Source organism: Paracoccus solventivorans, from assembly GCF_900142875.1.
Lineage (GTDB): Bacteria > Pseudomonadota > Alphaproteobacteria > Rhodobacterales > Rhodobacteraceae > Paracoccus > Paracoccus solventivorans.
In genome coordinates this window covers 1-55669 of record NZ_FRCK01000002.1, presented here as the reverse complement: position 1 = coordinate 55669, position 55669 = coordinate 1, and the positions used below count along the sequence as shown (strand labels likewise).

Genomic DNA, 55669 nt, shown 5'->3' with positions numbered 1-55669 from the left:
GCCGCGCTCGGCTTCGGCTTCCGCTGCGGGTTCCTGGGGCTGCTGCACCTCGAGGTGATCCGCGACCGGCTGGAACGCGAATACGACCTGGACCTGATCACCACCGCCCCCAGCGTGGTGTTCCACCTGTTCATGCGCGACGGCGAGATGCGCGACCTGCACAACCCCGCCGACATGCCCGACCTGACCCTGGTCGACCATATCGAGGAACCGCGCATCAAGGCCACGATCATGGTGCCCGACGAATATCTGGGCGACGTGCTGAAACTGTGCCAGGACCGCCGCGGCATCCAGCTGGACCTGACCTATGCCGGCAACCGCGCCATGGTGATCTATGACCTGCCGCTGGCCGAGGTGGTGTTCGACTTCTACGACCGGCTGAAATCGGTCACCAAGGGCTATGCCAGCTTCGATTACCAGATCAGCGAATACCGCGAGGATCACCTGGTCAAGATGTCGATCCTGGTCAACGACGAGCCGGTGGACGCGCTGTCGATCATGGTCCACCGCGACCGCGCCGAGGCCCGCGGCCGCGCCATGGTCGAAAAGCTGAAGGACCTGATCCCCCGCCACATGTTCAAGATTCCGATCCAGGCGGCCATCGGGGGCCGCGTGATCGCCCGCGAAACCCTCGCCGCCCTGCGCAAGGACGTGACCGCGAAGTGCTACGGCGGCGACGCGACGCGGAAGAAAAAACTGCTGGAAAAGCAGAAGGCCGGGAAGAAGAAGATGCGCCAGTTCGGCAAGGTGGAGATCCCGCAGAGCGCGTTCATCTCGGCGTTGAAGATGGATTCCTGACCCGGCTGCGGGGCAGCTGCGCGCAAACCCCCGCACCTGCCCGCGACCTTCGGCCCCTTGCGGGCCACTTGACGCAAGCCGTTGTCTCGCCCCACTCTCTCCCGAACGACCGGAGAGAGCCATGACCCCCGAGACTGCCCGCAAGATCCTGACTGCCCGCCGTGATGAGCTGCTGGCCTCGCTGCTGTCGATCGAGGATCAGCTCGACGATCCCATGCCGCAGGACTGGGACGATGCCGCGACCGAGCGGCAGGGGGATGAGGTGCTGTCGGCGCTGGGGCTTTCCGATCAGGCCGAGCTGCGCCGGATCGACGCGGCGCTGGCGCGGATCGAGGCGGGGGAATACGGCGATTGCGTGCGCTGCGGCAATCCGATCCCGCCCAAGCGGCTGGAACTGCTGCCCGACACCCCGTTCTGCGCCAATTGCGCGGTCTGATCTGGATCAAGGCGCCAGCGGCGAAGTTATTCAGAATAGGGCGGAAATCTGCTGAAAGGGTCGCGAATGCCGCGTCTGTTCCTGCTGCTTCTGTCGGTCTCGATGGCCACGCTTGCCGGTGTCGGCGTGATCGTGGCGCTGGTCATGGGGTATTATCACTGGCAGCCGATCGCGCTGTCGGCGGCCATCGGGGCGGCGATCTCGCTGCCGGTCAGCTGGTATGCGGCGGGCCGGATCCAGGACATGGATCCGCTGGACGGCCCGGAATAACGCCCCTCAGCCGTTCAGGAACGCGGCCACTCGGCCGGGCACCTCGGCCGGCTTTTCCGCGTGCAGCCAGTGACCGGCACCGGGGAGACAGGCGATCTCGGCCTGCGGGAACAGCGTGCGGATCGCGGCCTTCCCTTCGGCCTCGACATAGGGGCTGTTGCCGCCATGCAGGAACAGCGCCGGGCCGGTGAACTTGGTGCCGCCTGCGGGCCAGCCGGTCAGCTGCCCCATCTGCGTGCGTAGCGCTGCCAGGTTCATCTTCCACCGCGGCGGCTGCGCCTTCAGGTCCAGCGATTGCAGCAGGAACGCCCGCACCCCGGGGTCGTCCAGCTGCGCGGCCAGCGCCCGGTCGGCGGCACTGCGGCTGCTGATGCCGGTCAGGTCGGTCGCCTCGAGCGCGTCGATAATGCCGGTCTGGCTGTGCTCATAGGCGACCGGGGCGATGTCCAGCGCCACCAGCCGCCGCACAAGCTCGGGCCGGGTCAGCGCCAGCCACATCGCGGCCTTGCCGCCCATGGAGTGCCCGACCACATCGGCCCGCCCGCCATGGGAGGCGATCACCCCGGCCAGATCCGCGGCCATCGCCTCGTAATCATGCCTTGGGTCCCAGGGCGAATCGCCGTGGTTGCGCATGTCGACGGCGATCACCTGCCGCGTCTCGGCCAAGGCGCGGGCGATCACCCCCAGGTTGCGGGCCTGCCCGAACAATCCGTGGGCCAGCAAGACGGGTGGCAGCGGGCCGGCAGCGCCGGTGATGGTCAGCGACAGTTCCATGCCCCTGCTCTAGCCGTTCTGGCGAAGCCGCGACAAGGGGCATATCCTGCCGTCAAGAATCGCGGAAAGCAGGGGACCGATGGCGCAGGACGACGTGCGGGCGATGGCTGACGAGGTCGCCGCCCTGATGGCGCAACGGCTGGGCGGCGCGCGGCGGGGCAGCCAGCCCGACCTTGCCACCATGATCCGCCGCCGTGGCGGTGCGCTGCCGCGCCGGCAGCGGCGGGCGGCGCAGGTGCTGCTCAGGGCGCAGGCGCAGGCCGCCAGCCCCAAAGTCGCGCGGCAGATGGACAGCACCGCCGCCGCCCGCGCCCATGCCGAGCTGCTGCGCTATCTGCGGCCGCTGGGCGCCTCGGCCCGCTGGCAGGCGGGGGCGCTGAATGTGGCGGCGGCGGTGATGATGGGGCTGCTGCTGGTGGGTGCGGTCGCCGTCTGGATCATGGTCCGCCGCGGTCTGGCCTGACGACAAAAGGCGCCCCGGCAAGGGCGCCTCTTTCTTCCTTGTGAAAATATCCCCGGGCTTCCGAGCGCCTGAAAACAGTCCAGTGGACTGTTTTCAGCGAGGAAGGCCGCGGCGGCGGCCCGGGGCAGCGCCCCGGTCCTGCGGCGTCGCCGTGCGCTCACATCCCCGCGTAAAGCGGAAACTTCGCGCACAGCGCCTTGACCTCGGCGGCCACGCGGGCCTCGACCTCGGCATTGCCGTTCTCGCCCTCGGCGGCCAGCCCGTCGACCACCTCGACGATCCAGCGGGCGATCTGGCGGAACTCGGCCTCGCCGAAGCCGCGGGTGGTGCCGGCGGGGGTGCCCAGGCGGATGCCGCTGGTAACGAACGGCTTTTCCGGGTCGAAGGGAACGCCGTTCTTGTTGCAGGTGATATGAGCGCGCCCCAGCGCGGCCTCGGTCGCCTTGCCGGTCACCCCCTTGGGGCGCAGGTCGGCCAGCATCAGGTGGTTGTCGGTACCGCCCGACACGATGTCGATGCCGCCCTTCATCAGCTCATCCGCCATGGCGCGGGCATTCGCCACCACCTGCGCGGCGTAGTCCTTGAACGAGGGCTCCAGCGCCTCGCGCAGCGCCACCGCCTTGGCGGCGATCACATGCATCAGCGGCCCGCCCTGCAGCCCGGGGAACACCGCCGAGTTGATCTTTTTCGCGATCTCCGGGTCGTTGGTCAGCACCATGCCGCCGCGCGGCCCGCGCAGGGATTTATGCGTCGTGGTGGTCACCACATGCGCATGGGGCAGGGGCGAGGGATGCTGCCCGCCCGCGACCAGCCCGGCGATATGGGCCATGTCCACCATCAGATACGCGCCAATCTCGTCGGCGATGGCGCGGAAGGCGGCCCAGTCCCAGACGCGGGAATAGGCGGTGCCGCCGGCCACGATCAGCTTGGGCTTGTGCTCCAGCGCCCTGGCGCGGATCTCTTCCATGTCCAGCAGCTGGTCCTGGGGCCGCACGCCATAGCTGAGCACGTTGAACCACTTGCCCGACATGTTCACCGGCGAGCCATGGGTCAGGTGCCCGCCCGAGTTCAGGTCCAGCCCCATGAAGGTGTCGCCGGGCTGCAGCAGCGCCAGGAACACCGCCTGGTTCATCTGCGACCCCGAGTTCGGCTGCACGTTGGCGAAATTGCAGCCGAACAGCTGCTTGGCGCGCTCGATCGCCAGATCCTCGACGATATCGACGAACTGGCAGCCGCCGTAATAGCGCTTGCCCGGGTAGCCCTCGGCATATTTGTTGGTCAGCACCGAGCCCTGCGCCTCGAGCACGGCGCGGCTGACGATGTTCTCGGATGCGATCAGCTCGATCTCGTCGCGCTGGCGGCCCAGCTCCTTGCCGATGGCGTCAAAGATCTCGGGGTCGCGCTGCGAAAGGGGGGCGGTGAAAAACGCGCTGTCGGTCATGTTGTCCTCCGGGCCGGGGTTCGACCGCCTGTTAGCGGCTTTGCGCGGAGGTGGCCAGCGGGGGCGGCGGAAAACCTGCGTCCACCTCGGGTTGCGCGGCCGCAAACAGCCCGGCTGCCCTTGCCAAGCCCGCCGTCAGGTGCATGGATGCGCGCCATGACTGCGATCCATTTCTGTGCCAGCGACACCGATACCGCCCTGACTGCGCTGGGGCGGCTGATGCAGCGCTATGGTCAGGTGCCGGCGACGCGGGCCGATGTGGTGGTGGCGCTGGGGGGGGACGGGTTCCTGCTGTCCACGCTGCGCCAGAATCTGGGCAAGCCGGTCTACGGGATGAACCGCGGCACCGTCGGCTTTCTGATGAACGATTATTCCGAGGACGGTCTGCACGAGCGCATCGCCGCGGCCGAGGAAACCGTGATCAACCCGCTGTCGATGGTGGCGGGCGCCCCGGACGGCACCGAATCCCGGGCGCTGGCGATCAACGAGGTCAGCATGCTGCGCACCGGCCCGCAGGCGGCCAGCGTCCGCGTCACCGTCGACGGGCGCGTGCGGATGGAAGAGCTGGTCTGCGACGGGCTGATGGTGGCGACGCCCGCCGGCTCCACCGCCTACAACTATTCCGCGGGCGGGCCGATCCTGCCGATGGGCTCGGACGTGCTGGCGCTGACGCCGATCGCCTCGTTCCGGCCGCGGCGCTGGCGGGGCGCCATCCTGCGCCATGATTCGGTGATCCGGCTGGATGTGCTGGACGCGGCCAAGCGCCCGGTGATGGCGGACGCCGATTCCAAGCAGGTCGACCGGGTGCTGTGGGTCGAGATCCGCAGCGAGCCGCGCATCGCGCACCGGCTGCTGTTCGACCACGGCCACGGGATGGAGGAACGGATGATGCGCGAGCAGTTCCTGTAACCAGGCCGCTCGCGCGCCGGGCGGGGCTCAGCCCTGCCAGTCGAAGCTCAGCTGCTCGCGAAAGGCGAAGCGCTCGATATGGGCGTCGATGACCCGCTGCGTGGCCGCGGCCGATTCGGCCGGGGCGATCAGCGCGATGGTCAGCGCCTGCGGTCCGGCGGTCAGGGTGATCACCCGGTCGTCGGGCATCGCGATCCGGCCCTGGTTCGGATCGAACTCGACCTCGAACTTGTGGGCCCAGTGCTTGCAGAGCTGTTGCAGATATCGGCTGCCGTGTTCGGTGGCGACGGTGCAGGTGGTGTGGGTCAGATTCTGGGTCATGTCCCCGACCTAAGGCGGCGCTGCGCGATAGACAAGCGCGGCGCGCAGCACCCGGCTCAGCGCAGTCCGGTGGCTTCCAGCAGCCCCTTGCGCTTGGCCTCGTAGTAATAGCCGCGCGCATACCATTTGACCGCCGCGTCGTGGTTGCCGTCGGCGACCATATAGGCGCCGCGCAGGTATTTGACGCCGTATTTCAGGTTGGTCTCGGCATCCAGCAGCCCGGCGGGCTCTCCGCGATAGCCCATGCCGCGGGCGGTCGCGGGCAGGATCTGCATCAGCCCGTAATAGGGGCCGTTGCGGGCCCCGGGGCGATGGCGGCTTTCGCGGATCACCACCCGGTGCACCAGTGCCTCGGGGACGCCGTAAAGCCGGGAATATTTCTGGATCAGCGCCCGCAGCTCGGGGGTCTCGTTGGGATGCAGCGCGGTCTGCGGCGCCCGCGGCTCGGCGAAATACATGGCGTCGGGCTTGCCGCCGCCACAGGCGGACAACGCTGCGACCAGCGCCAGCGCGCCAAGCCGGCGAGTGGTGGGCCGGGGGATGGAAAGGGTCATCACTGCCTCGGGTGGTTTCTTCCTGTGATTTCGCCCTGCTTAACGTGCCGGACCCGGCGCCGTCAGTCGCAAAACAGGCCCCGCAGGCCGCCAGCGCCGCTGTCGGCGAGAAATCGCCGAGGCTTCTTTCTGGTGAAAATACCCCCGCCGGAGGCAAGGCCGGGCGCCCGCCCGGCCTTTCCCCATCGTCACGGGGCCTCGTCTCAGACGTGGATGGCGCCGTCGCCGCAAGCCAGCGCGGCCTCGCGCACCGCTTCGGAGACGGTGGGATGGGCGTGGCAGGTCAGCGCCACATCCTCGGCCGAGGCCCCGAACTCCATCGCCACGCAGATCTCGTGGATCATCTCGCCGGCGCCGGGGCCGATGATGTGGCAGCCGAGAATGCGGTCGGTGTCGGCATCGGCGATCAGCTTGACGAAGCCCTCGGCCTGCAGCATCGCCTTGGCGCGGGCGTTGCCCATCAGCGGGAACTTGCCGGTCTTGACCTTGCGCCCCGTGGCCTTCGCGGCTTCCTCGGTCAGCCCGACCGAGGCGATTTCCGGGGTGGTGTAGATCACGCCGGGGATCACGTCGTAATTCACGTGCCCATGCTTGCCGGCGATGACCTCGGCCACGGCCATGCCCTCGTCCTCGGCCTTGTGGGCCAGCATCGGGCCGGGCACCGCGTCGCCGATGGCGTAGATGCCGGGGACATTCGTCGCCCATGTCGCATCCACCGCGATCTGGCCGCGCTCGGTCAGCTGCACCCCCAGCGCCTCCAGCCCCAGCCCATCGTGGAACGGCCGGCGGCCGGTGGCGACCAGCACCACATCCGCCGCGATCCGCTGTTCCTCGCCGCCCTTTTTCGGCGCATAGACCACGGTCGCGCCGCTGTCGCTGGCCTCGACCCCCGACACCGCGGCGCCGAGGATGAACTTGAAGCCCTGCTTGGTCAGGATCTTCTGGAAGCTCTTCTGCACCTCGGCGTCCATGCCGGGGGTGATCGCGTCCAGATATTCGACCACCGTTACCTGCGCGCCCAGCCGGCTGTAGACCGAGCCGAGTTCCAGCCCGATCACGCCCGCGCCGATCACCACCATGGTTTCGGGGATCGTCTTCAGCGCTAACGCGCCGGTGGAATCGACCACCACGCCCGCATCGTTGTCGACCTGCACCCCCTTCAGCGCAGAGGGCACCGAGCCCGAGGCGATGACGATGTTCTTCGTCTCGTGCACCGTATCGCCGACCTTGACCTTGCCCGGCGCCTCGATGCTGGCCCAGCCCTTCAGCCAGTCGATCTTGTTCTTCTTGAACAGGAACTCGATGCCCTTGGTGTTGGTGCCGACGGTTTCGTCCTTGTAGCCCTGCATCCGGCCCCAGTCGATGTCGGCCGTCGCGTTCATCAGCCCCAGCTTGGCGAAGTTCTCGTGCAGCTCATGCGCCATGTGGCTGGCATGCAGCAGTGCCTTGGACGGGATGCAGCCCACGTTCAGGCAGGTGCCGCCCAGGGTTTCGCGCCCCTCGACACAGGCGACCTTGAGCCCCAGCTGCGCCGCGCGGATGGCGCAGACATAGCCACCGGGGCCGGCGCCGATGACGATCAGATCATACATCACTTGGTCCTTTGTTGATGACCGCCGGCCCGGGGGCTTCGCGCCCCCGGGCCCCCGCGGGATATTTGCAGACAGAAGATGCTCACAGGATCGCCGCGAGGATCATGGCCATCGTCGCGACGAAGCCGATGCCGAAGATGACGGAGCGCCACGGCACCCAGCCAAGCGCATAGGCCGGGACATAGAGGATGCGGGCGACCAGATAGGCCCAGGCGCAGGCGGCAGTCAGGGTGCCGTTCGAGCGGGTGAACTGCACCAGCACCACCGCAATGGTGAAGAAGACCAGCGCCTCGAAGTGATTGTCCACCGCGCGGCGCAGCCGGCCGGTCAGGGGCGAGAATGAAGGCGCGCTGTCGCGGGGGCTGGCGTTCCATGCCGCCAGCCCGTCGCGGTTCATCGACCATGCCGCCAGCCCGATCTGCACCGCCTGCAGGATCGCGGCGAGCCCGAGGACCAGCAGCTCGGCCGAGGGCGCGCTCATGCGGTCTGCACCGCGTGGTATTCGGCCGCCTGCACCCCGGCGCGGCTGGCGAAGACCTCGCCCCCGGCGCCCTGCAGGTAGTCGAGCGCGCGCTTGCCGTCGGCGATGGCGTAGAGCACCCAGACGCGGGTCTCGCCCTCGCGCCAGATCTGCAGCACCGACAGCGAGGCATGGCCCCGGTCCTCGGCATCGGCGTCGAACTCGGTGCGGAACTGCGGATAGTCGGCGATGTCGTAGCGGGCGATCAGCTGGTTGGTCATGGTGTGGTTCCTTGTGGCTTGCGGGGCGCGTCCCCGGCAGGGAACGCGCCCCGCCGGATCACAGGTCCATCAGCAGCCGGCGCGGATCCTCCAGCGCCTCCTTGACGCGCACGAGGAAGGTGACCGCGCCCTTGCCGTCGACGATGCGGTGATCGTAGCTCAGCGCCAGATACATCATCGGGCGGATCACGATCTGACCGCCGACCACCACCGGGCGGTCCTGGATCTTGTGCATCCCCAGGATCCCCGACTGCGGCGGGTTCAGGATCGGCGAGGACATCAGCGAGCCATAGACCCCGCCGTTCGAGATGGTGAAGCTGCCGCCCTGCATGTCGGCCATGGTCAGCTTGCCGTCACGCGCGCGCAGCCCCAGCTCGCCGATTTCCTTTTCGATCTGGGCGAAGCTCTTCTGGTCGGCGTCGCGGACCACCGGCACCACCAGCCCGTTGGGGGTGCCGACGGCGACGCCCATGTGCACGAAGTTCTTGTAGACGATGTCGCCGCCGTCGATCTCGGCATTGACCTCGGGGACTTCCTTCAGCGCGTGGCAGCACGCCTTCACGAAGAAGGACATGAAGCCCAGCTTGACGCGGTGCTTCTTCTCGAACTGGTCCTTGTAGCTGTTGCGCAGCTCCATGATGCCGGACATGTCCACCTCGTTGTAGGTGGTCAGGATCGCGGCGGTGTTCTGCGCGTCCTTGAGCCGGCGGGCGATGGTGGCGCGCAGCCGGGTCATGCGGACCCGCTCCTCGCGATGCGCATCCTCGGGCGAGGAGGGCGCGCGCGGGGCCGAGGCCGGGGCGGGCGCAGGCGCGGGGGCAGGGGCTGCGGCGCCGCGGGCCACGTCCTCTTTCATCACCCGCCCGTCGCGGCCCGAGCCCTGCAGCTGGTCGCGGCTGAGCCCGGCTTCCGCCATGGCCTTCTTCGCCGAGGGCGCGTCCTCGACATCGCTGCGCAGGGTCAGCTGCTCGGGGCCGGCGCCGGGCGAGTTCACCTTGTCGGCCTGTTCCTGCCGCTTGTCGGGGTCGCTGACCGGGGCGTCGCCCGGGCCGGCGCCGCCGGTCGAGCCGCCCGCCGCGCCTTCGGTGATGATCGCCAGCCGCGCCTTGGCGTCGACGGTGGCGCCTTCCTCGGCGAGGATCTCGGCCAGCACGCCCGCGACCGGGCTCGGTACCTCGACCGAGACCTTGTCGGTTTCCAGCTCGCACAGCATCTCGTCCTGTGCGACGGCGTCGCCCACTTTCTTGAACCAGGTGGCGACCGTGGCTTCGGTCACGCTTTCGCCCAGCGTGGGCACCATCACGTCAACGGATTTTCCGGCCATCTTCGGCTTACCCCTGTCTGCGGTCTCGTCTGCGGCGGGCTGCGCCGCGCCGGTGGTTGCATCGCGCGGGGCGGCGGCCGCCCCCGTCTCGTCGATCTGCGCCAGCAGCGCGTCCGGGCCGACCGTCTCGCCCTCGGGCGCGACGATTTCGGCCAGGATGCCGGCGGCGGGGCTGGGAACCTCGACCGTCACCTTGTCGGTCTCCAGCTCGCACAGCATCTCGTCCATGGCGACCGCATCGCCCGGTTTCTTGAACCAGGTCGCGACCGTCGCTTCCGAGACGCTTTCCCCCAGGGAGGGGACGCGGACTTCGATGGCCATGCTATCCTCCGATCGTGATCGCCTCGGCGACCAGCGCATCCTGTTCCGTCTTGTGGCGGCTGGCCAGCCCCGTCGCGACCGAGGCCTGCGCCACCCGCCCGACATAGCGGGCGCGCGGGTGGTCGGCGCCGACGCGGTTCAGCACCCATTCCAGGTTCGGCTCGACAAAGCTCCAGCCGCCCTGGTTCTTGGGCTCTTCCTGGCACCAGACGATCTCGGCGTGGCGGAAGCGTTCCAGCTCCTTGGTCAGCGACTGCGCCGGGAAGGGGTAGAACTGTTCCAGCCGCAGCAGATAGACGTCATCGGCCCCGGCCTCGTTCCGCGCGGCCAAGAGGTCGTAGTAGACCTTGCCCGAGCAGATCACCACGCGGCGGATCCCTTCGTCGGGGGCCAGCTGGAAATCGACCGTGCCGCGCTGCGCGTCGTCGTGCAGCACCCGGTGGAAGGTCGAGCCGGTCAGGAACTCGGCCGCGGTCGAGACCGCCTGCGGGTGGCGCAGCAGCGATTTCGGCGTCATCAGCATCAGCGGCTTGCGGAACGGCCGGTGGATCTGGCGGCGCAGGATGTGGAAATAGTTCGCCGGGGTGGTCAGGTTGGCCACGATCCAGTTGTCCTCGGCACACATCTGTAGCCAGCGTTCCAGCCGGGCCGAGGAGTGCTCCGGGCCCTGGCCCTCGAAGCCGTGCGGCATCAGCACCACCAGCCCCGACATCCGCAGCCATTTCTTTTCGCCCGACGAGATGAACTGGTCGAACATGATCTGCGCGCCGTTGGCGAAGTCGCCGAACTGCGCCTCCCACATGGTCAGGGCGTTGGGTTCGGCCATGGAATAGCCGTATTCGAAGCCCAGCACCGCGTATTCCGACAGCATCGAGTCGATGACCTCGTAGCGGGCCTGGCCGTCGCGGATGTGGTTCAGCGGATAGTGGCGTTCCTCGGTGGCCTGATCGACAAAGGCCGAGTGCCGCTGGCTGAAGGTGCCGCGGGCGCTGTCCTGGCCGGCCAACCGGACGGGATGGTTTTCCAGCAGCAGGCTGCCGAAGGCCAGCGCCTCGCCGGTGGCCCAGTCGAAGCCCTGTCCGGTCTCGAACATCTGCTTCTTGGCTTCCAGCAGGCGGGCGACGGTGCGGTGCAGGTTGAACCCTTCGGGCACGCGGGTCAGCGCTGCGCCGACATCGGCCATGGTCTCGGCCGAGATGCAGGTCTCTCCGGGGTGATAATCCTCGCCCTCGGCGGTCAGCCCGGCCCATTTGCCGTCCAGCCAGTCGGCCTTGTTGGGCTTGAAGTTCTTGCCGGCCTCGAACTCCTCGTTCAGATGCGCCTGGAACGCGGCCTTGAGATCCTCGATCTCGCCCTCGGGGATCAGCCCGTCCTTGACCAGTCGCTCGGTATACAGCTGCAGCGTGGTCTTGTGGGACTTGATCTCCTTGTACATCACCGGGTTGGTGAACATGGGCTCGTCGCCCTCGTTGTGACCGAAGCGGCGATAGCAGAAGATGTCGATCACCACGTCCTTGTGGAACTTCTGCCGGAACTCGGTCGCGACGCGGGCGGCGTGGACCACCGCCTCGGGGTCGTCGCCGTTGACGTGGAAGATCGGCGCCTCAACCATCAGCGCGATGTCGGTCGGATAAGGCGAGGTGCGGCTGAAATGCGGCGCGGTGGTGAAGCCGATCTGGTTGTTCACCACGATGTGGATGCAGCCGCCGGTGCGGTGGCCGCGGATACCCGACAGCTGCAGGCACTCGGCCACCACGCCCTGGCCGGCGAAGGCCGCGTCGCCGTGCAGCAGCACCGGCAGGCAGGCGATGCGTTCCTCGGTGTCGTGCATCTGGTCCTGCTTGGCGCGGACCTTGCCCAGCACCACCGGGTTCACCGCCTCCAGATGCGAGGGGTTGGCGGTCAGCGACAGATGCACCTCGTTGCCGTCGAAGGCGCGGTCCGAGCTGGCGCCGAGGTGGTATTTCACGTCGCCCGAGCCGTCCACGTCCTCGGGCTTGTAGCTGCCGCCCTGGAACTCGTGGAAGATCGCGCGATAGGGCTTGCCCATCACATTGGCCAGCACCGACAGCCGGCCCCGGTGCGGCATCCCAATCACGATGTCCTTGACCCCCAGCGCGCCGCCGCGCTTGATGATCTGCTCCATCGCCGGGATCAGCGCCTCGCCGCCGTCAAGGCCAAAGCGCTTGGTGCCCATGTACTTGACATGCAGGAATTTTTCGAAGCCCTCGGCCTCGACCAGCTTCTTGAGGATGGCGCGGCGGCCTTCCTGGGTGAACTGGATTTCCTTGCCGTAGCCCTCGATCCGCTCTTTCAGCCAGGCGGATTGCTCGGGGTCGGAGATATGCATGAACTGCAGCGCAAAGGTGCCGCAGTAGGTGCGCTTCATCAGCTCGGTGATCTGGCGGATCGAGGCGACCTGCAACCCCAGCACGTTGTCGATGAAGATCGGCCGGTCGAGATCGCTGGCGGTAAAGCCGTAGTTGGCGGGGTCGAGTTCGCCCAGCGGCGGCATCTCGCGCATCCCCAGCGGGTCGAGATCGGCGAACAGATGCCCGCGGATGCGATAGGCGCGGATCAGCATGATCGCGCGCACGCTGTCCAGCACCGCCCGGCGCAGCTGCTCGTCCGACAGCGACACGCCCTTTTCGGCGGCCTTGGCGGCGATCTTGTCCTGCGCGCCCTTGGCTTCGGCCTTGGCCGCCGGCCATTCGCCGGTCAGCGCGGCGGTGTTGTCGTCGGCGGGGACCGGCGGCCAGTCGCGCCGCGCCCAGCTGGCCCCCTGCGCCTCGCGCGTGACGGACGAAAGATCGTCGCCGAGGCTGCGGAAATACTCGTCCCAGGCCTGGTCGACGGCCGCGGGGTCGTTGGCCCACTGGCCATAAAGCTGTTCCACCCAGGCGGCGTTCGCGCCCTGAAGGAACGAGCTGTCACGGAAGGCGGCGTTGGGGGATTGATCGTTCATCGCGCTAGAGCCCTGCTGAACCGGTCTTGTTGAAGCGGCGCCGCACGAGCACCGGGCGGCACCCGGTCGTCCATCCGCCCCAGACTAGGCCGGGGCGGACCATCCTCCAATAGGCTTACCTGCCCATGGCCTTGAGCACCGCTTCGCCCAGCCCGGCGGGGCTGTCGGCGACGATGATGCCGGCCTCTTTCATCGCGGCGATCTTGGATTCCGCGTCACCCTTGCCGCCCGAGACGATGGCGCCGGCGTGGCCCATGCGGCGGCCGGGGGGGGCGGTGCGCCCGGCGATGAAGCCGGCGGTGGGCTTCCAGCGGCCGCGCTTCTTCTCGTCGGCCAGGAACTGGGCGGCCTCTTCCTCGGCGGAACCGCCGATCTCGCCGATCATGATGATCGATTCGGTTTCCGGGTCGGCCAGGAACATCTCGAGCACGTCGATATGCTCCATCCCCTTGATCGGGTCGCCGCCGATGCCGACCGCCGAGGACTGGCCCAGCCCCACGTCCGAGGTCTGCTTGACCGCCTCATAGGTCAGGGTGCCGGACCGCGAGACCACGCCGACCGAGCCGCGCTTGAAGATCGAGCCCGGCATGATGCCAATCTTGCATTCGTCGGGGGTCATGATGCCGGGGCAGTTCGGCCCGATCAGACGGCTGGCCGAACCTTCCAGCGCGCGCTTGACCCGCATCATGTCCAACACCGGGATGCCTTCGGTGATGCAGACGATCAGCGGGATTTCCGCGTCGATCGCTTCCAGGATCGAGTCGGCCGCGAAGGGCGGCGGCACATAGATCACGCTGGCGTTGGCGCCGGTGCGCGCGACCGCCTCGTGGACCGAGTTGAAGACCGGCAGGTCCAGATGGGTGGTGCCGCCCTTGCCCGGCGTCACGCCGCCGACCATCTGCGTGCCATAGGCGATCGCCTGCTCGGTGTGGAAGGTGCCCTGGCTGCCGGTGATCCCCTGGCAGATGACCTTGGTGTTTTTGTCAACGAGAACGGCCATGTTTTCCGTGTCCTTCGTTCAATGCTGAATCAGCGCTGCATCAGCGCCAGTATGATTTCGTTGTCGTGGGGGCCGAGAGGGTTGCGGGTGATGCCGATCCCCTCGCCGGGGCGACGGCCGGTCACCCAGATCTCGGATGCGCCAGAGTTCCTGACCTTTGCCGCCTGCGGGAACCACGTGCCGATGGCGGCGTGGATGGCGACGGTCTGGCCGGTCGAGGCCCGTGCCCCCACCGCGCAGGATCTTCCGTCGCGGGTCAGGCGGACCAGCGGTCGCCGGTCGTTGGTCACGAAGTCCCGCATCCCTCGGCGCCAGCCCCCGGCCGGGACATATCCGGCCGCGCGCAGCCGCGCCGAGCGGGAGGCGGGGTCGGCAGCGCCTTCCAGGCAAAACTGCTGGAACACTTGAACCAGACGCGAGCCTTCGGCCTTGTTGACCGCCACGCGGGGCGAGGTGTTGGCCAGTTCCTGCCGCTCGGCATAGGTCGAATCGTCGTCGCCGCTGCAAGCGGCCAGCGCCGCCAGCGACAGCGCCGACAATCCGACCCGCAGAGCAGCCCGGCCCTGCATCAGCCCTTGACCGCCTTGACGATCTTCTGCGCGCCGTCCTTGAGGTCGTCGGCGGCGATCACGTTCAGGCCGGATTCGGCGATGATCTTCTTGCCCAGCTCGACGTTCGTGCCCTCGAGCCGCACCACCAGTGGGACCTGCAGCCCGACCTCCTTCACCGCGGCGATGATGCCCTCGGCGATGATGTCGCAGCGCATGATGCCGCCGAAGATGTTGACCAGGATGCCTTTGACGTTCGGGTCCGAGGTGATGATCTTGAACGCCTCGGTCACCTTTTCCTTGGTGGCGCCGCCGCCGACGTCCAGGAAGTTGGCCGGTTCCGCACCATACAGCTTGATGATGTCCATCGTCGCCATGGCGAGGCCCGCGCCGTTCACCATGCAGCCGATCTCGCCGTCCAGCGCGATGTAGTTGAGGTCGTATTTCGAGGCTTCGAGTTCCTTGGGGTCTTCCTCGGTCTCGTCGCGCAGCGCCAGGATGTCCTTCTGGCGGTAGAGCGCGTTGTTGTCGAAGCCGACCTTGGCGTCCAGCACCTTCAGCTGGCCCTGCTCGGTCACGATCAGCGGGTTGATCTCGAGCATCTCCATGTCCTTCTCGACGAAGGCTTTATAGAGCAGCTTGACCAGCGCGCCGCATTGCTTGACCAGATCGCCCTCCAGCCCCAGCGCAAAGGCGACGCGGCGGCCGTGGAAATCCGACAGGCCCGAGGCCGGGTCGACGCTGAACGAGACGATCTTTTCGGGGGTCGAGGCCGCGACTTCCTCGATGTCCATGCCGCCCTCGGTCGAGGCGACGAAGCTGATGCGCGAGGTCGAGCGGTCGACCAGCAGCGCCAGATACAGCTCGCGCGCGATGTCGCTGCCGTCTTCCAGGTAGATCCGGTTCACCTGCTTGCCGGCGGGGCCGGTCTGGTGGGTGACCAGCGTGTTGCCCAGCATCTGGCGGACGTTCTCGACCACCTCGTCCACGGATTTGGCCAGCCGCACGCCGCCCTTGTCGCCGGCCTCGGGCTCCTTGAAGCGGCCCTTGCCGCGGCCGCCCGCATGGATCTGCGACTTGACGACCCACAGCGGGCCGGGCAGTTCACGGGCCTTGGTCGCCGCTTCGTCGACGGTAAGGACCGCGCGGCCCTCGGACACCGGGGCGCCATATTGCTTCAGCAGCGCCTTGGCCTGGTATTCGTGGATGTTCATGGGAACCTCGCAAGGAAACTCGCCCACTCCCTTGGCACAAGCTGCGGGCAAAGCAAGCGCGACGGCGGGGATTCGGCGGGCTTCCGCCGTTTTGCCAGCTTCCGTGATCACAGGCCGCGCGCGTGTGATCACAAGACCGCATACCGTGGCATCCAAGGGGTGCGGGGACGTGTCGCACCCCTGATGCGGGCGCTGGATCGGGCGCTGGATCATGCCGCCATCGGCACCCCCTCGGGCATCGGAAGCGCGTCGCCCAGCAGGTCGCGGCGCAGCACCGCCGTGATGCGCGCCGCCGCCCTGCCATCGCCATAGGGCGAGTGGTGGCGCGCCATCGCCGCATGGGCGGCGGGGTCGTCCAGCAGCTGTTGCGCGGCGGCGCGGATGGTCTCGGTCTCGGTGCCGACCAGCCGGGTGACGCCGGCCATCACCGCCTCGGGACGTTCCGTCGTGTCGCGCAGCACCAGCACCGGCTTGCCAAGCGCCGGCGCCTCTTCCTGCACCCCGCCCGAATCCGACAGGATCAGCGTGGCGCGCTGCATGGCGCCGACAAAGGCCGCATAGTCCAGCGGCTCGCACAGGATCACCCGCTCGGCCGTGCTGAAGCGGGCGCGGATCACCTCGCGCACGCTGGGGTTGTGGTGGACCGGCAGCACCATCTGCACGTCGGGGTTGTCCCGGACCAGCGCCGCCAGCGCGTCGCAGATCCGCTGCAGGGGCGCGCCGAAGTTCTCGCGCCGGTGCAGGGTGACCAGCAGCATCCGCCGCGCCGGATCCAGCCCCAGCCCGGGGTCGGGGGCGGTGGCCGCGACATGATGCAGCGCGTCGATCACGGTGTTGCCGGTGATGTGGATGCGGGCGCCGTCATGCCCCTCGGCCAGCAGCCGGTCGGCGGCCAGCCCGGTCGGCGCGAAATGCCAGCGGGAGAGCTGGCTGGCGACCACGCGGTTCATTTCCTCGGGGAAGGGGCTGTCGAGGTCGCCGGTGCGCAGTCCGGCCTCGACATGGCCGAAGGGGATGCGCTCGTGGAATGCGGCCAGCGCCGCGGCCAGCACGGTGGTGGTATCGCCCTGCGCCAGCACCGCGTCGGGTCGCTCGCGGGCCAGCACCTCTTCCAGCCGCAGCAGCAGCCGCCCGGTCAGCCCGCTCAGCGTCTGGCCGGGCTGCATGATGTCCAGGTCGATGTCGGGGACGATCCCGAAGATGTCGAGCACCTGGTCCAGCATCTGGCGGTGCTGGGCGGTGGCCAGCACCCGGCAGTCGAACGCCGGGTCGGCCTGCAGCGCGCGGATGAGCGGTGCCATCTTGATCGCCTCGGGGCGGGTGCCGATGGTGCAGAGGATCTTCTTCATGGCCGGTGGTCCCTGGAAATCAGCGCCGAGGCGCGGTCGTAAAGCGCAAGGTCCTGCGCATTGGCGCGGACCAGCCGGTCGCGCAGCGCCTGGGGCAGGGGGTCCAGCACCGCCGCGACCTGGGCGTCTGTCGAGGCGGCGTCCTGCCGTGTGACGTTGTGGCGGGTCTGGGCGGGCAGGGTCAGCGCCAGCCCGTGCGCGGCGAGGATGGCGCCGAAGCGGGCCACGTCGCTTTCGAAACTTTCGGCCCGGCCCAGAAGCTCGACCCCCGCCAGCATCCGCAGCGCGGTGGCGAGGTCGTATTCGATGCCGGTGCCGCTGCGGCGCAGCAGCGGCCGGCTGCGGAACGGCGCGGCCAGGAAGCGGGTCTGCGCGTTCGAGACATGCACGGTCTCGGCCGGGGTCGCCAGGCAATGCGCCACCCAGCCGGCGAAGTCATGCTGCCGGGCCGCGATCCCGGTCGAGGTCATGTCGAAGGGCGGCGGCTCGGCCAGCCCGCAATCCGCCAGCGCCGCCGGCAATTCGCCCGGCGGCAGCGCCGCCAGCGGCACCCCGTCGCCACGCTCCGGCCCCCGCTTGAAGCGGTAGATCGAGGCGATCCGCAGGAACGGGTTGCGCAGGAACAGCGCCGCGAACACCCGATACTCCAGCGACGAGGGCTGCGGCAGCACCACCTGATGCGAGGAAAACGCCGCCGTCTCCGGCCGGCGCATGATGATCCGGTCCAGCTGTTCCTGGTCGATGGTGAAGAATGGATAGGGCCCGTCGAAACATTCGTGCCGCGCCCCGAAGTTGTGGCGCAGCACATGGTCGAACGAGGTGCCGGCGTTCTTGTAGAGATGGTAGTGCACGATCACCGGCCGCGGCCCCGGTTCAGGGGCGGGCGCCGGTGCGGCAGGGCGATTCTGTTGGTTTCGGGTCCACATGATCCGAACCTGCCACGCAAGGATGAAGATCCGGTTAAGCGAGCTCAGCGCACGGGCAGGCTGCCGGCGGGGCGGCGCTCGCGATAGCGATGCGGGGTCCATGCCCCCCAGCGTCCCTCGAAGATCGCGCGGTTACGGGCGAACAGCGCCTGTTTTTCACCGGACGGCAGGGCGCCGAAGCTGGCGGAAAGATGGTGGTGGCAGAAGGCATCCTCGGCCAGCGCCATCCCCAGCCCGGCGGCGCGGAAGGTCGCGCAGTGGTCGTCGTCCTCGAACATGCCGCGGCCGTAGATTTCCGGCAGATGCCCCAGCCGGTCGAGATCTTCGCGCCGGAACATCGCGCAGAAATAGGCGCAGACCCGCAGCGGGGTCGCGCGGCCGCGGTGGCCGGTGGCCAGGGCGCGCGCGGCCAGCGCCATCTGCTCCATATCGGCATAGGCGATCTCGACCCGGGCCTCGTTGCCGATGTTGTTGGTCAGGGGCCCGACGATGCCGATCTGCGGGTTGCGCTGCAGGTGGCGCAGCATCGCCAGCAACGCCCCGGGCGCGAGGAAGGTGTCGTTGTTCAGCAGCAGCACATATTCGCCGCGCGCCGCCGCGATCCCGCGGTTGTTGCCCTCCGCAAAGCCCAGATTCCGGTCATTTTCGACCAGCAGGATGCGCGGATCGGCGGCGGCGCGGGCGCGCAGCACCTCGCGCACCGGCGGCGCCGAGCCGTTGTCGACCAGCACCACCTCGAGATTGGGATAGACCTCACCGCGCCCCAGCAGCGCGTGCAGCGCCGCCAGCGTCATGTCGGTGTCGTCGCCGTAATGCAGCACGATCACCGACAGCAGCGGCTCGTCCCGCATATGGGCCAGCATGTCGGCGGCGCGGAAATCCCAGGCATTCTCAAGCGCATAGCGCCGCAGCCTTGCCGCAAGATCCGCATCGCGCGCCAGCGGCGCGGCCCGGCGGATGGCGGCGGCGAAATCTTCGGGAGAGTCGGCGCGCAGCACCAGATCGCCGGCCCGCGCCAGTTCCGGCAGCGAGGTCGAGACAGTCGGCCGTCCCACCGCCGCATATTCGTAGAACTTGACCGGATCGCAGGCCTTGATGATCGGCAGCAGCTGGAAGGGGATGATCAGCACCTCCATCTGCTGCAGGAACGCCGGCACGTCGGCATAGGGGATTTCCCCGTGCAGCGTGATGTTGTCGAGCCTGCCCAGCCCCAGCGGCGGCTCGGCCGTGACCGCGCCGCACAGGTGGATGTCGAAATCCGGGTTGGCGCGGGCGACGCGTTCCAGCAGGTCGCTGTCGAACCACTCGGCGATCGCGCCGACATAGCCGACGCGGATCGCCCCCGGCTGCAACGGGCCCAGCCAGTCCGGCGCGGGTTCGTCATGGTTGCGGATGAAATGGCTGACGTCGGTGCCGTTGCGCACCAGCGCCACCTCGCGCAGCGCGCCGAAGCGGTCGGCCAGATACAGGGAACTGACCACCATCTTGTCGACCTGGGCCGCCATCTCGAGCTCGGCCTCGAGCACCTGTGGCTGGGTGTTGGAAAACCCGCCGATGTCGTCCATGCAGTCGAAGGTCAGCTGGAACTCGGGCGACAGGTGGCGGGCGAGATGCCACCAATAGGGGTGCTGGATCACCACATGGCTGACCGGCGAGACCCCCACCGCATCGGCTAGCGCGTGGAAATGATCGACCCAGGCGCGCGCCTGCGCGGCCGAGGGCACGCCGGTATAGGCCGCAACCCCGCGCATCCCCCGCGCGGGCAGGCGGATGGCATGGACCCCCGGCGCAACCTCGCGCGCGCTGCCGTTCCCGGGCGAGCTCTCCATCTCCAGATAGAACACCCGGTGTCCGGCGGCGGCCATGCGGGTGGCCAGATGCTGCGGGCGCTGGGTGCGGAAATCCCAGCCGATGATCGAGAGGATGAAGATGTCGGGCGTGTCGCCCTGGCGGGGCGGGATGCCGGCATAGCCGCAGCCGGGCGCGGTCGGGGGGGCTTCGGCAAAGGCCAGCGCGCGCGGGATCCCGCCCGGCACCGGCAGTTGCCGGCGCAGCCGCTCGACCGCCGGCCCGGGCAGCACCCGGCGCAGCGCCCGCCCGCCGGCGCGCCAGGCACGGCGGTAGATCGGCTTGAGCACGGTCAGCCGCTCGCGATTCAGCCAGTCCGCAGTCTCGGCCAGCACCCGCTCGGTCGCGGCAAGATGCCCGCGCAGCCGCGCTTTATGCTCGCGCAGCTCGGCGAGGGTCTGGGCCTGCTGCTCGGCCTGTTCGGCCAACTCGTCGCGCTGCGCCCCGGCCGCGGCCGCACGGTCACGGCTGGCGGCGGCATCGGCCAGCGCGGCGTCGCGCTGCGCCCCGGCATCGGCAAGCTGCGTGGCCAGCGTGGCCGCCGCTTCGTCGTGCTGCGCCCGTGCTGCGACCAGCGCGGCAGAGGCAGCGTCGCGCTGCGCCGCGATGTCCGCCTGTACGGCGACCGCCTGGTCCCGCTGCGCCTCGGTCGCTTCCAGCCGCGCCGTCAGCGTCGCCACTGCGTCCCGTTGCGCTTCGGTCGCCTGCAGTTGCGCTGTCAGAAGGGCAATGGATTCATCCCGCTGCGCCTCGGTCGCTTCCAGCCGTGCCGTCAGTCCCGCCACCGCCTCATCTCGCTGCACCTCGGTCGCCGTCAGTTGCGCGCGCAGCGCGGCGAGCCCCCGGTCCCGCTGGGCCTCGGTGGCGGCCAGCTGCTCGCTGCGCGCCGCCAGCGCCTCGTGCAGCGCCGCGGCAGAGCGGTGGCCAGCGCGCAACGCTGCGGCCGAGGCGGCCTCGACCTCGGCGGCGACTGCGGCCAGCGCATCATGGCGCAGGCGGAACCCGGCCAGCGCGGCTTCGCCGGGGATGTTCTTCATCACCGAAATATCCTCGGGGGTCCGGGGGCAGACAGCCCCCGGTCCGACATCGCCCATGGACCCCGACAGCGCCTGGTAAAGCGCCCCCGCCAGCCGCGCGGCGGGCGTGTCGGGCAACGGCGCTGCCGCCCCATGCACCGCCGCCGGCAGGAAACTCGCCGCGGCCTGCGCCTGTGTGGCCGCGTCAGCTTCGCGGCCGCACAGGGATGCGATCCGGGCCAGCATCGCCCCCGGATCGGCGGTCCAGCCCGGGAAGGGCACCAGCAGCCGCGGCATTTCCCGGCTGTGCTCCAGCACCGACAGCATGTGCTGCACCCAGGACAGCATCGCCATTTCGGCGCCGGTGCGGTTGCGGCGGGCCAGCGATTGCGCGACCTCGGCCGGGTCGCGCAGGGCGATCAGCAGCGCCGCGCCGATTCTGCGCGCGTCGAGCCAGGCCCGCCACAGCGGCAGGGTCAGCGACAGCCGCGGATCCTTGATCACGATGCGCCGCGCAGTGCCGAAGCTTTCCGCCACCGCCGCGTCCATCCGCGCCAGCAGCGCCGCGTCGGGGGCGGGCAGGTCCAGCCGCCCGGCGCGCAGCCAGACCGCGCCCTGCTGCGCCAGGATCGCGTCGTTCAGCGCCACCACCGCGCGCGGCTCGAAATGCCCGCGCGGGTTGTCGAGGGCGGGGCCGCCCGCATCACGCGGCAGCGCCAGCCCCAGCGCCCCGCAGCATTCGCCCAGATATGAGGTGCCGCTGCGGTGCATCCCCGCGATCAGCAGCGCAAAGTCGGTCCTGCCCAATGTCCTGCCCGAAACCATGGTCTTTCGGGCAGGCTAGCGGCGACGGGTTAATTTCCCCTTAACGGCAGCTCAGATCTCGCCCTCGGCGCGCAGCCCGTCGAACACCTGTTCCAGCGCCCGGTCGAGCTTCTGGAACATTTCGTCCATCTGCGCGTCGGTCAGAATGAAAGGCGGGCACAGCACGATCGACTGCCCCAGCGGCCGGCAGATCAGCCCCAGGTCGGTGCAGGTGTTGGCGATACGCTCGCTGACCGAGAGATGCGGCGGGAAGGGCTGGCGGGTCTCGGCGTCCTTCACCGCCTCGAGCGCCCACATGAAGCCGACGCCGCGCAGCTCGCCGATGTTCTCGTGGCGCTGCATGATGTCGCGCAGGCCGGCCTCCATCCGCGGGGCCTTGTCGATGACGTTCTGCGCCAACCCCTCGTTCATCACCACGTCGATCGCCTTCAGGGCGATGGCGCAGCCGACCGGGTGGCCCGAGGCGGTGAAGCCGTGCGGAAACTCCTCGATCGGGGCGATGGCGGCGTCGAGCCGGTCCGACAGCTCCGGCCCAAGGATCACCGCCCCCATCGGGAAGAACCCGGCGGTCAGGTTCTTGGACGAGATGATCGCGTCGGGGGTAAAGCCATAGGTCTCGCAACCCCAGGTCGAGCCGGTGCGGCCGAATCCGCAGATCACCTCGTCCGAGATCACCGGGATCCCGTGTTTCTTCAGGATCGGCACCAGCGCCTGGAAATACCCCTGCGCCGGCGGGATCACGCCCCCCGCGCCCTGCACCGGCTCGGCAAAGAAACCGGCGATGGTGTCGGCGCCTTCGCGGGCGATCACCTCCTCCAGCTCGGCGGCCAGGCGGGCGACGAACTCGGCCTCGGATTCGCCGGGCTTGCCCTCGCGCCAGAAATGCGGGCAGGTCAGGTGGATGAAGCCGGGCAGCGGCAGGCCGAACACCTCGTTATAGGGCTTGCCGGTCATGCTGGCGGACACGGCGGTGACGCCGTGATAGGCGTTCCAGCGGGTCAGGATCTTACGGCGGTTCGGGTTCCCCTCGGCCCGGTGCAGGAACCACAGCATCTTGACCATGGTGTCGTTCGCCTCGGACCCCGAGTTGGTGTAGAACACCTTGCCGCGCGCGAACGGAGAGACCTCGACCAGCTTTTCCGACAGCATCACCGTCTGGTCGGACATGCGCCCGAAGAACGCGTGATAGCCGGGGAAGCGGTCGTATTGCGCCTTGGCGGCCTCGGTCAGGCCCTTGTGGTCAAAGCCGGCGACCATGTTCCACAGGCCGGAATTGGCATCCAGCCAGCGCCGCCCCTGGGTGTCGATGACATAGGGCCCCTCGCCATGGGTCAGCACGATGGTGCCGCGCCGCTCCACGCTGGGCAGGTCGGTAAAGCCGAACATCGACACGGTTTCGGCGCGGGCCGACCAGCTTTTCTCGTCCATGATGCAAACACCTCTCTCTGGTTGGGATCAGGCTAGCGCCGCCGTGGCGCGGGTTCAACGCGGCAAGGGGCGGCAGAATGGCCGGTCGCGCCGGCAGGCTGCCGGGCGGGCGCGGGTCATCCCTTGGTCTTGGGTGCCGGCGGCAGTGCTGGATCGGGGCGGCGGCCGGGGGCAGGCTGGGCGGATGATGTCCCTGTCTCGCACCCGTGCCCGTATCTGCGTGGCTGCCCTTGCGGCTCTGGCCGCGGCCCCCGCGGCGGCCGAGGTGGTGGCGCTGCTGCCGGTCAAGTTCCTCGACACCTCGGGCGAGGCCGCGGACCAGGGCGCGGCGCATCTGGCACGGCTGGAGGATTTCGGCGCCACGCTGGCCGAGGAAATGGCGGCCGGGCAGGGCACCAGCATCGCCCGCATCGACGCGGCCACCGTCGCCGTCGCCTGCTCGCCCGAAACCCCGGAATGTCTGGTGGCCCTTGCCCGCGACCAGGGCGCCGAGCGGGCGCTGTTCGTCGTCGTGCTCAAGACCAGCACGCTGATCATGCAGGGCTTCGCCACACTGGTCGACACGAAGGCCGAGACCGTGACCACACAGCGCGACCTGAGCTTCCGCGGCGATTCCGACGACAGCTGGACCCGCGCCGCCCGCTTCCTGGCCCGCGACCTGCGTTAAGCGGCGCGGGTTCCCATGGCCCGCCCGGGCCGCTATATGTGCCGGGTTCGACCGGCCGGCATCTCGCGGCCAGCATAAGGGCAGGGCGCGCCATGACCGACCAGACGCCGAAGAAGCTGTTCATCAAGACCTACGGCTGCCAGATGAACGTCTATGACAGCCAGCGCATGGCCGAGGCCATGGGCGCCGAGGGCTATGTCCAGACCGACCGCGCCGAAGATGCCGACATGGTGCTGCTGAACACCTGCCATATCCGCGAGAAGGCGGCCGAGAAGCTGTATTCCGACCTGGGCCGGCTGCGGCCGCTAAAGGGCGCGCGCCCGGATCTCAAGATCGGGGTCGCCGGCTGCGTGGCGCAGGCCGAGGGCGAAGAGATCATCCGCCGCGCCCCGCTGGTCGATCTGGTCGTGGGCCCGCAGTCCTATCACAACCTGCCCGCCATGGTGCGCGGCGAGGCCCCGGCGGTGAACACCGAGTTCCCGCCCGAGGACAAGTTCGACCACCTGCCGCAACGCCGCGCCACCCGCCGCGCCCCCGCCGCCTTCCTGACCGTGCAGGAGGGCTGTGACAAGTTCTGCGCCTTTTGCGTGGTCCCCTATACCCGCGGGGCCGAGGTCAGCCGCCCCATGGCCCGCATCATGGCCGAGGCGCGCGACCTGGTGGCGCGCGGCGTGCGCGAGATCACCCTGCTGGGCCAGAACGTCAACGGCTGGCACGGCGAGGGGGGCGAAGGTTTCGGCGCGCTGATCCGGCAGCTGGCGGGGATCGAGGGGCTGGACCGGATCCGCTACACCACCAGCCACCCCAACGACATGGGCGACGATCTGATCGAGGCGCATCGCGACATCCCGCAGCTGATGCCCTATCTGCACCTGCCGGTGCAGTCGGGGTCGGACCGCATCCTCAAGGCGATGAACCGCAAGCACACGGCCGAGCAGTATCTGCGGCTGATCGACCGCATCCGCGCCGCCCGCCCCGACATCATGCTGACCAGCGACTTCATCGTCGGCTTCCCCGGCGAAAGCGATCAGGACCACGCGGCCACGCTGCGGCTGGTGGAACAGGTCGGCTTCGGCACCGCCTTCAGCTTCAAGTATTCGCCGCGCCCCGGGACACCTGCTTTCGGGCGAGAGATGGTTGCCGATGAAATCGCCGACGCCCGGCTGCAGGAACTGCAGGCGCTGCTGGACCGCCAGCAGAAGGCCGCGCAGGAATCCATGGTCGGGCGCACCCTGGGGGTGCTGTTCGAGAAACCCGGCCGGATGCCGGGGCAGATGGTCGGCAAGTCGGACTATCTGCACTCGGTCTTCGTCCACGCGCCCGAGGTCGCGCCGGGCGAGCTGCTGCAGGTGCGGATCAAGGCCAGCGCGCCGAACTCGCTCGAAGGCGAGCTGGTCTGACGCTGATCTTGTAAGATACGGCGCGGTCGCGCCTTGTGGGCGCTGCCGGACGGGGGCTGTCTGCCCCCGCGAGGCCTGCGGCCTCTCCCCCGAGGATATTTAAGAACCGCCCGAATCCTCGCCCGCGACGCACGCGGGGATGGAAGGGGCAGGTTCTTCCTTGTGCAAATATCCTCGGGGGTCCGGGGGCGGACAGCCCCCGGTCCGGCCGTGCCGCCGGCGCGGCGCTCAGAAGCCGAGGTCGTCGGTGCCTTTCAGGTCCAGGATCTCGCGCGCCTCTTCCGGCGAGGCGATCTCCAGCCCCAGCCCCTCGATGATCTGGCGCACCAGCCGGACCTGCTGGGCGTTGGTCTCGGCCAGCTTGCCGGGCCCGGCCCAGAGCGAATCCTCCAGCCCGACGCGGACATGGCCGCCCATCGCCGCCGCCATCGCCGCGATCGGCAGCTGGTTGCGGCCCGCGCCCAGCACCGACCAGCGATAGTTGTCGCCGAACAGCCGGTCGGCGGTGCGCTTCATGTGCATCACGTCGTCGGGGTGGGCGCCGATCCCGCCCATCAGCCCGAACACGGTCTGGATGAACAGCGGTCCCTTGACGATGCCGCGGTCGTAGAAATGCTTGAGGTTGTACAGATGCGAGGTGTCGTAGCATTCGAACTCGAACCGCGTGCCGTTGGCGCCGAGATCGGTCATCACCTTTTCCAGGTCGCCGAAGGTGTTGCGGAACACGATGTCGCGGTTGCCCAGATAGGTTTTTTCCCATTCGTGCTTCAGCTTGCCCTCGAAGCGGTCGAGCATCGGGAACAGGCCGAAGTTCATGGTGCCCATGTTCATCGAGGCGACCTCGGGGCGGTAGGTCGCGGCGGGGCGCATCCGCTCCTCGATGGTCATGGTGGGGGCGCCGCCGGTGGTCAGGTTCACGATCACCGGCGAGCGCTGCTTGATGACCTGCAGGAACGGCAGGAACGCCTCGGGGGACTGGTCGGGGCTGCCGTCCTGCGGGTTGCGGGCGTGCAGGTGGACGATGGCGGCGCCGGCCTCGGCCGCGCCGATCGCGGCCTCGGCGATCTCGGACGGGGTCACCGGCAGATGGGGCGACATCGAGGGGGTATGGATGGCGCCGGTCACGGCACAGGTGATGATCGTCTTGCGGGGAGTCTTGGCCATGATGGGTCAGTCCTTGTCGGTCTTGGAATCGGTTCGGGAACGAAGATGGCGGTCCAGCGCCGCCAGCTCGCGGTCGCGCCAGGCGGTGCGGTCACGGATAGCCTGCGGATCGATCTCGGGGAAGGCGGCGGCGACGATGGCGGCGGCACGTTCCGAAAACGCCTCGGACCCGGCGCCGTCGTCGGCCAGCCGCCCCATGGTCGGGCCATAGCGGCGCATGTAGTCGTGCACCCCCGCCGGCGCGTTCAGCGAGACGGTTTCCAGCGGCCCCATCAGCGTCCAGCGCCGGCCCAGCCCGTGACGCATGGTGTCGTCGAGCGCCTGCACGGAACAGACCCCCTCGCCGACCAGCCGCAGCGCCTCGGCCAGCAGCACCGCCTGCAGCCGGTTCAGCACGAAGCCGGGGATTTCCCGGTTCAGCACCGCCGGCACCTGCCCGGCGGCGCGATAGATCGCCTCGGCCCGCGGCAGCACCCAGGGCTCGGTCTGGGGCGAGGGGCACAGCTCGACCACCGGCACCACATGCGGCGGGTTGACCGGATGCGCGACGATGCAGCGCCCCGCCCCCGCCAGCCCGACCGCGAATTGCGAGGCGACCAGCGCCGAGGACGACGAGGCGAGGATCACTCCCGGCGCCGCCGCCGCGTCCATGCGGGCGAACAGCTCGCGCTTGATCTCCAGCACCTCGGGGCCGCTTTCCTGCACCAGCGCCACCCCGTTCAGCGCCTGCTCCATGCTGTCGCAGGTGGTGACGCGGGCGGCGGCTTCGGGGTCGTCGCCCGCCTCGAGCAGCATGGCGCGCAGCAGCTCGGGCATCTGGGCGCGCAGCGCCGGGTCGGGGTCCCACAGCTGCACCTGGTGCCCGGCGCGGGCAAAGACGCAGGTCCAGGCCCGTCCGATCAGCCCGGCACCGACGATGCCGATGATATCCTTGTTGTCCATTCCCTCTCTCACAGCCACAGCACCTTGCGGCGCAATTCAAGATCCTCGGCCAGTTCGCGCGACGGGCCGTCGTGGAAGATGCGCCCGCGTTCCAGCGCCACCGTGCGGTCCGACAGCGCCAGCGCCAGGTCGAGGTTGTGGTCCACGATCACGATGGACAGACGGTCGCGCAGCCGGTCGAAGGTGCGGAACAGCTGTTCGACGACCGCGGGGGCCAGCCCCTCGAAGGGCTCGTCCAGCAGCAGGATCTTGGTGTCGCCCGACAGCGCCCGGGCCACGGCCGCCATCTGCTGCTCGCCGCCCGACAGGCGGTCGGCCTCGGTCTCCATCCGTTCGGCGAGGCGGGGGAAATATTCCAGGATTTCCTCGTCCGACCAGTGGGTGCCGGCGCCGGTGCGGCGGCGGATGCGGCCGAGTTCCAGGTTGTCGCGCACGGTCATCCCGGCGAACAGCCCGCGACCCTGCGGCACATAGCCCACCCCCGCCCGCGCCACCGCCGAGGGCGGCAGGCCGGAAATCTGCTGCCCGTCCAGCGTTATGGTGCCCGAGCTGACCGGCGCGATCCCGATCATCGCCTTGAGCAGCGTCGATTTCCCGGCGCCGTTGCGGCCCAACAGCGCGAGGATCTCGCCCTTGCGGATGTCGAAGCCGACGTCGTGCAGGATGTGGCTCTTGCCGTAATGGACGTTCACGCCCTCAAGCCGGCACAGGGTTTCGGTGCCCGCCTGCCCGTGATGGGCGGTCGCCGCCACCGCCGAGGTGCCCGAGCCGATGTAGATTTCCTGCACCTTGCCCGAGCTGCGCGCGGCCGCCACGTCGCCGTCCAGCAGCACCTTGCCCTCGTTCATCACCGTCACGTGGTCGGCGAGCGAAAACACCCGGTCGATATCGTGTTCGACCAGCAGCACCGGCACGTCCTGCGACACCTGCTTGATCAGGTTGCCCACGCGTTCGCGTTCCGCGACCGACAGCCCGGCCAGCGGCTCGTCCGCCAGCAGGATGCGCGGGCGGGTGGCCAGCGCCAGCCCGAGGTCCAGCAGCCGCTGCCCGCCGTAGGAGAGCGAGCCCGCGCGGGCGCCTTCCATCCCGCCAAGGCCGACCCATTCGATGATCTCGCGCGCCTGCGCGTTCACCCGCTCGATCGCGGCGGCCGAGCGCCAGGCGTTCATCCGCTGCGGGTCGGTGGATTGCACCGCAAGGCGGACGTTCTCGAACACGGTCAGTTCCGGGAACAGGCTGGTGATCTGGAACGAGCGGCCGATACCCTGCCGGGCGATCTCGTCGGCGCTTTGCCCGGCGATCTCGGCGCCTTCCAGCGTCACCCGGCCGGCGTCGGGGCGCAGCATCCCGGTCAGCAGGTTGAAGGCGGTGGTCTTGCCGGCGCCATTCGGCCCGATCAGCGCGTGCAGGGTGCGGTCGCGCACGGTCAGGCTGACCCCGTCCACGGCCTTGAGCCCGCCGAAGCTCTTGGCGATCTCGTCGGCTTTCAGCACCTCGTCCGGGCCGGGCGCGCCGTCGCGGCGCAGCATCGCGGGCAGGGGCAGGGCGGTGGCGCGACGGTCGGCCATGGCCGCGGCCAGCGTCGGGCCGGGGCGCAGCCGCGCCATTACCTGCCGGCCGATGCCCACCAGCCCCTCGGGCGCGAACATCACGAAGCCGACGAACACCAGCCCGAACCAGAACAGCCAGTTTTCCGTCCACATCGACAGGTATTCGCGGAAGAACACGTAGAACAGCGCCCCCAGCGCCGGCCCCAGGAAGCCGCGCATCCCGCCGATCACCGCCATCGCCAGCAGCTCGCCGGAAAACGCCACCGACATCGGCTCGGCCGAGGTCATGCGGTTCTTGAACATCAGAAGCGCGCCGGCCAGCGCGGTGACCGAGGCCGAGGTGACGAAGGCCGCCAGCTTGTAGCGCACCACCGGGAACCCAAGCGCCATGGCGCGGGTCTGGTTCTCGCGGATCGCTTCCAGCACCCGGCCCAGCGGCGCGTTGACCAGACGCCACAGCCCGAAGGCCACCGCCAGCGCGATCAGCGCGGTGACGATATAGAAGTTCATGTTGTTGTTCAGGTCGAAGCCGCCCCAGGACGGGCGCTCGACCCCGCCCAGGCCGTTCTCGCCGCCGGTCAGCGCGGTCCAGCGGAAGGCGATGGTGAACCCCAGCGCCGACAGCGCCAGCGTCATCAGCGAGAAATAGACGCCGCGGCGGCGCAGCATCAGCACGCCGAACCCCGCCGCCAGCACCGCCGACACCGCGAGCGCCGCGGCCAGCGGCAGCCAGAAGGCATGGCCGGGCAGGGCGCGCGCGGCCAGTGCCGCGGCATAGGCGCCCAGGCCGAACCAGGCGCCGTGGCCGAAGCTGACCAGCCCGGTATAGCCCGACAGCAGGTTCAGCCCCATGGCGGCGACGGCGAAGATCACCACCTCGACGGCCGAGGTCGTGGTCAGCCCGATCCATTGCAGCGCAAAGGGCAGTGCGGCCAGCGCCGCGGCGGCGATCAGCAGGGGATGGATGCGCATGAAGCCCCTCATTCGAAACGCAGGATGCGTTCGCCCATCAGCCCGCGCGGACGCAGCAGCAGCACGACGAACATCAGCAGATAGATGGCGGCCATGGACATCGCCGACTGGCCGATGGCGATCATGAAGCCCTTGACCAGCCCGACCAGCAGCGCGGCCACGACCACCCCCCAGAACGAGCCGAGGCCCCCGATCACCACCACGACGAAGGCCGCGGTCAGGATCTCGGCCCCCATCGCCGGGTGCACGGGATAGATCGGCGCCATCAGCACCCCGGCCAGCCCCGCCAGCCCGATGCCGATGCCGGCCACCGCCGACAGATAGGGGCGCAGGGAAATCCCCATCGCGCCCAGGATGTCGGGGTTCTGGATGCCGGCGCGCACGATGCGGCCAAAGGCCGTGCGGTTCAGCAGCACCCACACCGCCGCCACCACCGCGATCGCCACCGCGATCTGGAACAGCCGGTAGCGGGAATAGACGAAATCGCCCAGGAACACCTGCCCGGTCAGCACCGAGGGCATGGAATAGGCCTGCGGCGAGGCGCCGAAATACCAGCGCAGCGCCTGCTCGATCACCATGGCAAGTCCAAAGGTCAGCAGCAGCGAATAGAGCGGGTCGGCCTTATAGAAGCGGGTGAACAGCAGCCGCTCGGTCACCATGCCCAGCCCCGCGACCAGCAGCGGCACGATGACCAGCACGGGGAAGAACCCCAGATACGGGGTCAGCAGGAACGCGAGATAGGCCCCCAGCGCATAGAACGCCCCATGCGCCAGGTTCACGATCCCGCCCAGCGAAAAGATCAGCGACAGCCCCAGCGCGATCAGCAGGTAATAGAAGCCGTCCAGCAGCCCGTTCAGGAGCTGCGCGGCAAAGAGAAACAGGTTCATCGCTTGGCCCTTCCGGCAAAGGGAAGGGGCGCGGCCGCCGCCGCGCCCCGCGGTTTCAGGTCAGCCGCCGAAGCTGCATTCGCCCCCCACGGCAGCCTCGATCAGCGTTTCCAGCGGCTGGTCGGGGGCCGGCACCGGCGCCGAGGTGGTGAAGATGTCCCACTGGTTCTGCTGCTCGCCCGGGGGCAGCGCCGTGATCGTGTAGACCTCTTGCATCAGCTGGTGGTTCTTGGGGTTGAAATAGGCGGGACGCGATTTCATCACGTCGAAGGTGTTTTCCGGGTTCTCCAGATAGCCCACCAGCGCCTCGCCGTCGGTGCCCACCGCCTCGATCGCCTGCTTGAGGATATACATCGCGGTGTAGTCGCCGAAGGCCTGGTTTTCCGGCGGCTTGCCGTATTTGTCCGTGAACGCCTTGACGAAGGCCTGCGAGCGTTCGGTGTCGACCTGATGGGTCCAGACCGTCGGCCAGGTGCCCTTGAAGTTCTCGCCCCCCGCGGCCCAGGCCGAGGCGGTGTCGAAGCCGAAGCCGCCGACCGGCGCGTCCAGCCCGAACTCGGTATATTGCTTGAGGAAGCTGGTGATCTGCGTCCCGGCCAGGTTCGAGACCACGACATCGGGCTTCGCTTCGCGCACCTTCAGCAGATAGGACGAGAAATCGGTGGCGTCGGTCGGCACCAGATCGTCGCCGGCGATATTGCCGTTGCTGCGGTCCAGGAACGCCTTGGCCGCGTTCAGCAGGTCGTGGCCGAACGCATAGTCGGCGGTCAGCAGATACCAGTTCTTGCCGTCGACCAGCCCCTCGTTCTGCAGGTACTGGCCCTCGGCGTTCACGTACATCGCGTTCTGCGTCTCGACGTGGAACATGTAGCGCTTGCAGTCGCTGCCGCGCAGCGTGTCCGAGTTGGCGCCGGTGTTGATGAACGGGCGCTGGGCGCGGTCGGCGACCTGCGAGATGGTCAGCGCCGAGGCCGAGCTGATCTCGCCCACGATGGCGACGACCTCGTCGCGCTCGATCATGCGCTCGGCCTTGGTCGAGGCGGTCTGCGGGTTGACCGAGTCCTCCTTGATGATCTCGATCATGCGGCCGTTGACCCCGCCGGCGGCGTTGATCTCTTCGACGGCAAGATCGGCGGCCATGACCGCATATTCGCCCAGCGGGCCCAGGAACCCGGTGCGCGGCGTCAGGTGGCCGATGCGGATCGGCCCGTCGTCCTGCGCGAAAGCGCCCAGCGGCAACAGCGCGGCCCCAAGGGTCAGCGCGGTGGTGGCGGCAAGCAGCCGGCGGCGGTGAAGCATGGATTTCTCCTCCCCAGGAAAATCTCGTGGATCGCGGTCCTGCCGTGATCTGAGATCACAGTTGCAGTCGATTCCGCCTGCGTCAATCAAAAATTCATGCTGCAACTGCAAAATAGACCCGAGATATTATGGCCTTGCCTTGCGCGCGATCTGAGATCACAGTTAGGGCAAGCCGAGGGTGAAATGACCAGTCAGGATAAGACGATAACGCCGCTTCGGGTCGCCTCTCTGGCGAGCCAGGTCCATGATGCGCTGACGGAAATGCTGCTGTCGGGGGAACTGCGTCCCGACGATCGCATCCCGATGCGCGAACTGGCCGAACGGCTGGGGGTGTCGGTGATGCCGGTGCGCGACGCGGTGGCGCGGCTGGTGGCGCAGCAGGCGCTGGTGGTGCTGCCCAACCGCGCCGTGGCGGTGCCGCTGCTGACCAGGGGCCAGTTCCGCGACCTGACCGAGGTGCGCGTCCACAACGAGACCCACGCCGCCGCGCTGGCCGCGCGCCACGCCACCCCCGCGCAGGTCGCGGCGCTGCGCCAGGCCGATGCCGCATTCGCGCAGGCGCTGGGCGCCCCTGACGCCAAACCCTCGGTCCGCGCCAACAAGGAACTGCATTTCCTGCTGTACGAGGCCGCGGGGTCGGCCGTGCTGGTCGAGGTGATTCGGGCGCTGTGGCTGAAGGCCGGGCCGATCATCAACCTGGACCTGGAACAGGACACCCGCCGCCGCCGCACCGCAGTGTCGCGCGCCCTGCACGGGCAGCTGGTGCAGGCGGTCGAGGCCCGCGACCCGCAGGCCGCCGCCGATGCAGTCGAGGCCGACATCCGTTCGGCCGCCGAGTTCATCCTGTCGCGCGACATCCTGCCTGCGTGACCTCTCAACAGGGAAACCGTCCATGAATCTGGATCTCAACGGAAGCCGCGTCATCGTCACCGCCGGCGCCGCCGGCATCGGCCGCGCCATCGTCGAGGGGTTCCTCGCCGAAGGGGCGCAGGTGGCCACCTGCGACATCGACGAAGCGGCACTGGCGACGCTGCCCGAGGCGGTGTTCGCCCGCCGCGTCGACGTGGCCGATGCCGAGGCGCTGCGGGGCTTCGTGGCGGATGCCGCGGCGGCGATGGGCGGGCTGGACTGCCTGGTCAACAACGCCGGCATCGCCGGGCCGACCGCCAGGGTCGAGGATGTGGCGCTGGACCAGTGGAACGCCACGCTGGCGATCTGCCTGACCTCGCATTTCGTGGCCGCCGCCGCCGCCGTGCCGCTGCTGCGGGGCAGCGACAACCCCTCGATCGTGAATCTCTCGTCGCTGGCCGGGCGGCTGGGGTTCGCGCTGCGCAGCCCCTATGCGGCGGCGAAATGGGGGGTGATCGGGCTGACGAAATCGCTGGCGATCGAGCTGGGCGGCGATTCCATCCGGGTCAACGCGGTGCTGCCGGGGATCGTCTCGGGCGACCGCCAGCGCCGGGTGATGGAAGCCCGCGCCCAGGCCCGCGGCGCCTCGTTCGCCGAGATCGAGGCCGAGGCGTTTTCCCACAGCGCGATCCGTGAATACGTTACCCCGCAGCAGATCGCCAATCAGGTGCTGTATCTGGCCAGCCCCTTGGGGCGCACCATGTCGGGGCAGGCGATTTCCGTCTGCGGCGGCACCGACCGGCTGGGCTGAGCGGAAAACACCCCGCCGCGGGACCATGCCGCGGCGGGGGGGTCGTCATTCTGGAAACGGCGTGCCGCCGTGGTCGAGGAACCGCTCGAGCGCGGCCCGCCACGGCGCGATGTCGATGTCCTCGCGCGCCAGCCACTCGGGGTTGTAGTAGCTGTCGGCATAGCGGTCGCCGCTGTCGCAGATCAGCGTGACCAGCGAACCGCCCTGACCCTCGGCCATCATCGCCGCCGCCACGCAGCACAGCGCAAAGAAGTTGGTCCCGGTCGAGCCGCCGACCCGGCGGAACAGCCGGTCCGACAGCACATGCGCCGCGGCGATCGAGGCCGCGTCCGGCACCCGGATCATGTGGTCGATCACGCTGGGGATGAACGAAGGCTCGACCCGCGGCCGCCCGATCCCCTCGATGCGCGAGCCCGGCGCCTCGGTGTCGTCGCGGCCGGTGGCCCAGGCGTCGTAGAAGGCCGAGCCCTCGACATCGGCCACGCACAGCCGGGTGCGAAAGCCGCGATAGCGGATATAGCGCCCCAGCGTCGCCGCGGTGCCGCCGGTGCCGGCGCTGGTGACGATCCACTCCGGGACCGGGGCTTCCTCGCCCTCCATCTGGCGAAAGATGCTGTCGGCGATGTTGTTGTTGCCGCGCCAGTCGGTCGCCCGCTCGGCATGGGTGAACTGGTCCAGGTAATAGCCGCCATGCTTGGCGGCCAGCCTTGCCGCGACCTCGTAGACCTCGCCCGTATGCTCGACGAAGCTGCATTCGCCGCCGAAGCTGGTGATCGCCTCGATCTTCGACGGGCTGGTCGAGCGCGCCATCACCGCGATGAAGCGCAGCCCCAGCAGCCGGGCGAAATACGCCTCGGACACGGCGGTCGAGCCCGAGGACGCCTCGACCAGCACGGTATCGCGGCGGATGCGGCCGTTGCAGATCCCGTAAAGGAACAGCGAGCGCGCCAGCCGGTGCTTGAGACTGCCGGTCGGGTGGGTGCTTTCGTCCTTGAGATAGACCGAGATCCCGGGCAGCCCCGGAAAGATCGGCTTCAGCAGATGGGTGTCGGCGGAACGGTGGCTGTCGCCCGACAGCACCGCCACCGCCTGCCGCGCCCAGGCCCGGTCGCGGCATTCGGGCAGCGCCGGCAGCAGGCCGGGGCCGGAACCGGCGCCCGGGTCGGCCGGGAAGGAAAGGGAGGGCATCGTTACTCCTGCAACGGTAGCCGGCTGCGCACCAGCGCGGTCCAGTAGGACACGCCCCAGGCGATGGCATCGTCGTTGAAATCATAGGCGGGGTGGTGCAGCCCGGCGCTGTCGCCGTTGCCGATGTTGATCATCGCGCCCGGCACCTCGTTCAGCATGAAGGAAAAATCCTCGCCCCCCAGCGTCTGCGGCATGTCGCGGTGGACCCGGCCCGCGCCCGCCACGGTTTCCGCGGCCAGCGCCGCGTATTCGGTATGCGCGTCGTGGTTGACGGTGACCGGATAGTGGCGGCCATAGTCCAGCCGCGCGGTGGCGCCATAGGCGGCGGCGATGCCCTGCACCATCTCGCCCATCCGCGCCTCGATCAGGTCGCGGACCTCTTCGCGCAGGGTGCGCACGGTGCCGGCCAGCGCCAGCGTCTGCGGGATCACGTTATAGGCGTCGCCCGCCTGCACGCGGGTGACCGAGACCACGGCCGAATCCACCGGGTCGAGGTTGCGCGACACGATGCTCTGCAACCCCTGGATCAGCGCTGCCATCACCGGCATCGGGTCGATGGTGCGGTCGGGCTGGGCCGCATGGCCGCCCTTGCCGGTGATCTCGATGTCGAACATGTCGACCGAGCCCATGATCGGCCCCGGCGCGATGGTGAACTCGCCCACCGGCAGGCCGGGGCGGTTGTGCATCCCGTAGACCTCGTCGACCGGAAAGCGCTGGAACAGCCCGTCCTCGATCATGGCGCGGGCGCCGGCGCCGCCTTCCTCGGCCGGCTGGAAGATCAGCACCACCGTGCCGTCGAAGTTGCGGCTTTGCGCCAGCCCCATGGCGGCGCCCAGCAGCATGGCGGTGTGGCCGTCATGGCCGCAGGCGTGCATCTTGCCCGGCACTTCCGAGGCCCAGTCGGCGCCGGTGGCCTCGACGATCGGCAGCGCGTCCATGTCCGAGCGCAGGCCGATGGTCCGGCCCGAGCGGTTGGAGCGCCCGCGGATCACCGCCACCACGCCGGTGCGGCCGATGCCCTCGTGCACCTCGTCCACCCCGGCCTCGCGCAGCGCCTCGGCCACACGCGCCGCGGTGCGGGGCAGGTCGTAGAGCAGTTCCGGGTTGCGGTGCAGGTCGCGGCGGAAGTCGACCAGCTGGGTGATACGGTCGGAAATCCAGTTCTCGACGGCCATTTTCGGTTCCTATTCTTCCTTGGTGTCCATGCGATAACGGAAATCGCAGTGGGAGGCGCCCTGCATGATGGTCTGGCTGCGGGTCAGTTTCATCTTGGGGTTGTAGCCGATGCAGAAATCGCCGTCGCGGTTGCAGGACAGCAGATGCCCGATCCGGCCCACCCCCATCTCGCGATACATCTCGGCATAGCGGCAGCGGGTGACGTTGAACTCCATCTTCTCGTCGTCCACGCCCAGCATCTCGATCTCCAGCGAGCCGCCGGCGGTCCAGTTCGGCATGATCGCGGCGAAGTCGTGGAAATCGGGGGTGTGGCCCAGTTCGTTGGCGAAAGCCTGCCCCTGCTGGATCGCCGATTGCGTCACCGCGGTGCCGATGATCTCGTCGGCGGTGTCGGTGCCGTAGCGGGTCTCGAGCACCTCGTGCACGTTCTTGAGGATCTGCGCCTCGATCCGGCGGCGCTCGATGATGGGAAGCTGGCTCACTGGCTGGCCTTTCGGGTCTTGGGGGGTGGTCATTTCATTTCCTGCAGGTCCTTGCGGCGCATCCACGCCAGATAATTCGGCGCAATCCGGCGGGCGAAGCTGTGGAAGGGCAGGGGCCGCGGCTCGGACAGGGGCAGGGCCAGCGTATCGAGCGCGACACCCGACACCGCGCGCGCCATCTCGCGCCCCAGCGCCACGCCCAAGGCGACGCCGCGGCCGTTGCAGCCGATCCAGGTCCAGGCGTCCGGGCCCAGCTGGTGGATGCGCGGGAAACGGTCCCAGGTCATGCCGATATAGCCGGACCAGACATGGCTCATCCGCGGGGTGCCCAGCTGGGGATAGGCCTCGGCCAGGCTGCGGGCGGCCTTGTCGGCGACGCGGCGGGCCATGTCGCGCCGGCCCATCACCGCGCCGCCGGTGATCAGCCGGTTGCGCGCGTCATAGCGGAAGAACCGCAGGTCGCCGCGGGTGTCAGAGACCGCCTGCCGCCCGGGCAGGATGCTGGCGCGCAGCTCGTCCGGGATCGGGTCGGTGGACATCTGCCAGGACAGCACCGGCACGATGGTCTGCGCCAGCTTGCGGGCCAGCCGCGGCACCAGCTCGCCGGTATAGGCGTTGGTGGCCAGGATCATGTGGCGGGCGCGGACCTTGTGGCCCACGGTGGTGCGCACCATCCAGCGGTCGCCCTCGCGCGACCAGCCGGCGACCGGGGTCGCCTCGTGGATCACCGCGCCGTGGGCGGCGGCGGCGCGGGCGAGGCCGCGGGCGAGGCCCAGCGGGTTGATATGGCCGCCGGTGGGGTTCAGCATCCCGCCATACCAGAAATCCGTGCCCAGCAGCGCCGTGGTTTCTTCGCGATCGAGCAGGCGGGCAGGAAAGCCGTAATGCTGCCAGGCCTCGACCCGGGCGCGCGACAGCCTGACCCGGCCCGGCGAATGGGCGGGCTGGAACCAGCCGGTCTGTTCGGCCTCGGCGTCGGCCTCGATCCCTTCGCGCCGGGCGATGTCGAACAGCGTGTCGGCGCTGCCGCCCACCAGCCGCACGAAGCGTTCGCCCGCCGCACCCCAGCGCTCGGCCATGGCGCGGGGCTCGGCCGCGGTCAGGGTCGGGATCACCTGGCCGTTGTTGCGCCCCGAGGCGCCCCAGCCCACCGCCTGCGCTTCCAGCAGCAGCACCCGCTGCCCCGCGCGCGCCAGTTCCAGCGCCGCCGACAGCCCGGTGAAGCCGGCGCCGATCACCACCGCATCCGCTTCGGCGTCGCCGGCCAGCGGCGGCGCCTGCGGGGGCCGGGGGGTCACGGCAGCCCAGATCGAGTCGGGAAACACTACGTCGGCCATGGTCTTATCCTTGCTTCGCGCTCAGGCGGCGTCGGTCAGTTTCGGCGGCTGCCAGTCGCGGCCCGGGATCGAGGCCAGCAGCGCCTGGGTGTAATTGTGGCGGGGGTCGGCAAAGACCTCGGCGGTGGGGCCGGTCTCGACGATCTCGCCCTTCTGCATGACGATGATGCGGTCGCAGAGCTGGGCGGCGACGCGCAAATCGTGGGTGACGAACAGCAGCGACAGGTTCAGCCGGTCGCGCAGATCGGCCAGCAGCCGCAGCACCTGTGCCTGCACCGACACGTCCAGCGCCGACACCGGCTCGTCCGCGACGATCACCTTGGGCTGCATGGCGATGGCGCGGGCGATGCCGATGCGCTGGCGCTGGCCGCCGGAGAACTCGTGCGGGTAACGCTCGGCGGCGGCGGGCGACAGCTCCACCAGCGACAGCAGTTCGCGCGCGCGGGCATGGGCCTCGGCCCGGGGGACGCCGTGGACGATGGGGCCCTGCGCGATCAGGTCCACCACCCGCTTGCGCGGGTTCAGCGAGGCCATGGGGTCCTGGAAGATCATCTGGATGTCGCGGCGCATGGCGCGCAGCTGGCGGCGGTCGGCGTGGATCAGGTCGCGCCCGCCGATCACCACCTCGCCCCGGTCGGGCGGCAGCAGCCGGGTCACGATCCGCGACACCGTAGTCTTGCCCGAGCCGGATTCGCCAACCACGCCCAGCGTCTCGCCCTGCCGCAGCTCGAAACTGAGATCGCGCACCGCCGTCACCGCCTGCCGCCGCCCGGACAGCAGGCCGCCGCGGGCGGCAAAGGTCTTGGCCAGCCCCTGCGCCCGCAGCACCACCGGCGCGGCCGACAGGTCCTTGTGCGCCGGCGGGGTCAGCGCCGGCACCGCGGCGATCAGCGCCTGCGTATAGGGGTGGCGGGGGTGGTTCAGGATCTGCGCGGCCGGGCCGGATTCGACCAGCTCGCCCAGCCGCAGCACCGCGATGCGGTCGGCGATTTCCGCCACCACCCCGAAATCGTGGGTGATGAACAGGATGCCGGTGCCGTGCTGGCGCTGCATTTCCTTGATCAGATGCAGGATCTGCTTTTGCGTGGTCACGTCCAGCGCGGTGGTCGGCTCGTCGGCGATGATCAGCCGCGGGTTCAGCACCAGCGCCATGGCGATCATCACCCGCTGCCGCTGCCCGCCGGAAATCTGGTGCGGATAGGCGTTATAGGCCGAGGCCGGGTCGGGGATATGCACGTCGCCCAGGATCTCCAGCGCCCGCGCCCGCCGCGCCTTGCGGTCAAGGTCGGTGTGCAGGCGCAGCACCTCGTCGATCTGCCAGCCCACGGTCTTTTGCGGGTTCAGCGCCGTCATCGGTTCCTGAAAGATCATTGCCACGCGGTCGCCGCGGATGGCGCGCATCTCGGATTCCGACTTGGCGCAGATGTCCTCGCCGTCCAGCAGGATGCGCCCGGCCGAGACATGCACATGCGGTTCCGGCAGCAGCCGCATCACCGCATTCGCCGCCAGCGACTTGCCCGAGCCGGATTCGCCGACAAGGCAGACGATTTCCCCGGGGTTCACGGTCAGGTCCAGATGCTCGAGCGCATAGGGCCGGTCGCCCCCGGGGGGCAGCGAGATGCGCAGGTCCTGAATTTCAAGGATCGGGGCCGTGGTCATTTCTTTTGCCTCGGGTTCAGCACGTCGTTGAGGCCCTCGCCCAGCAGGCTGAAGGACAGCACGGTCAGCAGGATCGCGATGCCGGGGATCACGGTGCAGTACCAGTCGGTGCGCAGCACCGCGCGGCCCTGGCCGATCATGTTGCCCCAGCTGGCATAGTTCGGGTCGCCAAGCGCCAGGAAGGCCAGCGCGCTTTCCATCAGGATCGAGGTCGCCATCACCACTGAGGCGAAGACGATCACCGGCGGCAGCGCGTTGGGCAGGATCTCGCGGAAGATGATCGAGACGTTGCCGACGCCGAGATTGCGGGCGGCGTCGACGAACTCGCGCTTGCGCAGCGACATGAACTCGGCCCTGACCATGCGGGCGGGGGCGGTCCAGGACACGATGCCGATGGCGATCACGATGTTCTCGATGGTCGAGCCGAAGATCGCCACCAGCGCCAGCAGCAGCACGAAACTGGGGATGGTCTGGAACGCCTCGGTCACGCGCATCAGCAGGTCGTCGATCCAGCCGCCGAAATAGCCCGAGACCGCGCCGATCAGGATGCCGATGGTAATCGAGATCAGCGTCGCCACCACCCCGATCAGCAGCGAGATGCGGGCGCCGTGCAGGATGCCGGCCAGGATGTCGCGGCCCAGCTGGTCGGTGCCCAGCGGCGTCGCCGGATCGGCAAAGGGCGCGGTCAGCGGCACGCCCACCCGGCGCAGCGGGTCGCCGGGGGTGATGACCCCCGCCAGCAGCGCCGCCAGCACGACCGCGACGAACAGCACCAGCCCCAGCATCGCCGCGCGGTTGCGGCGGAAGCGCCGCCACAGCACGCCAGCCCGCGACGGGCGCGTCAGCTGCGGCTCGAGAACGGGTTCGATGTCGGGAACGCTCATTTCAGTTCGATCCTCGGGTCGAGCCAGGCATAGACGAGATCGGTCAGGATATTGACCACGACGACGATGATCGAGCACAGGAAGATGATGCCCATCAGCGTGTTCAGGTCGCGCTTGACGACCGAGGTATAGGCCAGCTGCCCCAGCCCGGGCAGGGAAAAGATGGTCTCGATCACCACCGAGCCGCCCAGCACCGTGGAAATCTGCAGCCCCAGCAGGGTGATCACCGGCAGCAGCGCGTTGCGCATGATGTGGTGGAACATCAACCGCGAACTGCCCGCGCCCTTGGCCCGCGCGGTGCGCACGAAGTCGAGGTCCATCACCTCGAGCACGCTGGTGCGCATCAGCCGCATGTAGAAGGCCAGGTAGATCAGCGACAGCGCCAGCGTCGGCATCAGCAGATGGGTGGCGATGTCCAGCCACAGCCGCCAGCCGGTGTGAAAGGCGCCGATGTCGCGGATGCCGCCGACCGGCAGCCAGTTCAGCTTGACCGAGAACAGCAGCACCAGCAGCAGCGCCAGGAAGAAGGACGGCATCGCATAGAACACCAGCCCCAGCGTCGAGATGATGTTGTCGGCCGCCGAATAGGCCCGGCGCGCCGCGAACGCCCCCAGCGCCACGCCGACCACAAAGGCCGAGGACAGCGCCCCCAGCATCAGCAGCAGCGTCACCCACAGCCGCGACGCCAGCACCTGCGTCACCGGCTGCTCATAGACATAGGACCAGCCCAGATCGAGCTGCGCCAGCTTGACCAGATAGCGCCACAGCTGCACCAGCACCGGCTGGTCCAGCCCGTATTCCTGCCGCAGCCGTGCGACAAAGGCGGGGTCGGCGCCGCCCATGTCGCCCACCAGCGCATCGACGGTATCGCCCGGGGCCAGCTTGATCAGCAGGAAGCTGCCCACGATGATCAGCAGGATCACCGGCAGCGCCTGCAGAAGGCGCCGCAGAAGATAAAGTAAAAGCGACATCGGTTGCCTGAACAATCATCCCGCGGGCGCCGCTGCGGACAGCCGGCGCCGGGGGATCGTGGTTGCGGGAAGGGCCGGGGCGGCTTGCGCGCCCCGGCCGGCGCCTGTCACTCGTCGATCCACAGGTCGTACCAGCTGGAGCTGTCCCAGCGTGGCGTGTTGTGGTGGTTGATCAGCTTCTTGTTGGTGATGCCAACGAAGGGATGCTCGATGGCGAAGATCACCGGCAGGTCGGTCATCGCCAGCCGCTGGATCTGGTGATAGAGATCGGCGCGCTTTGCCGGGTCCAGCTCTTCGGCGGCGGCGTCGATCAGCCCGTCCATCTCGGCCGATTCATAGCCGAACTGGTTCGACCAGGCGGTGCCCACCGGCGCCCCCGAGCGCAGCCACACCGTCGTCGAGACCGCGGGGTCCGAGCGGAACTGGTGCCAGCCGTTGGCGGTGTCGAAGTCGTGGTCGCGATAGACCCCGTTCAGGAAGCCCGGCGCGTCGTTGGTGACCAGATCGACCTGGATGCCGATTTCCTTCATCGCCTGCGCGAAATATTCGCCCCACAGCTGGGTGTATTCGCCCCAGGGCGCCGGGCGGTGGCGCAGCTTGAAGCGGATGCCGTCCGGCCCGACGGGATAGCCGGCCTCGTCCAGCAGCGCCTTGGCCTTTTCCACGTCGTATTCATAGACCGGCACGTCGTCGGTATAGTTGGCGCCGCCGACGCTGGGGATCGGGCCGTGGCCCGGCTTGGCAAAGCCGCGCATGATGGTGTTGATGGCGAAATCCAGGTCCAGCCCGTGATAGATCGCCTGCCGCACCTTCAGGTCGGCCAGGATCGGGTTGCGCAGGTTGAACTCGACCGTCGAGTGGGCGACGTTGTTTTCAAAGCCCTGCGTGCCCATGTCGAAGCGCGGGTCCTTGCCCAGCCGCTCGAGATCGGCCATCGAGATGCCGTTGAAGCCGGATTCATGCAGCTCTCCGGCCTCAAGCGCGGCGGCACCGGCGGCCTTGTCGGGGATGAAGCGCCAGATCACCCGATCCAGATAGGGGTATTCCGGCCCGCGCCAGTAATCGTCGTTGCGCACCCCGATGATATACTGGCCGCGTTCGTATTCCTGGAACTTGAACGGGCCGGTGCCGACCGGCGCCTGGTTGTGCGGGTTCTTGAGGATGTCGGTGCCTTCGTACAGGTGCCTGGGCACCGGGTGGCCCAGGTCGGGCATCGCGGCCACGATCAGGTCCAGCGGCATCGGCTCGGAATAGTTGAACACCGCAGTCAGCGGATCGGGGCAGTCGACCGATTCCAGGTTCGCCTGCAGCGTCGAGGAATAGTTCAGCAGCGGCTTCCACAGCTCCATCGCCGAAAACGCCACGTCGTCGCAGCTGAACGCCTCGCCATCGTGCCAGCGCACCCCGTCGCGCAGCTTGAAGGTGATGGCCTTGCCGTCCTCGCTGGACGACCATTCGGTGGCCAGCACGCCGACATAGCCGTCATAGGTCTTGTCGATCAGCGGCTCCATGAAGCGGCCGGTGATCTGGTAGACCCCGGTCGAGGCCCGCAGCGCCGGGTTCAGCACCCCCTGCTCGGTGTTCATGTGCACGAACACCGTGCCGCCGCGCTTGGGCTCGGCCTGCTGCGCCGCCGCCTGCTGCGCCACTGTCGCCGCGCTCAGCGCCGCGATGCAGGCGCCCAGCATCAATCCGCCATGCGTTTTCCGCATTGATCGTTCCCCCCTGGACGGGCCGGCTACGGAATTTCCGGCACTATGTGTGATCTCACCGACCTTCCGTCACCCCGCCGCGCATGTCAATGGATAACACTACCAATATCCTCAAAGTCGTATAAACTGACCTCGTAACGCCGAAAACTCGGCACAGTTTTTCGATATGAGCGGTAACATGGGAAATTATTCCTTGGATAACCCCGCGGCCGGGACGGTCTGGATCACCGGCGCCGGCTCGGGCATCGGTGCGGCCCTGGCGCGGCGCTTTGCGCAGGAAGGTTTTCCTGTGGCGCTGTCGGCGCGGACCGAGGCGCCGATCGCCGCGCTGGCGGCGGAAATCAACGCCGCGGGCGGGCAGGCGCGGGCATTTGCGCTGGATGTGCTGGACCGCGCGGCGGTGTTCGACACGGTGCGGCGAATCACCGACTGGCAGGGCGGCATCGCGGTGCTGTGCAACAACGCCGGGCTGAACAACCCGCACCGGCACTGGGACCACATCGATTTTGCCGAATGGGACGCGGTGATCGCGACCAACCTGTCCGGCGCGATCAACGTCATCGCCGCCACCCTGCCGGTCATGCGCGCGGGCGGTGGCGGGGTGATGATCCACACCGCCAGCCTCGCCGGGCGCCACCACATGCCGGCAGCGGGGGTGCCCTATGGCGCCTCGAAACACGCGCTGGTCGATCTCTCCGCCAGCCTCAACGCGGCCGAGGGCAGGAACGGCATCCGCTCGACCGCGCTCTGCCCCGGAGAGGTGGCCACGCCCCTGCTGCTCAAGCGTCCCGGCTTCGACCCTGGGTTGATGCAATGGATGATCCAGCCCGAGGACGTGGCCGAGCTGGCCCTGACCGTGGCACGGATGAACCCCGCCGTCGCCATCCACGAGATCGTGTTCGCGCCCCTGCAACGCGACAGCAAGCGAAAGGAAAGCCCGATGTCCCATCCCGTCAAAGGTGTCGACCACCTGTTCCTGCTGACCGCCGACCTGGACGGCAGCGCCGACAGATGGCGCCGGCTGGGCTTCACCCTGTCGCCGCGCGGCACCCACAGCCCGGAAAAGGGCACGGCGAATTATACGATCATCTTCGAGCATGATTATTTCGAGCTGCTGGGCGTCATCGCCGACACCCAAGCCAACCAGCACCAGCGCGACATGATCGCCCGCGACGGCGACGGGCTGCGCGCCATCGCCTGCCGCATCGACGACGCCCATGCGGCGCGGCGGCTGCTGGCCGCGCTGGGGATCGGCGCCGAGCCGGTGGCCGAGTTTTCGCGCCCGCTGCCGCTGCCCGACGGCGGCACCGGCACCGCCGCCTTTGCGGTGACGCATTTCGCCCGGCAGGACACGCCCGCCGGGTTCATGTTCATGTGCCAGCACAAGACCCCGGACATGGTGTGGCGCCCCGAGCTGCAGACCCACGCCAATACCGCGCGGGGGCTGGCCGGGATCGTCGCGGTCTCGGACGATCCCGAACAGGCGGCGGGGCGCTATGCGCGGCTGTTCGCGGCCGGGCAGGTGACACCGGCCGACGGCGGCTGGCTGGTCGCGACGGGGGCGGATTCGGCGCCGATCCTGTGCCTGGCGCCCGCGGCCGCGGCGGCGCGCTGGTCCGCGGCGGCGCTGGCCGCCACCCCGGCTTCGGCATTCGCCGCGATGCGGGTGGCGGTGCGCGACCTTTCGGCGGCGCGGGCGGCGGTGGCCGCGGGCGGCATTGCGACCCATGATCTGCCCGGCGGCTTCTGGGTCGCCCCCGCCGATACCTCGGGCGTCATCCTGGAGTTCGTCGCGTCATGAAATCCCCCGCACGGCGAATGAGCGATTCGCGCCGCCGCTCGGGCGAGCACGCCAGTTTTGACGAGGTGGACCGCCAGATCCTCGACCTGCTGCAGGAACGCGACCGCCCGGTGGCGGTGCTGGCCGAAGAGGTCGGGCTGTCGCAGACCCCCTGCTGGCGCCGGGTCCGGCGGCTTGAGGAAGCCGGCGTGATCCGCGGCCGGGTGGCGCTGGTCGACCACAAGCGCGCCGGGGTGCCGATGATCATCTTCATCGGCATCACCGCGCCGCGGCACGAGATTTCCTGGCTGAACCATTTCCGCGAGCTGATCGAAACCATCCCCGAGGTGGTCGAGGCCTATCGGCTGACCGGCTCGACCGATTACATCATGAAAGTGATGGTCCCCGACATCGAGGCCTTCGACCAGGTCTACAAGGCGATGATCGAGCGGCTGGAGTTTTCGCAGATCAACTCGTCGATCGCGATGGAGGAGCTGAAGTTCACCACCGCGGTGCCGACCACCTATCTGACCCCGCCCGTCGTCGAGCCCGAGGGCGAGGCGGGCTGACCCGCCCGCCGCTGGGCCCGCGGAGGGTGGGGTCAGCTGATCCGCCCGACGCCGAGGGAGCCAGGTAAACTGACCGCCGCCGAGCCGAGCGAGGCGAGGTCGACCCTGCCCGTTGAGGGCGAGGCAGGCTGCCCCCGCCCGTCACTGGCAGGGCTGGTGCTGGGAAGGCTGAGTGAGGCTGGGAAAATCGCCGCCGGGGGCGCCGCGTGCGCGCGCCCCGGCTCAGCCGCGCTCGGCGGTGTCCATCCAGATGGTGACCGGGCCGTCGTTGACCAGCGTCACCTGCATATCGGCGCCGAACTCGCCGGTCTCGACCTGCAGCCCCTGCTCGCGCAGCGCCTGCGCAAAGGCGAGGTAAAGCCGCTCGCCCTCGTCCGGGGCGGCGGCGGTGGAAAACCCGGGGCGGTTGCCGCTGCGCGTGTCGGCGGCAAGGGTGAACTGGCTGACCACCAGCGCCGCGCCGCCGCTGTCCTGCACGGAACGGTTCATCCGCCCCTGATCATCGCGGAAGATGCGCAGCCGCGCCACCCGCCCGGCCAGCTTGCGCGCCACCTCGGTGTCGTCGCCCTGCATGGCGCAGACCAGCACCAGCAGCCCGGCACTGATACGCCCGGTCGAGCGGCCGGCAACGGTGACCTCGGCCTGCGCGACGCGCTGGATCAGAACCCGCATGATCGTCCTTTCGCCGGCTGCCGCGTCAGCGCAGCATGATCCCCATGATCACGGCCATCAGCCCCAGCACCGAGGCCGCCAGCGCCCCCATGTTCACCGCCACCACCCGCTGCATGGTGGCGCGCATGGCGGCGTCGTCGAGCCGCGCGCGGCGGGCGCGGGTGACCGCCAGGATGCACCACAGGATCCCCGCCAGCCCCAGCGCGGTCAGCACCGCGCCGCCCCAGATCAGCATGTCGTAGATGGTCATCGCGCCCTCGTTCGCCGCCCGGATTGCCGTGGCCCGGGCCTAGCGGCGATTGCGCCGGGCGGCAAGTCGGCCTATGGCAGCGGCTTACCCCGCGGCGCGGTCCGCGGCGACCCACGGCAAGGGACAGCAAGCGACATGAGCGACGATCAGGCCTATGGCATCGCAGCCGGAGAGCTGCGCCAGTTCATCGAACAATTCGAACAGCTCGACGCCGAAAAGGCGGATATCGCCGAGCGCCAGAAAGAGCTGATGGCCGAGGCCAAGGCCCGCGGCTACGACACCAAGGTGATGCGCAAGGTCATCGCCCTGCGCAAGCGCGACAAGGACGACGTGGCCGAGGAAGAGGCGATCCTGGAGATGTACAAGGCCGCGCTGGGGATGTGATCCTGCAGCCGCGGTCGCGCGGGATGCGCTGCCGGAGCCGGGGGTTTTCCACCCCCGCGCCCCCGGAGGATATTTGAGACCGCCCGAAGCAGCGGTGCAGGGCAGGCGCGGGGGTGTATGCAGAAAGGGCCACCCTTGCGGCCCCGCGGGGAGGCGCGGTCTCGTCTGTGAGACCGGGGCGGGTCAGGGGCCGAGGAACTCGACGCCGGGCAGGGCGGCGATCATCGCCACGTCTTCCTCGTAGGCGTCGGTGATCTAGTCGACCAGATCCTGGGTCCAGCCGGGGATCGGGATCTCCTGCTGGATCGACTCGGGGCGGGCGTGGCGGCCCAGCATCTCGGCGAAGATGGCGCGGCGGGCGGCGACGGTCAGCGGGCCGGCGCGGGTCAGCGCCTCGCGCAGCTCAACCATCCCCGCGGGGGGCAGCAGGTCGCCCAGCACCGCGAGCCCGGATTTCAGCGGCACGTCGGCAGGCATCCGGGCGATGCGGCGGACGGCCTCGGGCCAGACCAGCGGCGTGTCCTCGTAGCACCAGACGATTACCCGCCGGCCCTGCATCGCTTCCACGATGCGCTGCATCGCCGGGCCCCAGCGCAGGCTGCGCGGATCGCACCCCGCCAGCGCCCGCACCCCCGGCGGATCGGGCAGGCGCGACAGCAGATGTGGGATCTGCAGCGCCGGGTTCTGGATCGCCAGCGAGACCTCGACCTCGGCCGAGGGGAACAGCCCTGCCACCGCCCGCATCCGCGGCCCGGCCTGCGGGAACAGCCCCTTGTCGGTCAGGCAGCGCACCGGCGCCCCGATCAGCGACGCCTGCGAGATCACCATCCGCCGCACATTGTCGGATTCCAGCAGCGCGTCGTAGATCACCTCTTCCATCGCCGGCGACGCCTCGCCCCCGCGCAGCGAGGTCAGCGATTCGTCCAGCACCCCCTTGTAGCGGCCGGGCGGCACCACCTCGACCCCGTTCGCCAGCAGCCAGTCGCGGTTCTCCATCAGGGTGCGGATCATGCGCTCGGGTTCGGTCCCGTGGGTGCCGAAATGGATGGCGACCTGCATTTGCAAAAAATCCTTGTTACAAACCCGGGTGTTCCGTCGCCTTCCGTGCCGCCTGCGTCAAGGGGAAATGCCCATGGCCGCCGCGCGACCCTGTGCGCTTGCACGAAAGGGTCGGCCCGCGTATCTCAGATGTCGGGCCGGTTTAGCTCAGTGGTAGAGCGTCTGATTTGTAATCAGGGGGTCGGGGGTTCAAATCCCTCAACCGGCACCATGTTTTCAAGGGATTGCGGGATTCCGGCATCCGGTCCCGGCGCATTTCCCGATGCCCGGCGGGTGCGCTCACCCGCCCCAGCTGCGTTCCGCCAGCGACAGCCAGTTGCGCCAGGCGATGCGCTCGACCAGGTCGCGGCCATAGCCGTGGGCCAGCATCGCCTCCAGCAGCCGGGGCATGGCGGCGGCGTCGGGCAGGTCGGCAGGCATCACCGCGCCGTCGAAATCCGACCCCAGCGCCACGCCCTCTTCGCCGAGGATGCCCAGCAGGTGGTCGAGATGGCGCAGCATCGGCCCAAAACCCCGGAACGGCTCGCGCCGCCCGTCGGGGGCCAGGAAGCCGGTGTTGAAGTTCAGCCCGACCACACCGCCCGAATCGGCGATCTGGCGCAGCTGCCGGTCGGTCAGGTTGCGCGAGCTGGGGCAGACCGCGTGCGCGCCGGAATGGGTGGCGACCAGCGGCGCGTCGCTCAGCCTCGCCACGTCGTCGCAGCCCTTTTCGTTCAGATGCGACAGGTCGATGATGATGCGCAGCGCGTTGCATTCGCGTACCAAGGCGCGGCCGCGTTCGGTCAGCCCCTCGCCGCGGTCGGGGGAGGAGGGGAAAGCGAAGGGCACCCCCTGACCATAGGCGGTCGGCCGCGACCAGACGAAGCCCAGCGAGCGCAGGCCGATCGCGTGCCAGACATGCAGCGCGTCCAGGTCGGCCAGCGGCTCGGCGCCCTCCATATGCAGGATCGCGGCGATGCGGCCGGCGTCCATCGCGGCGCGGATCTCGGCGGCGCTGCGGCAGATCGACAGCGTGCCGCCGCGTTCCAGTGCCAAGAGCGCCGCGGCCTGGGCAAAGGCCTGGGGCAGGGCGGCGCGGCTGTCCACCGGCGGCGGCAGCGGCAGGTCGAAGGGCGGGTTTTCCTTGAGCAGCACGATCCCGGCCACGTCGCCCGGGTCAGGATCCGGGATCCAGACCGCGAAGAACCCGCCCGCCATGCCGCCCCGGCGCAGCCGCGGCAGGTCGATGTGGCCGGTGCCGTCGCCCTGCAGCCACATCCGGTCCGCATCGGCCCCCGCCGCCACCGCCCGCTGCAGGTAATCGTTGTGTCCGTCGAAAACCGGGATCATCCGCACCCTCCGCTGCCTTGGGGCGACCAAGCACCGCCCGCCTGCGGGATGCAAGCCCCGCGGCACTTGCCCTTGCCGCGACCCCGTGCAACGCAAGGGGCGGGACAGGGCGCGGGGGGCGGCAATGGCCGGACGGATCATCACGGTGGCCCAGCAGAAGGGCGGCTCGGGCAAGACCACGCTGACGGTGAACCTGGCCGTCGCGCTGCGCCGCCGGGGCCTGAGCGTCGCGGTGCTGGACACCGACCCGCAGGGCAGCCTCGGCCGCTGGTTCATGGAGCGGCTGGACCGCCAGGGCGAGGACGAGGGGCTGGAGTTCACCACCTCCTCGGCCTGGGGGGCCAGCTATGAAAGCGAAAAGCTGAAGAAGCGCTTCGACGTGGTGCTGATCGACACACCGCCCAAGATCGAAAGCGACCTGCGCCCGGCCTTGCGGGTGGCGGATCTGGTGCTGGTGCCGGTGGCGTCCAGCCAAGTCGATCTGTGGGCGACCGAGGGGGTGCTGGACCTGGCCAGCCGCGAACGCCGCCCGGTGCTGGTGGTGCTGAACCGCACCCGCCCGAACACCCGGCTGGGGGCCGAGGTCGCGCAGGGCGCGGCGCAGCTGGGGGTGGCGGTGGCGCAGGCGCAGCTGGCCAACCGCGTGGCCTATGCCGAAACCCTGGGCCGAGGCGGCGCGGTGTCCGAGGGCCCGCCCGGCCCCGCCCGCGACGAGATCGCCGCGCTGGCCGACGAGATCCTGCGCTGCGTCGGCGGTGGAGACTAAGGATCCGACGTCCGGGCACAAGCGGACGGATGGGCGGACTAGGGTGTCCGGGCGAGGGGCGGCGATGGCTGAGAGGTTGAGCCTCGGCTTCGCGCACGGCGAAATCGCGGCACTGACCATCCGTGATGCGTTACGCCGCCGCGCATCCTGATCTTGTTGTCAGCATCTGCCGTAGGGATGTGGCAACGGGTGGGTGGTGCATGACGGCGGTCGCTGGGGAACACGGTGGTCGCCGGGCTCGGCCCGATGAAATCCTAGCGTTGGCCGAGATCACGCCCTGATCGAGATCGCCTCCACATCACCCGCGCGTCTTAACCTTATCTTCAACTTCCTGCCGTAGACCGGATCCCACGGGCGGATGCCGCCCGGATGTTGGGCAGGAGGGCACGCGCATGACGGCGGATTTCACCGATATTTTCGGGGCGCAGCCGATTCCGGCGGCAGACCTACCGCTCTCTGCGGCCGACCTCCGCACCCGGGTAGCCGAACTGGGACCGTGGTTCCACAATATCGAGCTCGCCCCCGGCATCGCCACCCGCGGAATCGCCCCTGCGCCCGGCCCGCAGCCTGCCGACCATCCGCTGCGGCGCTGGCAGGTGTATCGCGAGGTGCTGCCCGCGGATATGCGCGGGATGCGGGTGCTCGATCTCGGCTCGGCGGACGGGTTCTTTGCGCTGGAGATGGCGCGGCGCGGGGCATCGGTGCTGGCGCAGGACAGCTGGGGCGCGATGATCGCGCGGCTGCGCCTTGCCGCGCAGGCGACCGGGCTGCAGGACCGCATCTGGACACGGGTGGGCGAGGTGACGGCGATCCGGCCCCGGCGAACGCTATGACGCGGTGCTGGCGCTGGGGCTGCTCTATCACCTGCGCCACCCGTTCCACGACCTGGAAATCATCGCCCGCGCCACCGATCTGCTGTGGCTGGAAACCACGCTGCACCCGGGCGAGGGCAGCTTCATCCACTTCAAGCCCCCGGCCGAGGGCGTCCATCACATCCGCAAATGGTTCCCCACCCGCGACTGCGTGCGCGACATGCTTCAGGAGTGCCGCTTTACCAGCATCGAGACCATCCCCGACCCCACCCCCAACCGCGGCTCGTTCCTCGCGCGCCGCTAGAGCTTGTCAGTGCATGGCCTTCATCTTGCAGCAGATATTCCAGCGACCGGGGCGGTCTCCGATTCTGTCGAAGCCTGTGTATCCCCGTCGTCTCCACGCCCATGGTCGTCATCTCGGGGCGGGAACGGGCCATCGCCCGGTGCAAGGCCGGAATCGTCGGTTTCTTCCCCGCGCCGACGCGCGAAACCCTGGCCCTCACTCCGGTCCCGGGGATCAGCCGCGCCGCCTGCTGCGCTTGTTGCCGCCGCGCTGCCCGGCGCGGCCGGCGGTCGAGCGGCCGCGGGCCTGCACCGCAGCCTCGGCGGCGTCTTCCACCGCCTGCTGCCGGGCCAGCGGGTCGTCCGAGACCGCCAGCTCGACCGCCTCCAGCCGCTTGACCTCGTCGCGCAGCCGCGCGGCCTCCTCGAACTCGAGGTTCTCGGCCGCCTTGCGCATCTGCGCGCGCAACGCGTCGAGATGCGCGGCCAAGTTGGCGCCGACCAGCGGCTTCTCCACCGTGGCGGTGATCCGCGACTGGTCGGTGTCGCCCTGCCACAGCCCGGCCAGCACGTCGTCGACGTTCTTGCGCACCGTCTGCGGGGTGATGCCATGCGCCTCGTTATAGGCCTGCTGCTTCTGGCGGCGGCGCTCGGTCTCGCGCATGGCGCGTTCCATGCTGCCGGTGATGCGGTCGGCATACATGATCACCCGCCCGTCCACGTTGCGCGCCGCCCGGCCGATGGTCTGGATCAGCGAGGTCTCGCTGCGCAGGAACCCCTCTTTATCCGCATCCAGGATCGCTACCAGCCCGCATTCCGGGATGTCCAGCCCCTCGCGCAGCAGGTTGATCCCGACCAGAACGTCATAGGCCCCCAGCCGCAGATCGCGCAGGATTTCAATGCGTTCGATGGTGTCGATGTCGCTGTGCATGTAGCGCACGCGGATGCCCTGCTCGTGCAGATATTCGGTCAGATCCTCGGCCATGCGCTTGGTCAGGGTGGTGACCAGGGTGCGATAGCCGGCGGCGGCGACGCGGCGCACCTCGTCCAGCAGGTCGTCGACCTGGGTCTCCACCGGCCGGATCTCGATCACCGGGTCCAGCAGCCCGGTGGGGCGGATCACCTGCTCGGCAAAGACGCCGCCGGTCTGGTCCAGCTCCCAGCTGCCGGGGGTGGCCGACACGAACACCGATTGCGGGCGCATTGCGTCCCATTCCTCGAACTTCAGCGGCCGGTTGTCCATGCAGCTGGGCAGGCGGAACCCGTGCTCGGCCAGGGTGAACTTGCGCCGGAAGTCGCCGCGATACATGCCGCCGATCTGCGGCACGCTGACGTGGGATTCATCCGCGAACACGATGGCATTGTCGGGGATGAACTCGAACAGCGTCGGCGGCGGCTCGCCGGGGGCGCGGCCGGTCAGATAGCGGGAATAGTTCTCGATGCCGTTGCAGACCCCTGTCGCTTCAAGCATTTCCAGGTCGAAGTTCGTGCGCTGCTCGAGCCGCTGCGCCTCCAGCAGCTTGCCCTCGTCGTTCAATTGCGCCAGCCGCGTCTGAAGTTCGGCGCGTATCCCCTTGATCGCCTGCTGCAAGGTCGGACGCGGGGTGACATAGTGGCTGTTGGCATAAATGCGGATCTGCTTGTAGTCGCCGTCCCTGGCGCCGGTCAGCGGGTCGAACTCGGTGATGCTCTCCAGCTCGTTGTCGAAGAAGGAGAACCGCCAGGCCCGGTCCTCGAGGTGGGCCGGCCACAGCTCGACCACATCGCCGCGCACCCGGAAGGCGCCGCGCTGGAAGGCGCTGTCCAGCCGCTTGTACTGCTGGGCCACCAGCTCGTTGATGAAGCCGCGCTGGTCGTAGCTTTGCCCGACCACCAGGTCCTGGGTCATCGCCGAATAGGTCTCGACCGAGCCGATGCCGTAGATGCAGCTGACCGAGGCCACGATGATCACGTCGTCGCGTTCCAGCAGCGCCCTTGTGGCCGAGTGGCGCATCCGGTCGATGGCCTCGTTGATCTGGGATTCCTTCTCGATATAGGTGTCCGAGCGCGGCACATAGGCCTCGGGCTGGTAGTAGTCGTAGTAGCTGACGAAATATTCCACGGCGTTTTCAGGGAAGAACCCCTTGAACTCGCCGTATAATTGCGCGGCCAGGGTCTTGTTCGGGGCCAGGATGATCGCCGGGCGCTGGGTTTCCTCGATCACCTTGGCCATGGTGAAGGTCTTGCCGGTGCCGGTCGCGCCCAGCAGCACCTGCTCGCGCTCGCCGTCCCGCACCCCCTGCGCCAGCTCGGCAATGGCGGTGGGCTGGTCGCCGGCGGGCTGGAACTCGGAATGCATGACGAAGCGGCGCCCGCCTTCCAGCTTTTCCCGCGGTTGGGGCGTCAGCAGCAGCGGTGCGGGGGCGTTGGTGTTGTTGTGAGCCATGAGGATCCCTGACCGGGCCGGCCGACGCGGCCATCTGCCCGACCACGCAAGTTGGGCCCGAAGCGGCCGGTATTCAACCCGCAAGGGCCGCCCGCGGCACGGCGGGCGGCCCTTTCCGTGGCGTCTGCCCCCGTGTCCGGGGGCCGCGCAATCGCGGGAGCGCGATCACGAGGCGTCCAGCACCCCGCAGGCGATCCGGTCGCCGGCATTCCCCGCCGGCTGCGAGATATAGTCGTCGGCATCGGCATGGATCACGATGGCCGAGCCGTCGCTGTCCAGCACCTCGTCCATGGTGACGTTGTCGGTCAGCACCTCGCCCTGATAGCTGCCGTCGGCGCCGATGGTGATGTTGGGCATGTCGCCCGCGTGCATCCCGCCGGGCGCCTGCGCGCCATGGTCGCGGCCGCCGGTCAGGTGCCCGCCGGCGCTGTCGAAGCCGGGCGGCTCGCAGCTGCCGGTCTCGTGGATGTGGATGGCGCGGGTGCCCTCGGGCAGGTTCTCGAGCGTGAAGCTCAGGTGGATCTGGCCCGAGGCGGTCTCGGCCACGGTCACCGTGCCGAAGGCTTCGCCCTCGGGGCCAGCCATCTGGGCGGTGGCGCTGCGGGCGGTGCCGGTTGCCGGGGCGCTGTCGTCCGCTGCCGGTGCGGCCGCGTCGGCAGCGGGGGCCGCGGCATCGGCCGTGGGGGTCGCAGCATCGACCGCGGGGGCAGCCGTGCCGGTGGCCGTGGCCGCAGCGTCAGGCTGCGGGGCCGGGGCGGGGGACTGGGTGTCATCCTCGGCAGGCTCGGTCGCGACGGGGTTGGGGGTCGCGGCGGCACCGGTCGCGGGCAGCGACTCCGGGGCGCCGGGGGCTGGGGACTGGGTGTCGTCCTCGGCCGGCTCGGTCGCGACCGGGTTGGGGGTCGCGGCGGTCCCGGTCGCGGGCAGGGTCTCGGCCGGGGCGCCGGCGGTGGGGGACTCGGCGTCCGAGCCCTGGGCCGCGGTGTCGGCCCCGTCGCCCGAGACCGAGGTGGATTCGCCCGGCGGCGACGCGCCGTCGTCCGAGTCCTGGGCAAGGGCGGCCATCGGGGCCAGCGCCAGCAGGGCGCTCAGCGTGACTGCGCCAATCTGCCGCGGCCGGCCGGGCACGCGGGGGGCGATCTGGAAACGGGTCATCGGATCAGCTCCTCTGGGTTGTCGCGGCGTAACTCCATCGGCGCCCGGATGTTCCTGCCGCGGCGGAAACGCGGGCGCATCGGCTTGATTGCGCCGGCGCTCTGCGCCAAAAGAGGGCAGCCCGCGTCCACGCCGCCAAAGGGGGTCTTCATGCGCGTCCGCATCTATCAGCCTGCCCGCAACGTCATGCAGTCGGGGGCCCGCAGCAAGGGCTGGGTGCTCGAGTTTCCGCCCGCCGATCCGCGGGCGCTGGACCCGCTGATGGGCTGGACCTCGAGCGACGATACCCAGTCGCAGGTCCGGCTGCGCTTCCGCACCCGCGAAGAGGCCGAGGCCTATGCCAAGGCCAAGGGGCTGGATTACGTGACCACGCCCCCCAAGTCGCGTGCCCAGAACATCCGCCCGCGCGGCTATGGCGAAAACTTCGCCACCGACCGCCGCGCGCCCTGGCCGCACTGAGCCGGCCCGTGTAAATCGGGCGAAAGTTGTATACGTATCGGGGTAGTCTTACCCCGGATCGGGGTAAAGGTTTCAAAACCCATTGATATTGCTGTAATTGACGTGGGCGGTTCGATTGACTTGCACTGCTCTGGAGTGCAGTGAACAAGCTGCGGGAGTGGTCCGGCGTCTCTCTGGTCACTATGGTCGGCGTGGGCCTGTCGGCCTCGTCCGGGGTCGATTGCCTCAAGCTGCCAGAGCAAGAAACCAGCGAAGGCGATCTCGGACATTCCGCCGTCGTTAATGACGCTCAGAGATGGAATTCAACCCCGTCCAGTGCCGGGTAAAGCTCGGCGCCCTCCTGGCTGGACTACCCCAATTGGGATGGCGCAATTGATGAAAATGGCACCATAAACTCACAGAAACCGGGGGTCTGATGCCGAAAAGAATAGATCGGTTTCACAACCCTCGGCGTCTGTCCGAAAAAGTATAACGATAACAATCCATTGTTTCGTTCCGTGTCCGGCGCGACCTGTTTCGGCCTAGGCTGTGAACTCATAAACGGGATTCCGTTGTGATAGCAGGCGTGGTTCACTGGACCTATGGAGGGTTCAGGATGGCGCGTTTCGATCTGACGGAGTTTGAATGGGAACTGATCCGCCCGCTTCTGCCGAACAAGCCGCGTGGGGTGGCGCGGGTGGATGACCGGCGGGTGCTGAACGGTATCTTCTGGGT

53 protein-coding genes and 1 tRNA gene (1 of these 54 cut by a window edge) are annotated in these 55669 nt (G+C 69.0%); 18 read left to right on the top strand and 36 right to left on the bottom strand.

Annotated elements, in window-relative coordinates; genetic code table 11:
- From lepA to BUB57_RS03535, 3 genes are all read left to right on the top strand, one after another.
- Positions 1-798 carry the 3' portion of a translation elongation factor 4 gene (lepA, locus tag BUB57_RS03545; RefSeq protein WP_073062294.1) on the top strand. It extends 1002 nt beyond the left edge of the window, so the window shows 798 of its 1800 coding nt (coding positions 1003-1800); the start codon falls outside the window, past its left edge; it ends in the stop codon at positions 796-798.
- 121 nt (positions 799-919) lie between these two features.
- Positions 920-1234, top strand: coding sequence for a TraR/DksA family transcriptional regulator (locus BUB57_RS03540; RefSeq protein ID WP_073062291.1), 315 nt, complete (start codon positions 920-922; stop codon positions 1232-1234).
- A 66-nt stretch (positions 1235-1300) separates the two neighbouring features.
- Positions 1301-1504 (top strand): hypothetical protein, encoded by a 204-nt coding sequence (locus tag BUB57_RS03535; protein WP_073062288.1) that lies wholly within the window; start codon positions 1301-1303, stop codon positions 1502-1504.
- Positions 1505-1510: 6 nt separating this feature from the next.
- Here BUB57_RS03535 and BUB57_RS03530 read toward each other — a convergent pair whose 3' ends face one another.
- Entirely contained in the window at positions 1511-2278 is a 768-nt protein-coding gene (locus BUB57_RS03530; protein WP_073062286.1) for an alpha/beta fold hydrolase, read from the bottom strand.
- Positions 2279-2357: 79 nt separating this feature from the next.
- On the opposite strand from BUB57_RS03530, the gene BUB57_RS03525 reads away from it, so the two are divergent.
- Positions 2358-2741 (top strand): hypothetical protein, encoded by a 384-nt coding sequence (locus BUB57_RS03525; RefSeq protein ID WP_073062283.1) that lies wholly within the window; start codon positions 2358-2360, stop codon positions 2739-2741.
- Between the two features lie 157 nt (positions 2742-2898).
- On the opposite strand, the gene glyA is transcribed toward BUB57_RS03525, so the two are convergent.
- Positions 2899-4182, bottom strand: a complete 1284-nt coding sequence (gene glyA / locus BUB57_RS03520) for a serine hydroxymethyltransferase (protein ID WP_073062280.1) — start codon at positions 4180-4182, stop codon at positions 2899-2901.
- A gap of 156 nt (positions 4183-4338) precedes the next feature.
- On the opposite strand from glyA, the gene BUB57_RS03515 reads away from it, so the two are divergent.
- On the top strand, positions 4339-5091 hold the full coding sequence (locus BUB57_RS03515; RefSeq protein WP_073063561.1) for an NAD kinase: 753 nt from the start codon (positions 4339-4341) through the stop codon (positions 5089-5091).
- 27 nt (positions 5092-5118) lie between these two features.
- On the opposite strand, the gene BUB57_RS03510 is transcribed toward BUB57_RS03515, so the two are convergent.
- The 14 genes from BUB57_RS03510 to BUB57_RS03445 all read right to left on the bottom strand — a co-directional run bounded on the left by BUB57_RS03510 (position 5119) and on the right by BUB57_RS03445 (position 23063).
- Positions 5119-5412, bottom strand: a complete 294-nt coding sequence (locus BUB57_RS03510; RefSeq protein ID WP_073062276.1) for a DUF2218 domain-containing protein — start codon at positions 5410-5412, stop codon at positions 5119-5121.
- Positions 5413-5468: 56 nt separating this feature from the next.
- Positions 5469-5966, bottom strand: a complete 498-nt coding sequence (locus BUB57_RS03505) for a lytic transglycosylase domain-containing protein (protein ID WP_073062273.1) — start codon at positions 5964-5966, stop codon at positions 5469-5471.
- Positions 5967-6169: 203 nt separating this feature from the next.
- Positions 6170-7558 (bottom strand): dihydrolipoyl dehydrogenase, encoded by a 1389-nt coding sequence (gene lpdA, locus BUB57_RS03500; RefSeq protein WP_073062270.1) that lies wholly within the window; start codon positions 7556-7558, stop codon positions 6170-6172.
- Between the two features lie 82 nt (positions 7559-7640).
- The gene (locus BUB57_RS03495; RefSeq protein WP_073062267.1) at positions 7641-8039 is read right to left on the bottom strand and encodes an MAPEG family protein; all 399 of its coding nucleotides are present in this window, start codon (positions 8037-8039) and stop codon (positions 7641-7643) included.
- The gene (locus BUB57_RS03490; RefSeq protein ID WP_073062262.1) at positions 8036-8299 is read right to left on the bottom strand and encodes a hypothetical protein; all 264 of its coding nucleotides are present in this window, start codon (positions 8297-8299) and stop codon (positions 8036-8038) included. The genes BUB57_RS03495 and BUB57_RS03490 overlap by 4 nt, the downstream gene beginning before the upstream one ends.
- A 58-nt stretch (positions 8300-8357) precedes the next feature.
- On the bottom strand, positions 8358-9944 hold the full coding sequence (odhB, locus tag BUB57_RS03485) for a 2-oxoglutarate dehydrogenase complex dihydrolipoyllysine-residue succinyltransferase (RefSeq protein WP_073062258.1): 1587 nt from the start codon (positions 9942-9944) through the stop codon (positions 8358-8360).
- Position 9945: 1 nt separating this feature from the next.
- Positions 9946-12909 (bottom strand): 2-oxoglutarate dehydrogenase E1 component, encoded by a 2964-nt coding sequence (locus BUB57_RS03480; RefSeq protein WP_073062255.1) that lies wholly within the window; start codon positions 12907-12909, stop codon positions 9946-9948.
- A 115-nt stretch (positions 12910-13024) separates the two neighbouring features.
- Positions 13025-13909 carry a succinate--CoA ligase subunit alpha gene (gene sucD / locus BUB57_RS03475; protein WP_073062252.1) on the bottom strand — a complete coding sequence of 295 codons (885 nt, stop codon included), beginning with the start codon at positions 13907-13909 and terminating at the stop codon, positions 13025-13027.
- 29 nt (positions 13910-13938) lie between these two features.
- A complete protein-coding gene (locus BUB57_RS03470; RefSeq protein ID WP_143159607.1) occupies positions 13939-14478 on the bottom strand; it encodes a hypothetical protein in 540 nt (179 codons plus the stop codon).
- The gene (sucC, locus tag BUB57_RS03465; protein ID WP_073062245.1) at positions 14478-15671 is read right to left on the bottom strand and encodes an ADP-forming succinate--CoA ligase subunit beta; all 1194 of its coding nucleotides are present in this window, start codon (positions 15669-15671) and stop codon (positions 14478-14480) included. The genes BUB57_RS03470 and sucC overlap by 1 nt, the downstream gene beginning before the upstream one ends.
- Positions 15672-15880: 209 nt before the next feature.
- On the bottom strand, positions 15881-17020 hold the full coding sequence (wecB, locus tag BUB57_RS03460; protein WP_073062242.1) for a non-hydrolyzing UDP-N-acetylglucosamine 2-epimerase: 1140 nt from the start codon (positions 17018-17020) through the stop codon (positions 15881-15883).
- Positions 17017-17877, bottom strand: coding sequence for a sulfotransferase family 2 domain-containing protein (locus BUB57_RS03455; RefSeq protein ID WP_159435549.1), 861 nt, complete (start codon positions 17875-17877; stop codon positions 17017-17019). The genes wecB and BUB57_RS03455 overlap by 4 nt, the downstream gene beginning before the upstream one ends.
- Positions 17878-17990: 113 nt before the next feature.
- A complete protein-coding gene (locus BUB57_RS03450; protein WP_073062218.1) occupies positions 17991-21617 on the bottom strand; it encodes a glycosyltransferase in 3627 nt (1208 codons plus the stop codon).
- 69 nt (positions 21618-21686) lie between these two features.
- Positions 21687-23063, bottom strand: coding sequence for an aminotransferase (locus BUB57_RS03445; protein ID WP_073062215.1), 1377 nt, complete (start codon positions 23061-23063; stop codon positions 21687-21689).
- A 184-nt stretch (positions 23064-23247) separates the two neighbouring features.
- Here BUB57_RS03445 and BUB57_RS16705 point away from each other — a divergent pair, with 184 nt between their 5' ends.
- A complete protein-coding gene (locus BUB57_RS16705) occupies positions 23248-23730 on the top strand; it encodes a DUF2380 domain-containing protein (RefSeq protein ID WP_073062211.1) in 483 nt (160 codons plus the stop codon).
- 92 nt (positions 23731-23822) lie between these two features.
- A complete protein-coding gene (gene miaB, locus BUB57_RS03435) occupies positions 23823-25130 on the top strand; it encodes a tRNA (N6-isopentenyl adenosine(37)-C2)-methylthiotransferase MiaB (RefSeq protein WP_073062208.1) in 1308 nt (435 codons plus the stop codon).
- A 228-nt stretch (positions 25131-25358) separates the two neighbouring features.
- On the opposite strand, the gene BUB57_RS03430 is transcribed toward miaB, so the two are convergent.
- Genes BUB57_RS03430 through BUB57_RS03410 form a run of 5 tightly spaced genes read right to left on the bottom strand, consistent with a single transcriptional unit; the run spans position 25359 to position 31944 of the window.
- Positions 25359-26294 carry a 3,5-dioxohexanoate:acetyl-CoA acetone transferase gene (locus BUB57_RS03430; protein ID WP_073062203.1) on the bottom strand — a complete coding sequence of 312 codons (936 nt, stop codon included), beginning with the start codon at positions 26292-26294 and terminating at the stop codon, positions 25359-25361.
- A gap of 6 nt (positions 26295-26300) precedes the next feature.
- Positions 26301-27236 carry a 3-hydroxyacyl-CoA dehydrogenase gene (locus BUB57_RS03425; protein WP_073062200.1) on the bottom strand — a complete coding sequence of 312 codons (936 nt, stop codon included), beginning with the start codon at positions 27234-27236 and terminating at the stop codon, positions 26301-26303.
- Positions 27237-27244: 8 nt separating this feature from the next.
- Positions 27245-29758 carry a branched-chain amino acid ABC transporter ATP-binding protein/permease gene (locus tag BUB57_RS03420; protein ID WP_234951974.1) on the bottom strand — a complete coding sequence of 838 codons (2514 nt, stop codon included), beginning with the start codon at positions 29756-29758 and terminating at the stop codon, positions 27245-27247.
- 8 nt (positions 29759-29766) lie between these two features.
- On the bottom strand, positions 29767-30645 hold the full coding sequence (locus tag BUB57_RS03415; protein WP_073062190.1) for a branched-chain amino acid ABC transporter permease: 879 nt from the start codon (positions 30643-30645) through the stop codon (positions 29767-29769).
- A 60-nt stretch (positions 30646-30705) separates the two neighbouring features.
- Positions 30706-31944: an ABC transporter substrate-binding protein gene (locus BUB57_RS03410; RefSeq protein ID WP_073062186.1), complete on the bottom strand. Its 1239-nt coding sequence runs from the start codon at positions 31942-31944 to the stop codon at positions 30706-30708.
- Between the two features lie 183 nt (positions 31945-32127).
- On the opposite strand from BUB57_RS03410, the gene BUB57_RS03405 reads away from it, so the two are divergent.
- Positions 32128-32814, top strand: a complete 687-nt coding sequence (locus BUB57_RS03405) for a GntR family transcriptional regulator (protein ID WP_073062183.1) — start codon at positions 32128-32130, stop codon at positions 32812-32814.
- Between the two features lie 22 nt (positions 32815-32836).
- Positions 32837-33604: an SDR family oxidoreductase gene (locus BUB57_RS03400; RefSeq protein ID WP_073062180.1), complete on the top strand. Its 768-nt coding sequence runs from the start codon at positions 32837-32839 to the stop codon at positions 33602-33604.
- Positions 33605-33649: 45 nt separating this feature from the next.
- Here BUB57_RS03400 and BUB57_RS03395 read toward each other — a convergent pair whose 3' ends face one another.
- The 8 genes from BUB57_RS03395 to BUB57_RS03360 form a co-directional block, all read right to left on the bottom strand.
- Positions 33650-34792, bottom strand: a complete 1143-nt coding sequence (locus BUB57_RS03395; protein ID WP_073062177.1) for a PLP-dependent cysteine synthase family protein — start codon at positions 34790-34792, stop codon at positions 33650-33652.
- A 2-nt stretch (positions 34793-34794) separates the two neighbouring features.
- Complete coding sequence (locus BUB57_RS03390; RefSeq protein ID WP_073062174.1) at positions 34795-35967, bottom strand: M20 aminoacylase family protein; 1173 nt, start codon at positions 35965-35967, stop codon at positions 34795-34797.
- Between the two features lie 9 nt (positions 35968-35976).
- A complete protein-coding gene (locus BUB57_RS03385) occupies positions 35977-36450 on the bottom strand; it encodes an L-2-amino-thiazoline-4-carboxylic acid hydrolase (RefSeq protein ID WP_073062170.1) in 474 nt (157 codons plus the stop codon).
- A gap of 29 nt (positions 36451-36479) precedes the next feature.
- Positions 36480-37787, bottom strand: a complete 1308-nt coding sequence (locus BUB57_RS03380) for an NAD(P)/FAD-dependent oxidoreductase (protein ID WP_073062167.1) — start codon at positions 37785-37787, stop codon at positions 36480-36482.
- A 21-nt stretch (positions 37788-37808) separates the two neighbouring features.
- On the bottom strand, positions 37809-39446 hold the full coding sequence (locus BUB57_RS03375; RefSeq protein WP_073062164.1) for an ABC transporter ATP-binding protein: 1638 nt from the start codon (positions 39444-39446) through the stop codon (positions 37809-37811).
- Positions 39443-40330, bottom strand: a complete 888-nt coding sequence (locus BUB57_RS03370; protein WP_073062161.1) for an ABC transporter permease — start codon at positions 40328-40330, stop codon at positions 39443-39445. Before BUB57_RS03370 ends, BUB57_RS03375 begins: the two co-directional genes overlap by 4 nt.
- Positions 40327-41301: an ABC transporter permease gene (locus tag BUB57_RS03365; RefSeq protein WP_073062158.1), complete on the bottom strand. Its 975-nt coding sequence runs from the start codon at positions 41299-41301 to the stop codon at positions 40327-40329. The genes BUB57_RS03370 and BUB57_RS03365 overlap by 4 nt, the downstream gene beginning before the upstream one ends.
- Positions 41302-41408: 107 nt before the next feature.
- Positions 41409-43013, bottom strand: coding sequence for an ABC transporter substrate-binding protein (locus BUB57_RS03360; protein WP_073062155.1), 1605 nt, complete (start codon positions 43011-43013; stop codon positions 41409-41411).
- A 193-nt stretch (positions 43014-43206) separates the two neighbouring features.
- Here BUB57_RS03360 and BUB57_RS16460 point away from each other — a divergent pair, with 193 nt between their 5' ends.
- Positions 43207-44814, top strand: a complete 1608-nt coding sequence (locus tag BUB57_RS16460; RefSeq protein ID WP_200796405.1) for an SDR family NAD(P)-dependent oxidoreductase — start codon at positions 43207-43209, stop codon at positions 44812-44814.
- Positions 44815-44831: 17 nt separating this feature from the next.
- Positions 44832-45362 carry an Lrp/AsnC family transcriptional regulator gene (locus BUB57_RS03345; protein ID WP_073062152.1) on the top strand — a complete coding sequence of 177 codons (531 nt, stop codon included), beginning with the start codon at positions 44832-44834 and terminating at the stop codon, positions 45360-45362.
- A 222-nt stretch (positions 45363-45584) separates the two neighbouring features.
- Here the strand turns inward: BUB57_RS03345 and dtd are convergent, their stop codons facing one another.
- Both dtd and BUB57_RS03335 read right to left on the bottom strand, forming a co-directional pair.
- Positions 45585-46034 (bottom strand): D-aminoacyl-tRNA deacylase, encoded by a 450-nt coding sequence (gene dtd, locus BUB57_RS03340; RefSeq protein WP_073062148.1) that lies wholly within the window; start codon positions 46032-46034, stop codon positions 45585-45587.
- A 25-nt stretch (positions 46035-46059) separates the two neighbouring features.
- Positions 46060-46284 carry a hypothetical protein gene (locus BUB57_RS03335; protein WP_200796404.1) on the bottom strand — a complete coding sequence of 75 codons (225 nt, stop codon included), beginning with the start codon at positions 46282-46284 and terminating at the stop codon, positions 46060-46062.
- Between the two features lie 135 nt (positions 46285-46419).
- Here BUB57_RS03335 and BUB57_RS03330 point away from each other — a divergent pair, with 135 nt between their 5' ends.
- On the top strand, positions 46420-46668 hold the full coding sequence (locus BUB57_RS03330; protein ID WP_036704162.1) for a DUF2312 domain-containing protein: 249 nt from the start codon (positions 46420-46422) through the stop codon (positions 46666-46668).
- 255 nt (positions 46669-46923) lie between these two features.
- Here the strand turns inward: BUB57_RS03330 and BUB57_RS03325 are convergent, their stop codons facing one another.
- A complete protein-coding gene (locus BUB57_RS03325; protein ID WP_234951973.1) occupies positions 46924-47727 on the bottom strand; it encodes a hypothetical protein in 804 nt (267 codons plus the stop codon).
- A gap of 136 nt (positions 47728-47863) precedes the next feature.
- Here BUB57_RS03325 and BUB57_RS03320 point away from each other — a divergent pair.
- Positions 47864-47938: transfer RNA gene (locus BUB57_RS03320), tRNA-Thr, on the top strand.
- 68 nt (positions 47939-48006) lie between these two features.
- On the opposite strand, the gene BUB57_RS03315 is transcribed toward BUB57_RS03320, so the two are convergent.
- A complete protein-coding gene (locus tag BUB57_RS03315) occupies positions 48007-49056 on the bottom strand; it encodes a dipeptidase (protein ID WP_073062144.1) in 1050 nt (349 codons plus the stop codon).
- Positions 49057-49180: 124 nt separating this feature from the next.
- Between BUB57_RS03315 and parA the strand changes: the two genes are divergently transcribed.
- The 3 genes from parA to BUB57_RS03300 all read left to right on the top strand — a co-directional run bounded on the left by parA (position 49181) and on the right by BUB57_RS03300 (position 50938).
- A complete protein-coding gene (gene parA / locus BUB57_RS03310; RefSeq protein WP_073062141.1) occupies positions 49181-49822 on the top strand; it encodes a ParA family partition ATPase in 642 nt (213 codons plus the stop codon).
- A 392-nt stretch (positions 49823-50214) separates the two neighbouring features.
- The gene (locus BUB57_RS03305; RefSeq protein WP_073062136.1) at positions 50215-50655 is read left to right on the top strand and encodes a class I SAM-dependent methyltransferase; all 441 of its coding nucleotides are present in this window, start codon (positions 50215-50217) and stop codon (positions 50653-50655) included.
- A gap of 4 nt (positions 50656-50659) precedes the next feature.
- A complete protein-coding gene (locus tag BUB57_RS03300) occupies positions 50660-50938 on the top strand; it encodes a hypothetical protein (protein WP_073062134.1) in 279 nt (92 codons plus the stop codon).
- A 213-nt stretch (positions 50939-51151) separates the two neighbouring features.
- Here BUB57_RS03300 and uvrB read toward each other — a convergent pair whose 3' ends face one another.
- From uvrB to BUB57_RS16700, 3 genes are all read right to left on the bottom strand, one after another.
- Entirely contained in the window at positions 51152-53341 is a 2190-nt protein-coding gene (uvrB, locus tag BUB57_RS03295; protein ID WP_073062130.1) for an excinuclease ABC subunit UvrB, read from the bottom strand.
- A 165-nt stretch (positions 53342-53506) separates the two neighbouring features.
- Positions 53507-54496, bottom strand: a complete 990-nt coding sequence (locus BUB57_RS17035; protein WP_234951972.1) for a superoxide dismutase family protein — start codon at positions 54494-54496, stop codon at positions 53507-53509.
- The gene (locus BUB57_RS16700) at positions 54493-54648 is read right to left on the bottom strand and encodes a hypothetical protein (protein ID WP_159435548.1); all 156 of its coding nucleotides are present in this window, start codon (positions 54646-54648) and stop codon (positions 54493-54495) included. The genes BUB57_RS17035 and BUB57_RS16700 overlap by 4 nt, the downstream gene beginning before the upstream one ends.
- Here BUB57_RS16700 and BUB57_RS03285 point away from each other — a divergent pair.
- Together BUB57_RS03285 and BUB57_RS03280 are read left to right on the top strand one after the other, a co-directional pair.
- Positions 54647-54955 carry an ETC complex I subunit gene (locus BUB57_RS03285; RefSeq protein ID WP_073063551.1) on the top strand — a complete coding sequence of 103 codons (309 nt, stop codon included), beginning with the start codon at positions 54647-54649 and terminating at the stop codon, positions 54953-54955. The genes BUB57_RS16700 and BUB57_RS03285 overlap by 2 nt on opposite strands.
- A 595-nt stretch (positions 54956-55550) precedes the next feature.
- The coding region (locus BUB57_RS03280) for a transposase (RefSeq protein WP_143159605.1) at positions 55551-55669 on the top strand (119 nt) is incomplete at its 3' end.

Bases quoted from the DNA above. Each gene is read 5' to 3' on its own strand.
- BUB57_RS03540 (WP_073062291.1), top strand. From the start codon at position 920: ATGACCCCCGAGACTGCCCGCAAGATCCTGACTGCCCGCCGTGATGAG.
- BUB57_RS03535 (WP_073062288.1), top strand. From the start codon at position 1,301: ATGCCGCGTCTGTTCCTGCTGCTTCTGTCGGTCTCGATGGCCACGCTT.
- BUB57_RS03530 (WP_073062286.1), bottom strand. From the start codon at position 2,278: ATGGAACTGTCGCTGACCATCACCGGCGCTGCCGGCCCGCTGCCACCC.
- BUB57_RS03525 (WP_073062283.1), top strand. From the start codon at position 2,358: ATGGCGCAGGACGACGTGCGGGCGATGGCTGACGAGGTCGCCGCCCTG.
- glyA (WP_073062280.1), bottom strand. From the start codon at position 4,182: ATGACCGACAGCGCGTTTTTCACCGCCCCCCTTTCGCAGCGCGACCCC.
- BUB57_RS03515 (WP_073063561.1), top strand. From the start codon at position 4,339: ATGACTGCGATCCATTTCTGTGCCAGCGACACCGATACCGCCCTGACT.
- BUB57_RS03510 (WP_073062276.1), bottom strand. From the start codon at position 5,412: ATGACCCAGAATCTGACCCACACCACCTGCACCGTCGCCACCGAACAC.
- BUB57_RS03505 (WP_073062273.1), bottom strand. From the start codon at position 5,966: ATGACCCTTTCCATCCCCCGGCCCACCACTCGCCGGCTTGGCGCGCTG.
- lpdA (WP_073062270.1), bottom strand. From the start codon at position 7,558: ATGTATGATCTGATCGTCATCGGCGCCGGCCCCGGTGGCTATGTCTGC.
- BUB57_RS03495 (WP_073062267.1), bottom strand. From the start codon at position 8,039: ATGAGCGCGCCCTCGGCCGAGCTGCTGGTCCTCGGGCTCGCCGCGATC.
- BUB57_RS03490 (WP_073062262.1), bottom strand. From the start codon at position 8,299: ATGACCAACCAGCTGATCGCCCGCTACGACATCGCCGACTATCCGCAG.
- odhB (WP_073062258.1), bottom strand. From the start codon at position 9,944: ATGGCCATCGAAGTCCGCGTCCCCTCCCTGGGGGAAAGCGTCTCGGAA.
- BUB57_RS03480 (WP_073062255.1), bottom strand. From the start codon at position 12,909: ATGAACGATCAATCCCCCAACGCCGCCTTCCGTGACAGCTCGTTCCTT.
- sucD (WP_073062252.1), bottom strand. From the start codon at position 13,909: ATGGCCGTTCTCGTTGACAAAAACACCAAGGTCATCTGCCAGGGGATC.
- BUB57_RS03470 (WP_143159607.1), bottom strand. From the start codon at position 14,478: ATGCAGGGCCGGGCTGCTCTGCGGGTCGGATTGTCGGCGCTGTCGCTG.
- sucC (WP_073062245.1), bottom strand. From the start codon at position 15,671: ATGAACATCCACGAATACCAGGCCAAGGCGCTGCTGAAGCAATATGGC.
- wecB (WP_073062242.1), bottom strand. From the start codon at position 17,020: ATGAAGAAGATCCTCTGCACCATCGGCACCCGCCCCGAGGCGATCAAG.
- BUB57_RS03445 (WP_073062215.1), bottom strand. From the start codon at position 23,063: ATGGACGAGAAAAGCTGGTCGGCCCGCGCCGAAACCGTGTCGATGTTC.
- BUB57_RS16705 (WP_073062211.1), top strand. From the start codon at position 23,248: ATGATGTCCCTGTCTCGCACCCGTGCCCGTATCTGCGTGGCTGCCCTT.
- miaB (WP_073062208.1), top strand. From the start codon at position 23,823: ATGACCGACCAGACGCCGAAGAAGCTGTTCATCAAGACCTACGGCTGC.
- BUB57_RS03430 (WP_073062203.1), bottom strand. From the start codon at position 26,294: ATGGCCAAGACTCCCCGCAAGACGATCATCACCTGTGCCGTGACCGGC.
- BUB57_RS03425 (WP_073062200.1), bottom strand. From the start codon at position 27,236: ATGGACAACAAGGATATCATCGGCATCGTCGGTGCCGGGCTGATCGGA.
- BUB57_RS03420 (WP_234951974.1), bottom strand. From the start codon at position 29,758: ATGCGCATCCATCCCCTGCTGATCGCCGCCGCGGCGCTGGCCGCACTG.
- BUB57_RS03415 (WP_073062190.1), bottom strand. From the start codon at position 30,645: ATGAACCTGTTTCTCTTTGCCGCGCAGCTCCTGAACGGGCTGCTGGAC.
- BUB57_RS03410 (WP_073062186.1), bottom strand. From the start codon at position 31,944: ATGCTTCACCGCCGCCGGCTGCTTGCCGCCACCACCGCGCTGACCCTT.
- BUB57_RS03405 (WP_073062183.1), top strand. From the start codon at position 32,128: ATGACCAGTCAGGATAAGACGATAACGCCGCTTCGGGTCGCCTCTCTG.
- BUB57_RS03400 (WP_073062180.1), top strand. From the start codon at position 32,837: ATGAATCTGGATCTCAACGGAAGCCGCGTCATCGTCACCGCCGGCGCC.
- BUB57_RS03395 (WP_073062177.1), bottom strand. From the start codon at position 34,792: ATGCCCTCCCTTTCCTTCCCGGCCGACCCGGGCGCCGGTTCCGGCCCC.
- BUB57_RS03390 (WP_073062174.1), bottom strand. From the start codon at position 35,967: ATGGCCGTCGAGAACTGGATTTCCGACCGTATCACCCAGCTGGTCGAC.
- BUB57_RS03380 (WP_073062167.1), bottom strand. From the start codon at position 37,787: ATGGCCGACGTAGTGTTTCCCGACTCGATCTGGGCTGCCGTGACCCCC.
- BUB57_RS03375 (WP_073062164.1), bottom strand. From the start codon at position 39,446: ATGACCACGGCCCCGATCCTTGAAATTCAGGACCTGCGCATCTCGCTG.
- BUB57_RS03370 (WP_073062161.1), bottom strand. From the start codon at position 40,330: ATGAGCGTTCCCGACATCGAACCCGTTCTCGAGCCGCAGCTGACGCGC.
- BUB57_RS03365 (WP_073062158.1), bottom strand. From the start codon at position 41,301: ATGTCGCTTTTACTTTATCTTCTGCGGCGCCTTCTGCAGGCGCTGCCG.
- BUB57_RS03360 (WP_073062155.1), bottom strand. From the start codon at position 43,013: ATGCGGAAAACGCATGGCGGATTGATGCTGGGCGCCTGCATCGCGGCG.
- BUB57_RS03345 (WP_073062152.1), top strand. From the start codon at position 44,832: ATGAGCGATTCGCGCCGCCGCTCGGGCGAGCACGCCAGTTTTGACGAG.
- dtd (WP_073062148.1), bottom strand. From the start codon at position 46,034: ATGCGGGTTCTGATCCAGCGCGTCGCGCAGGCCGAGGTCACCGTTGCC.
- BUB57_RS03335 (WP_200796404.1), bottom strand. From the start codon at position 46,284: ATGACCATCTACGACATGCTGATCTGGGGCGGCGCGGTGCTGACCGCG.
- BUB57_RS03330 (WP_036704162.1), top strand. From the start codon at position 46,420: ATGAGCGACGATCAGGCCTATGGCATCGCAGCCGGAGAGCTGCGCCAG.
- BUB57_RS03325 (WP_234951973.1), bottom strand. From the start codon at position 47,727: ATGCAGGTCGCCATCCATTTCGGCACCCACGGGACCGAACCCGAGCGC.
- BUB57_RS03315 (WP_073062144.1), bottom strand. From the start codon at position 49,056: ATGATCCCGGTTTTCGACGGACACAACGATTACCTGCAGCGGGCGGTG.
- parA (WP_073062141.1), top strand. From the start codon at position 49,181: ATGGCCGGACGGATCATCACGGTGGCCCAGCAGAAGGGCGGCTCGGGC.
- BUB57_RS03305 (WP_073062136.1), top strand. From the start codon at position 50,215: ATGACGGCGGATTTCACCGATATTTTCGGGGCGCAGCCGATTCCGGCG.
- uvrB (WP_073062130.1), bottom strand. From the start codon at position 53,341: ATGGCTCACAACAACACCAACGCCCCCGCACCGCTGCTGCTGACGCCC.
- BUB57_RS17035 (WP_234951972.1), bottom strand. From the start codon at position 54,496: ATGACCCGTTTCCAGATCGCCCCCCGCGTGCCCGGCCGGCCGCGGCAG.
- BUB57_RS03285 (WP_073063551.1), top strand. From the start codon at position 54,647: ATGCGCGTCCGCATCTATCAGCCTGCCCGCAACGTCATGCAGTCGGGG.
- BUB57_RS16700 (WP_159435548.1), bottom strand. From the start codon at position 54,648: ATGAAGACCCCCTTTGGCGGCGTGGACGCGGGCTGCCCTCTTTTGGCG.